Source organism: Kitasatospora sp. NPDC004240, from assembly GCF_053603215.1.
Genome location: NZ_JBSGFD010000056.1, coordinates 1 through 46,731 on the forward strand (window position 1 = coordinate 1; position 46,731 = coordinate 46,731).

General features: G+C 73.9%; 50 protein-coding genes. 37 read left to right on the plus strand and 13 right to left on the minus strand.

The window, feature by feature from the left end:
* Nucleotides 1-58: 58 nt before the first annotated feature.
* Complete coding sequence (locus tag ACWEQL_RS17280) at nt 59-1,894, minus strand: glycosyl hydrolase family 18 protein (protein WP_452151098.1); 1,836 nt, start codon at nt 1,892-1,894, stop codon at nt 59-61.
* Between the two features lie 826 nt (nt 1,895-2,720).
* Between ACWEQL_RS17280 and ACWEQL_RS17285 the strand changes: the two genes are divergently transcribed.
* The 8 genes from ACWEQL_RS17285 to rox all read left to right on the plus strand — a co-directional run bounded on the left by ACWEQL_RS17285 (nt 2,721) and on the right by rox (nt 16,858).
* Nucleotides 2,721-4,730: a hypothetical protein gene (locus ACWEQL_RS17285; RefSeq protein WP_452151099.1), complete on the plus strand. Its 2,010-nt coding sequence runs from the start codon at nt 2,721-2,723 to the stop codon at nt 4,728-4,730.
* Nucleotides 4,727-5,299, plus strand: coding sequence for a hypothetical protein (locus ACWEQL_RS17290; protein ID WP_452151100.1), 573 nt, complete (start codon nt 4,727-4,729; stop codon nt 5,297-5,299). Before ACWEQL_RS17285 ends, ACWEQL_RS17290 begins: the two co-directional genes overlap by 4 nt.
* A gap of 140 nt (nt 5,300-5,439) precedes the next feature.
* A complete protein-coding gene (locus ACWEQL_RS17295; protein WP_452151101.1) occupies nt 5,440-7,971 on the plus strand; it encodes a hypothetical protein in 2,532 nt (843 codons plus the stop codon).
* Nucleotides 7,968-11,396 carry a hypothetical protein gene (locus ACWEQL_RS17300; RefSeq protein WP_452151102.1) on the plus strand — a complete coding sequence of 1,143 codons (3,429 nt, stop codon included), beginning with the start codon at nt 7,968-7,970 and terminating at the stop codon, nt 11,394-11,396. Before ACWEQL_RS17295 ends, ACWEQL_RS17300 begins: the two co-directional genes overlap by 4 nt.
* 3 nt (nt 11,397-11,399) lie before the next feature.
* Nucleotides 11,400-12,860 (plus strand): hypothetical protein, encoded by a 1,461-nt coding sequence (locus tag ACWEQL_RS17305; protein WP_452151103.1) that lies wholly within the window; start codon nt 11,400-11,402, stop codon nt 12,858-12,860.
* Nucleotides 12,857-13,813, plus strand: a complete 957-nt coding sequence (locus tag ACWEQL_RS17310) for a hypothetical protein (protein WP_452151104.1) — start codon at nt 12,857-12,859, stop codon at nt 13,811-13,813. Before ACWEQL_RS17305 ends, ACWEQL_RS17310 begins: the two co-directional genes overlap by 4 nt.
* Nucleotides 13,810-15,129 carry a protein phosphatase 2C domain-containing protein gene (locus ACWEQL_RS17315; RefSeq protein ID WP_452151105.1) on the plus strand — a complete coding sequence of 440 codons (1,320 nt, stop codon included), beginning with the start codon at nt 13,810-13,812 and terminating at the stop codon, nt 15,127-15,129. Before ACWEQL_RS17310 ends, ACWEQL_RS17315 begins: the two co-directional genes overlap by 4 nt.
* A 262-nt stretch (nt 15,130-15,391) precedes the next feature.
* Nucleotides 15,392-16,858, plus strand: a complete 1,467-nt coding sequence (rox, locus tag ACWEQL_RS17320) for a rifampin monooxygenase (protein WP_452151106.1) — start codon at nt 15,392-15,394, stop codon at nt 16,856-16,858.
* On the opposite strand, the gene ACWEQL_RS17325 is transcribed toward rox, so the two are convergent.
* Nucleotides 16,835-17,245, minus strand: coding sequence for a MerR family transcriptional regulator (locus ACWEQL_RS17325; protein ID WP_452151144.1), 411 nt, complete (start codon nt 17,243-17,245; stop codon nt 16,835-16,837). The two genes, rox and ACWEQL_RS17325, sit on opposite strands and share 24 nt — an antisense overlap.
* Before the next feature lie 76 nt (nt 17,246-17,321).
* On the opposite strand from ACWEQL_RS17325, the gene ACWEQL_RS17330 reads away from it, so the two are divergent.
* The gene (locus ACWEQL_RS17330) at nt 17,322-18,104 is read left to right on the plus strand and encodes a methyltransferase domain-containing protein (RefSeq protein ID WP_452151107.1); all 783 of its coding nucleotides are present in this window, start codon (nt 17,322-17,324) and stop codon (nt 18,102-18,104) included.
* Between the two features lie 219 nt (nt 18,105-18,323).
* Nucleotides 18,324-18,716, plus strand: a complete 393-nt coding sequence (locus tag ACWEQL_RS17335) for a peptidoglycan-binding domain-containing protein (RefSeq protein ID WP_452151108.1) — start codon at nt 18,324-18,326, stop codon at nt 18,714-18,716.
* Nucleotides 18,717-18,766: 50 nt separating this feature from the next.
* On the opposite strand, the gene ACWEQL_RS17340 is transcribed toward ACWEQL_RS17335, so the two are convergent.
* On the minus strand, nt 18,767-19,111 hold the full coding sequence (locus ACWEQL_RS17340; RefSeq protein WP_452151109.1) for a hypothetical protein: 345 nt from the start codon (nt 19,109-19,111) through the stop codon (nt 18,767-18,769).
* Between the two features lie 51 nt (nt 19,112-19,162).
* Between ACWEQL_RS17340 and ACWEQL_RS17345 the strand changes: the two genes are divergently transcribed.
* Complete coding sequence (locus ACWEQL_RS17345; RefSeq protein WP_452151110.1) at nt 19,163-19,651, plus strand: hypothetical protein; 489 nt, start codon at nt 19,163-19,165, stop codon at nt 19,649-19,651.
* A complete protein-coding gene (locus tag ACWEQL_RS17350) occupies nt 19,648-19,914 on the plus strand; it encodes a hypothetical protein (protein ID WP_452151111.1) in 267 nt (88 codons plus the stop codon). The genes ACWEQL_RS17345 and ACWEQL_RS17350 overlap by 4 nt, the downstream gene beginning before the upstream one ends.
* A 96-nt stretch (nt 19,915-20,010) precedes the next feature.
* Here the strand turns inward: ACWEQL_RS17350 and ACWEQL_RS17355 are convergent, their stop codons facing one another.
* Entirely contained in the window at nt 20,011-20,457 is a 447-nt protein-coding gene (locus ACWEQL_RS17355) for a peptidoglycan-binding domain-containing protein (protein ID WP_452151112.1), read from the minus strand.
* 268 nt (nt 20,458-20,725) lie between these two features.
* Here ACWEQL_RS17355 and ACWEQL_RS17360 point away from each other — a divergent pair, with 268 nt between their 5' ends.
* From ACWEQL_RS17360 to ACWEQL_RS17375, 4 genes are all read left to right on the plus strand, one after another.
* Nucleotides 20,726-21,127 carry a hypothetical protein gene (locus tag ACWEQL_RS17360; RefSeq protein WP_452151113.1) on the plus strand — a complete coding sequence of 134 codons (402 nt, stop codon included), beginning with the start codon at nt 20,726-20,728 and terminating at the stop codon, nt 21,125-21,127.
* 34 nt (nt 21,128-21,161) lie between these two features.
* Complete coding sequence (locus ACWEQL_RS17365; protein WP_452151114.1) at nt 21,162-21,386, plus strand: hypothetical protein; 225 nt, start codon at nt 21,162-21,164, stop codon at nt 21,384-21,386.
* Nucleotides 21,387-21,401: 15 nt separating this feature from the next.
* The gene (locus ACWEQL_RS17370; protein WP_452151115.1) at nt 21,402-21,578 is read left to right on the plus strand and encodes a hypothetical protein; all 177 of its coding nucleotides are present in this window, start codon (nt 21,402-21,404) and stop codon (nt 21,576-21,578) included.
* 307 nt (nt 21,579-21,885) lie between these two features.
* The gene (locus ACWEQL_RS17375) at nt 21,886-22,398 is read left to right on the plus strand and encodes a GNAT family N-acetyltransferase (RefSeq protein ID WP_452151116.1); all 513 of its coding nucleotides are present in this window, start codon (nt 21,886-21,888) and stop codon (nt 22,396-22,398) included.
* Between the two features lie 87 nt (nt 22,399-22,485).
* Here the strand turns inward: ACWEQL_RS17375 and ACWEQL_RS17380 are convergent, their stop codons facing one another.
* Nucleotides 22,486-22,884: a DUF4345 domain-containing protein gene (locus ACWEQL_RS17380; RefSeq protein ID WP_452151117.1), complete on the minus strand. Its 399-nt coding sequence runs from the start codon at nt 22,882-22,884 to the stop codon at nt 22,486-22,488.
* Between the two features lie 81 nt (nt 22,885-22,965).
* Here ACWEQL_RS17380 and ACWEQL_RS17385 point away from each other — a divergent pair, with 81 nt between their 5' ends.
* The gene (locus ACWEQL_RS17385; protein WP_452151118.1) at nt 22,966-23,676 is read left to right on the plus strand and encodes a TetR/AcrR family transcriptional regulator; all 711 of its coding nucleotides are present in this window, start codon (nt 22,966-22,968) and stop codon (nt 23,674-23,676) included.
* Nucleotides 23,677-23,686: 10 nt separating this feature from the next.
* Complete coding sequence (locus ACWEQL_RS17390; protein ID WP_452151119.1) at nt 23,687-23,956, plus strand: DUF2087 domain-containing protein; 270 nt, start codon at nt 23,687-23,689, stop codon at nt 23,954-23,956.
* Here the strand turns inward: ACWEQL_RS17390 and ACWEQL_RS17395 are convergent.
* The 3 genes from ACWEQL_RS17395 to ACWEQL_RS17405 all read right to left on the minus strand — a co-directional run bounded on the left by ACWEQL_RS17395 (nt 23,938) and on the right by ACWEQL_RS17405 (nt 26,381).
* Nucleotides 23,938-25,188: a hypothetical protein gene (locus ACWEQL_RS17395; protein WP_452151120.1), complete on the minus strand. Its 1,251-nt coding sequence runs from the start codon at nt 25,186-25,188 to the stop codon at nt 23,938-23,940. The two genes, ACWEQL_RS17390 and ACWEQL_RS17395, sit on opposite strands and share 19 nt — an antisense overlap.
* Nucleotides 25,181-25,855 (minus strand): hypothetical protein, encoded by a 675-nt coding sequence (locus tag ACWEQL_RS17400; RefSeq protein WP_452151121.1) that lies wholly within the window; start codon nt 25,853-25,855, stop codon nt 25,181-25,183. The genes ACWEQL_RS17395 and ACWEQL_RS17400 overlap by 8 nt, the downstream gene beginning before the upstream one ends.
* Before the next feature lie 88 nt (nt 25,856-25,943).
* The gene (locus ACWEQL_RS17405) at nt 25,944-26,381 is read right to left on the minus strand and encodes a DUF6223 family protein (protein WP_452151122.1); all 438 of its coding nucleotides are present in this window, start codon (nt 26,379-26,381) and stop codon (nt 25,944-25,946) included.
* Nucleotides 26,382-26,603: 222 nt separating this feature from the next.
* Between ACWEQL_RS17405 and ACWEQL_RS17410 the strand changes: the two genes are divergently transcribed.
* The 16 genes from ACWEQL_RS17410 (at nt 26,604) to ACWEQL_RS17485 (ending at nt 37,215) form a co-directional block, all read left to right on the plus strand.
* On the plus strand, nt 26,604-27,791 hold the full coding sequence (locus ACWEQL_RS17410) for a sensor histidine kinase (RefSeq protein WP_452151123.1): 1,188 nt from the start codon (nt 26,604-26,606) through the stop codon (nt 27,789-27,791).
* The gene (locus tag ACWEQL_RS17415; protein ID WP_452151124.1) at nt 27,788-28,495 is read left to right on the plus strand and encodes a response regulator; all 708 of its coding nucleotides are present in this window, start codon (nt 27,788-27,790) and stop codon (nt 28,493-28,495) included. The genes ACWEQL_RS17410 and ACWEQL_RS17415 overlap by 4 nt, the downstream gene beginning before the upstream one ends.
* Nucleotides 28,492-29,043, plus strand: coding sequence for a hypothetical protein (locus ACWEQL_RS17420; RefSeq protein WP_452151125.1), 552 nt, complete (start codon nt 28,492-28,494; stop codon nt 29,041-29,043). Before ACWEQL_RS17415 ends, ACWEQL_RS17420 begins: the two co-directional genes overlap by 4 nt.
* Before the next feature lie 108 nt (nt 29,044-29,151).
* Nucleotides 29,152-29,493 carry a hypothetical protein gene (locus tag ACWEQL_RS17425; protein ID WP_452151126.1) on the plus strand — a complete coding sequence of 114 codons (342 nt, stop codon included), beginning with the start codon at nt 29,152-29,154 and terminating at the stop codon, nt 29,491-29,493.
* Nucleotides 29,494-29,659: 166 nt separating this feature from the next.
* Complete coding sequence (locus ACWEQL_RS17430) at nt 29,660-30,490, plus strand: hypothetical protein (RefSeq protein WP_452151127.1); 831 nt, start codon at nt 29,660-29,662, stop codon at nt 30,488-30,490.
* A 5-nt stretch (nt 30,491-30,495) separates the two neighbouring features.
* On the plus strand, nt 30,496-31,782 hold the full coding sequence (locus ACWEQL_RS17435; protein WP_452151128.1) for an SRPBCC family protein: 1,287 nt from the start codon (nt 30,496-30,498) through the stop codon (nt 31,780-31,782).
* A gap of 13 nt (nt 31,783-31,795) precedes the next feature.
* On the plus strand, nt 31,796-32,239 hold the full coding sequence (gvpJ, locus tag ACWEQL_RS17440; RefSeq protein ID WP_452151129.1) for a gas vesicle protein GvpJ: 444 nt from the start codon (nt 31,796-31,798) through the stop codon (nt 32,237-32,239).
* Complete coding sequence (locus tag ACWEQL_RS17445; protein WP_452151130.1) at nt 32,236-33,039, plus strand: GvpL/GvpF family gas vesicle protein; 804 nt, start codon at nt 32,236-32,238, stop codon at nt 33,037-33,039. The genes gvpJ and ACWEQL_RS17445 overlap by 4 nt, the downstream gene beginning before the upstream one ends.
* Before the next feature lie 2 nt (nt 33,040-33,041).
* Nucleotides 33,042-33,296 (plus strand): gas vesicle protein GvpG, encoded by a 255-nt coding sequence (locus tag ACWEQL_RS17450; RefSeq protein WP_452151131.1) that lies wholly within the window; start codon nt 33,042-33,044, stop codon nt 33,294-33,296.
* A gap of 398 nt (nt 33,297-33,694) precedes the next feature.
* Nucleotides 33,695-33,913 carry a gas vesicle protein GvpO gene (gene gvpO / locus ACWEQL_RS17455; RefSeq protein ID WP_452151145.1) on the plus strand — a complete coding sequence of 73 codons (219 nt, stop codon included), beginning with the start codon at nt 33,695-33,697 and terminating at the stop codon, nt 33,911-33,913.
* 2 nt (nt 33,914-33,915) lie between these two features.
* On the plus strand, nt 33,916-34,416 hold the full coding sequence (locus tag ACWEQL_RS17460; RefSeq protein ID WP_452151132.1) for a gas vesicle protein: 501 nt from the start codon (nt 33,916-33,918) through the stop codon (nt 34,414-34,416).
* The gene (locus ACWEQL_RS17465; protein WP_452151133.1) at nt 34,413-35,213 is read left to right on the plus strand and encodes a GvpL/GvpF family gas vesicle protein; all 801 of its coding nucleotides are present in this window, start codon (nt 34,413-34,415) and stop codon (nt 35,211-35,213) included. Before ACWEQL_RS17460 ends, ACWEQL_RS17465 begins: the two co-directional genes overlap by 4 nt.
* Nucleotides 35,214-35,288: 75 nt before the next feature.
* Nucleotides 35,289-35,483, plus strand: a complete 195-nt coding sequence (locus ACWEQL_RS17470; protein ID WP_452151134.1) for a gas vesicle protein — start codon at nt 35,289-35,291, stop codon at nt 35,481-35,483.
* Complete coding sequence (locus tag ACWEQL_RS17475; protein ID WP_452151135.1) at nt 35,480-35,794, plus strand: gas vesicle protein K; 315 nt, start codon at nt 35,480-35,482, stop codon at nt 35,792-35,794. The genes ACWEQL_RS17470 and ACWEQL_RS17475 overlap by 4 nt, the downstream gene beginning before the upstream one ends.
* Nucleotides 35,795-35,881: 87 nt before the next feature.
* Nucleotides 35,882-36,064, plus strand: a complete 183-nt coding sequence (locus ACWEQL_RS17480; protein WP_452151136.1) for a CsbD family protein — start codon at nt 35,882-35,884, stop codon at nt 36,062-36,064.
* Nucleotides 36,065-36,657: 593 nt separating this feature from the next.
* Nucleotides 36,658-37,215, plus strand: a complete 558-nt coding sequence (locus tag ACWEQL_RS17485) for a hypothetical protein (RefSeq protein WP_452151137.1) — start codon at nt 36,658-36,660, stop codon at nt 37,213-37,215.
* Nucleotides 37,216-37,466: 251 nt separating this feature from the next.
* Here ACWEQL_RS17485 and ACWEQL_RS17490 read toward each other — a convergent pair whose 3' ends face one another.
* The 4 genes from ACWEQL_RS17490 to ACWEQL_RS17505 all read right to left on the minus strand — a co-directional run bounded on the left by ACWEQL_RS17490 (nt 37,467) and on the right by ACWEQL_RS17505 (nt 42,148).
* A complete protein-coding gene (locus ACWEQL_RS17490; protein WP_452151146.1) occupies nt 37,467-38,969 on the minus strand; it encodes an amino acid permease in 1,503 nt (500 codons plus the stop codon).
* A 134-nt stretch (nt 38,970-39,103) separates the two neighbouring features.
* Nucleotides 39,104-40,345: a cytochrome P450 gene (locus ACWEQL_RS17495; protein WP_452151138.1), complete on the minus strand. Its 1,242-nt coding sequence runs from the start codon at nt 40,343-40,345 to the stop codon at nt 39,104-39,106.
* 139 nt (nt 40,346-40,484) lie between these two features.
* Complete coding sequence (locus ACWEQL_RS17500; protein ID WP_452151139.1) at nt 40,485-41,879, minus strand: NAD(P)/FAD-dependent oxidoreductase; 1,395 nt, start codon at nt 41,877-41,879, stop codon at nt 40,485-40,487.
* Complete coding sequence (locus tag ACWEQL_RS17505; RefSeq protein ID WP_452151140.1) at nt 41,876-42,148, minus strand: ferredoxin; 273 nt, start codon at nt 42,146-42,148, stop codon at nt 41,876-41,878. Before ACWEQL_RS17505 ends, ACWEQL_RS17500 begins: the two co-directional genes overlap by 4 nt.
* A gap of 193 nt (nt 42,149-42,341) precedes the next feature.
* Between ACWEQL_RS17505 and ACWEQL_RS17510 the strand changes: the two genes are divergently transcribed.
* A complete protein-coding gene (locus ACWEQL_RS17510) occupies nt 42,342-42,698 on the plus strand; it encodes a hypothetical protein (RefSeq protein WP_452151141.1) in 357 nt (118 codons plus the stop codon).
* Nucleotides 42,699-42,818: 120 nt separating this feature from the next.
* Here the strand turns inward: ACWEQL_RS17510 and ACWEQL_RS17515 are convergent, their stop codons facing one another.
* The gene (locus tag ACWEQL_RS17515) at nt 42,819-43,571 is read right to left on the minus strand and encodes an SDR family NAD(P)-dependent oxidoreductase (protein WP_452151147.1); all 753 of its coding nucleotides are present in this window, start codon (nt 43,569-43,571) and stop codon (nt 42,819-42,821) included.
* A gap of 393 nt (nt 43,572-43,964) precedes the next feature.
* Between ACWEQL_RS17515 and ACWEQL_RS17520 the strand changes: the two genes are divergently transcribed.
* Complete coding sequence (locus tag ACWEQL_RS17520) at nt 43,965-45,977, plus strand: discoidin domain-containing protein (protein ID WP_452151142.1); 2,013 nt, start codon at nt 43,965-43,967, stop codon at nt 45,975-45,977.
* A 106-nt stretch (nt 45,978-46,083) separates the two neighbouring features.
* Nucleotides 46,084-46,554 (plus strand): iron chaperone, encoded by a 471-nt coding sequence (locus tag ACWEQL_RS17525; protein ID WP_452151143.1) that lies wholly within the window; start codon nt 46,084-46,086, stop codon nt 46,552-46,554.
* Nucleotides 46,555-46,731 lie beyond the last annotated feature (177 nt).

The window sequence follows — 46,731 nt, forward strand, 5'->3', positions numbered from 1 at the left end:
GCCCGCCGGTGACCCACCGGCGGGCCGCTGCGTACGGGTCCTGCTGTTCCAGCGGGTGTTACTTGAGGCCGCTGTTGATGGCGCTCACGAGCTCGCCGTTGGCGGTGTCGCCGCTGAACTCCCAGAAGAAGGCGCCGCGGAGCTTCTGGTCCTTGGTCCAGGCCATCTTGGAGGCGATGGTGGCCGGGGTGTCGTAGCTCCACCAGTTGGTACCGCAGTGGGCGTAGGCGGTGCCGGCGACGGTGCCGGTGACCGGGCAGCTGTTCTTGAGGATCTTGTAGTCCTCGATGCCGGTCTCGTAGGTGCCGGGGGCCGCGCCGGTGGCGGTGCCGCCCGGGGCGGACTGGGTGACGCCGGTCCAGCCGCGGCCGTAGAAGCCGATGCCCAGCAGGAGCTTGTTCGCCGGCACGCCGGCGGCCCGGTACTTGGCGATGGCGTCGGCGGAGTTGAAGCCCGCCTTCGGGATGCCGTTGTAGGTGGTGAGCGGGGAGTGCGGGGCGGTCGGGCCCTTGGCGGCCCAGGCGCCGAAGAAGTCATAGGTCATGACGTTCAGCCAGTCCGTGTACTGGGCGCCGCCCGCGTAGTCGGCCTTGTCGATGTTGCCGCCCTGCGAGGCGTCGGCGGTGACGGCCGCGGTGACCAGGTCCTTGCCGAACTCGGCGCGCATGGCCTGCATCATCTTCTTGAAGGAGTCGGGGCCGCTGGTGTCGCAGCTCAGACCGCAGGCGTTGGGGTACTCCCAGTCCAGGTCGATGCCGTCGAAGACGTCGGCCCAGCGCGGGTCCTCGACGAGGTCGTGGCAGGACTTGGCGAAGGCGGCCGGGTTCTGGATCGCCTGGCCGAAGCCGCCGGACCAGGTCCACCCGCCGAAGGACCAGATCACCTTGATGTGCGGGTAGAGGCGCTTGAGCTCGCGCAGCTGGTTGAAGCTGCCGCGCAGCGGCTGGTCCCAGGTGTCGGCGACGCCGTCGACGGAGAGGTCGGCGGTGTAGGCGCGCTCGTAGTCGGCGTAGGCGTCACCGATGGTGCACTTGCCGTTCTGGACGTTGCCGAAGGCGTAGTTGATGTGGGTGATCTTGGCCGCGGAGCCGGAGGTCACCAGGTTCTTCACGTGGTAGTTGCGGCCGTAGACGCCCCAGTTGGCGAAGTAGCCGAGCTTGACCTGATCGCCGACGATCACGTCGCCGCCGGCGGTGCGCAGCGTCGCGGGGGCGCTGGCCGGGCCGGTCACGTCGGCGGTGTCACGGGCCACCACGGTGTAGGTGTAGTTGGTGCCGGCGGTCAGGTTGCCGTCGGCGTAGCTGAGGCCGTTGACGGTGGCGATCTTCACGCCGTCGCGCAGCACGTCGTAGTTCTTGACGCCCACGTCGTCGGTGGCCGGGGTCCACGACACGGTCAGCCCGGTCTCGGTGATACCGGATCCGGTGGGGGTGCCGGGCGCGGTGGGCGCCTTGTTGCCGGGCAGGTCGGTGCCGTCGCAGGAGCCGCCGTTGAGCTTGCAGCCGGTCGGCGCGCCGGAGCCGACGCCGTTGAAGCCGAAGGTGACGGTGGCGCCGGGGGCCAGGGTGCCGTTCCAGCCCTTGTCCTTGGCGGTCCAGTGGGTGCCGGAGCTGGTGACGGTGGCGTCCCAGGCGGAGCCGACGCTGGTGCCGGTGGGGAAGTCCCACTCGATGGTCCAGCCGGTCAGCGTGGTGGTGCCGGTGTTCTTCACCGTCCACTTGCCGTCGAAGCCGGAGCCCCAGTCGGAGCCCTTCGCGAAGGTGGCGGTGGCCGAGGTGGCGGCCTGGGCGGGGGTGGACAGGCCGACGACGGCGGCCAGTGGCAGCGTCAGGGCGGCCAGTGCCGCTGCTGCGGCCCTGAACCTGCTTCGGGGCATGGTGGTTCGAGTGCTCAAGACGGCTCCTCGACGTGGGGGCGGACGGAGGTGGGGGGTCCGTGTGGCACGCCGGGGCGATGCGTCCCGGGTGCTTCGGCGAGACTAGAAAGGTCCAGACCAACTCGTCAATAGGTCCAGACCACTTGCCCTTTACCCGGACTTTGCCGGCAACTCCCCCGACAGGGACGGTCACTGACTCCGCGCCCGGGCGCATCGGCGCAGGTGGGCGGGCCGACGGGTCGGCCCGGCCGCGCGGGCGACCGGCTCCCGAGTGAACGTCAACTGCCCGTTTTCGGACAGACAGTTGACCGATTGGCCGTCGCACCGTCCCACCCCTCGGACGACCGCCCCTCCCCCGCCGCCGGAGGCCGGGGGGCGTCGGCCGGGCGGACCCCCGGCCTTCCGCCGACCTTCCGCCGGCCGCTCCGCCCGGCGCGGCACGGGAGTTCGGCCGCCCGCGCACCGGATCGACGCCGCGAGGTTTCCGGCGGTAACCGAACACCCGGACGAGAAAAGAGGGTTGACGCAATGGGCATGCCATTTCAAGAACGGTGATGTCGATTACATAAATGGAAGGAAAAGCGGACCGTCCCATTACGAGCTACCCCTACGATGGTCATCACGGCGTCGCCGATCGATCATCAACTTCTCTGCTGATCTTGATACTTCGGCGCGCCCATGGTCCGTATGGGGTGGACGTAGGGGGCTGGGGCACATGGTCCTGCCGAATGGTGCGAGCGCGAACCGTCCGGGTGGGGAGAAATCGCGGGCGAGGCCGGCACCGAGGGCATCGGATCCGGCCGGTCTGGCGAGGGAACTGGAACTACTGGCCGACGAGCCGCGCGTGGAGTCCTTCAGCACGGTCCTGCGGGACCTCGCCGCGGCCGTCAGGACCCGGGACGGCCTCGCACCGTGGGCCGGCGGCAGCCTGGTCGCCGCGTACGGGACCGCGGCCGCGCTGGGGCCGAGCGGCGGACGGCGCGGCAAGGTGGCCATCGGGCTGCAGACCGCGTCCGCCGTGATGGTGCTCCTCCCGCTGCTGCTGACCTGGGGCGGGCTGGGCCTCGCGGTGGCCGCCTACGGGGACTACCTGGACGACCGGACCGCGGGCCGCGCCGGCGGCCCGGACAGCGCCTCCTTCCTGGAACTCTGGCAGCAGGGCTTCGGCGGGCACCTCGCCGGACCGGTCCGGTTCGACTGGCTGGTCGGCTACACGGTGCTGCTGCTGATCGGCCTGATCACCGCGGGGATCGCCCGGCAGGTGATGACCCGCAAGGACGAGGAGAGCGGCCGGGAGCTGGTACGTCGGCTGGCCTTCGCACTGGCGCAGACCGAGGCGATGGCGGCCGCCGCCGCGCACACCGAACCCCGCCGCTTCGCCACCGAGCTGCAGTCGGCGGCCGAGGGGCTGCGTGAGCTGATCTCCCTGTCCGCGGGCGCCGGGGACCAGTCCCGCAAGATCCTCCAGCAGGCCACCGAGGCCGCCCGCACCGCCGTCACGGCCGTACGGTCCATGGAGGACGCCACGGCCGCGCTGCGACAGGGCACCGAACGGGTCTCCGAGGCCACGGACCGGGCCGCGGCCGCCTCGGCCGACCTGACCCGCGGCAGCGAGCTGTTCGGCGACAAGGTCGCCGACGCGGTGGCCGAACTGGCCGCGGGGATGGAGCGCAGCGCCGCGGGCACCGCCGACCGGATCGCGGCGGCCACCGAGTCCGCCGCCGGACGCTTCGACCAGGTGCTCGCCGGTGCCGTCGACGCCCAGGCACGGCAGGCCGTGCTGCACGCCGAGACGCTGGAGCAGCGCAGCCGGGCGGCCGAGCAGCTGCTCAGCACCGCGACCGACACCCTGACCGCCGGCGCCCGGGACCTCGTCGGCGTCGTGTCCGGCCTGGACGGCGCGGTCGCCGGACTGCCCGACGCCCTCGGCCTGGCCGCCGAGGAGGGCGCCGAACGGATCGGCACCGCGTACGAGCTGGCCGTCGCCGCGCTCGCCGCCTCGCTGCGCGACGAGGTGGAGGAGGCCGCGGCGGTGATCGGCGACCGGGTCGCCGCCCTCGGCGAACTGATCCGGGAGGACGGCGAGCGGCGCGCCGCGGGCCGGCGGGACACCGCCACCGCGCAGGCCGAGCTGCTCGCGGCGGTGGAGACCGCCCGCGCGGTGGTCGACGGGCTGGCCGGCCGGGTGGGCGCGCTCGCCGACCAGGGCGAGTCCCTGGGCGGACGGCTGGTGCGGCTGGGTGACGTGCTGGGCCGGCAGGAGGCGGAGCTGCGTACCGGCCGGAACGAACTGGCCCTGCACCGGGACGAGCTGGTGAAGTCGGCGGACGGCCTCCAGAAGGCACTCACCCGGACCGGGGCCCGGCTGGAGCGGCTCGGGGAGACCTGGCGGGAGTACGCGGACCGTCCCCCGGCGGCCGGATCCGCGACGACGGGCGGGCCGAGGACGCAGCCGGGCGGGCCGACGGCCCCGGGTACGGCCGGGCCGGCGACGCCGTCCACGGTGGTTCCGGACCCGCGGGCGGCCGCCTTCGGGATGCCCGCCGCCGGCCGGCCCACCGAGGCCCCCCGGCCGCCCCGCCCGGCGGACGGTGACCCGTCGCCCCGGGCCACCGCGCCACCCCGGCACCCCGCGCCCCCGCGCACGGAGTCCTGGACCGCCGGGCCCCTGGGCACGGAACCCCGCGGCACGGAACCCGGGCACACGGCACCCCGGACCGCCCCGCCCCAGGACGCGGTGCCCCGGGCCCGCACGCCCGAGCCCCGCACCCCCGGGCCCCGGGACGCGGTCCCCCGGGACGCCGCCCCCCGCGACGCCACCGGACCGGCACCGGACGGCGAGGACGCCGGATGACCGGGCGCGGCGGCACCTGGCTGCTGTACGGCGCCGGCTGGCTCTTCGCCGACCTGATGGTGGTGATGGTGCTCGTGGTCCTGGGCGGCCAGAGCACCCCGCTCCCGGTCGTGGAGGTCTCCCCGACCGCCCCGGTCTCCCCTTCGACCCCGTCGTCGCCGTCCTCGAAACCCGCCGCACCGGCACCGAAACCCAGCACCCCGGCTCCCCCGCCCGGGCTGGACCCGGACAGCAGGTCGGTGGTGGTCGAGGTGGACGTCGACGGGCTGCTCGCCGGCGACCCCGCCGCCCGGGCCGCCTTCGCGGACCGGTTGAAGGGCGAGATCGGGCCCTACACCGGGCGCAGCGCCGCGATGGTGTTCGTCTGGGGCACCGCCACCGGCTGCCCGCGCTGCGCGGGTGCCGACCTGGGCCGCAGCCAGGCACTGGCGGACGCGGCCGCGCCGCTGGTGCACGCGGTGGCGCCCGGGTTCTTCCCGGCGGACGACCGCCGGCTGATCCGCCCGTACCTGGACGGCCAGGGCCGCGCCGGGACGGTCCGACTGGAGCTCTTCTTCATCCGCACCTGAACGCACCCGTGCCCGGCGTACCCGTGCCCGACGCACCCGCCCCCCGGATCCCTTCCCCTCGGCGCCCGACATCCGTCCACCACGGCTTCGTCCGCCCTCGCGGGCTGCCCGGAGCCCCTCGCATCCCAAGGAGTTGACCGTTGTCGCGTTCGATGGACTTCCCGGCGCTGAGCGACCTCGCCCAGGCCGTCGAGGCACTGCTGACCGGGTTCGATCCGCCGGAGGGCCCCGAGGAGGCCGCCCTGCGGGAGCAGGTGCTCGACCTCGCGGGCGAGTTGCGGGCCCGGGCCGAGGCGCCGGTGTCGATCGCCGTGGTCGGCGAGTACAGCGTCGGCAAGTCGCTGCTGGTGGGCACCCTGCTGGGCCGTCCCGACCTGCTCGCGGTGGAGGAGCGGCCCGCCACCGGCAACATCACGGTGCTGCGGCTGGTCCGGGGCGAGCCGGGCAGCCGTACCGAGGTCGCCCCGCGCACCCTGATCCGCTACATGAGCACCGCCCAACTCGGCTCCTGCGTCGGGGACATCCTGGGCGAGCTGGTGGAGGGCATCGAGGCCCGGCACCCCGAGCTGCGCGCCCGGGAGCTGATCGGCGGGCACAACCCGGTGCTGGACGAGCGCGGCTGGGGCGCGTTCAACAGCTGGTACCCGTGCCTGTGGGGCCGTCCGGGGCAGGGGGTGGCCGCGGTCGACAAGCTGACCATCGCCGCCACCCACCGGGACGCCGTGGTCGAGCTGTGCCGCATCCGTGACGCCCTGCGCGGCCAGCGCGACCTGGTGGACTGCGGCGCGCTGGACATCGACTCCGCCGCGGTGCGGGCCGCCCTGCTGCTGCCGCCCGTCCAGGCCACCCCGGACGAGGCGCCGCGGGTGGAGTCGGTGCACTTCACCCGGGCCAAGGTGGCCGAGGACGGCCAGGCGCTGCGGGCGAGCTTCCCGCTGATCGAGCGGGTCGAGCAGACCGTCCTCGTCTCGCCGGAGGAGTGGGAGATCGGCGGGCTGATGCACGAGCACGAGGTGCAGGTCCTGGACTTCCCGGGGATCGGCGCGGTCGGCTCGTACGGGCGCGACCGCAACCTGAGCCGCCGGGTGCTGGCCGAGATGCACACCATCCTGGTCGTGCTGCACGCCCAACGGCCGTACTCCCGGGAGGCGTTGTCGTTCTGGGACATGCTCACCGACGACGACCGCACGCCCGCCGCGCTGGCCGACGCGGCGCTGGTGGCGGCCAACCTGTTCGACCGGGTCGGCGCGCCCCCGTCCGGGGAGGGCGACCCGCCGCTGACCGACGCCCTCAACGGCATCCGGATCCAGGGCGGCAAGTACGTCGGCCGGCGCGCGGACCGCATCGTCGCGGTCTCCGCGGTGGCCGCCATCGAGGCGTACGGGCTGACCTACGAGGGCGCCTCGTCCGAGACCAGGGCCGCCCTGGACCGGGTACTGACCGCGTTGCGCGCCGAACCGCTGCCGCACTGGCGGGAGACGGTGGACCGGCTGACGGCCCACCACCCCGGCGACGACTGGGCGGCCCGGCTGCGCGACTACGACCAGGACGGCGGGCTCAAGGCGCTGCGCGACCTGCTGGAGGCGCACGTGCGCGAGCACGGCGTCGGCCAGAAGGCCGAACGGGCCCAGCAGTCGAAGGACAAGCTGGAGACCGCCCTGCGCGACCTGCGGCGCCGGTTCTGCCTCGACCTGGTGGCGCCCAGCGAGGAGTACGTCAGCGCCGCCACGCGCTTCGAGGAGATCCGCGCGGTGTTCCACCGGGCGACCCGCCAGCTGCGGCAGCTGCGCGACCCGCAGGAGGAGACCCCCGAGGGCCCGCTGCCGCCGTCCTTCGCCGAGGTCAGCCGTCAGGTGCGCAACGAGGTCTACGGCTGGGAGCAGTGGAACCACCTGATGGAACGGGCCGGCGACGACCCCGAGTTGCTGGTGACCCGCAGTGAGCCGCCCCGACGCCGCCGGATCGGGCCCGAGGCCCGGCGCGACCGGCGCCAGGACGACTCGATCTCACCGGACGTCACCATCGTCTACCAGGACACCTTCCGGGCCACCATCGACGACGCGGTGGCGCGCAACCTGGCCGCCGTCCAGGAGTGGATGGACGCCTGGTGCGCGTACTGGCAGAGCGACTGCGCGCCGCTGCTGCGCTGGCTGCGCGACGAGGACGACGAGTCCGCCCGGCTGCTGACCGAGGTCTACCAGCGCCGTCGGCGCGATGCCGGCCTGCTGGAGGACGTGGACTTCGCCCTGGACGTGGCCGAGGTCATCGAGCAGCTGAAGGAGGCGCTGGCCGAGGACGCGATGCCCCAGGCCACCGACTGGTCGGCGGCCTTCCCCGCCCAGTCCCGGCACGCCCTGGCCTGGCACCACGGCATGAAGGTGCCCTCCGAGGCGGACGACCGGCGCCGGCGCCACCCGCTGGCCGTGGCGCAGCTGCGGGCCGCGATGGCCGATGCCGCCGCCGCCCGGGTCGGCGACGAGCTCGACCGGCTGCTGGACTACGCGCTCGCCGAGCTGACCCGGGTGTTCGCCGACGCGTCCCGCTCCCTGCTCAGCCCGGCGGACTTCCGGGCACCGCTCGGGGCACCGGACGGCGGCGAGGAGCGTCCGCTGCCCCCGGCGGTCCGCGACATCGACGACATCCTCCGCGACTGGAACGAGGACAACGAGTGAGCACCGGACTGACCATCTCCTTCGCCACCCCGGAGCAGGGCGCGGTGCGCGGTGACGCCGTCGTCGCCGACGGCGCCCGCCAGTTCTCGCTGCTCGCGACCGAGGGCGGGTACCCGCTGCCCGACGTGGTCCTCGAACCGGAGGGGTACCAGGGCAATCTGACCGCCCATCTGCCGGCCTGGCTGGAGGTGGCCGACGAGGACGGGGCGCCGTGCCCCGCGGCGCTGGCCGCAGCGCTGCGCGCGGTCTGGGCCCCGGAGGGGCCCTCGCGGCTCACCGTGACCGGCCGCCGGGTGCTGGTCTCCGGGACGAGCCTGCCGACGGAGGTCGTCCACCCGGGGCCGTGGGACCCGGCCGACCCGCCCGCCGAGCCACTGGTCGTCATCGTCTCCTGGAAGATCGGCTACTCGGGGGCGCTCTCCCCCGGGGCCGCCCACGAGGCCGTGCAACTCACCTTCCTGCCACCCGGGGTGGGCCGCGCGGCGTCGCCCGACGTGGAACCGCTCCCGCTGGTGCTGCGCGACTCCCGCTCCCGGGGCCGCCGGGCCCGCGGCGAGCAGGGCCGGGTGGTCGCGGTGGACTTCGGCACCACCGCCTCCACGGCGACGGTGGTGGACACCTCGGTGATCTCCGACCGTCCGGTGGACGCGACCCAGCAGCGCACCCTGGGCCGGGAGCTTGCCGCGCTCACCGCCCCGCCGTCCGACGCCCCCGAGTCCTGGCGCCGGGCCCTGGAGGGGCTCCGTGCCGAACACCTGGAGCTGGACCGGCAGCAGCACCGTACGCTCACCGGCGCCGAGGCCCTCGGCCGGCTCGACGACCCGGACGTCGCCACCGCCGTCCTGCTACGGGTGGAGGCGATCCGGGCCGGCGCCGTGGCCGACGAACAGCTCCAGACCTGGCTGGCGGACCGGCTGCACCGGCTGGTCACCGCCACCGTCGCGACGCCGCCGCTGGACATCCACTCGCTGCGCCCGGTGCCGTACCCCGACGGCCACGGCGGGGAGACCTTCGCCCCCGCGACGGCGATCCGCCGCGCCGCCGAGCCCTTCGACCGGCCGGGTGTCTCCTGGTACGACGACGCCGGCTGGGAGATGTGCGCGGAGGACGCCGGCGGGACGACCGGTCTCAAGCGGGTCTTCTTCGAGCAGCGTGCCCAAGGGGCCCGCGACGGCCTGCCGGCGCCGCTGCACCTCATCCAGCACCTGCTGCGGCTGCTGATCGAGGGCGCCGAGCGCCATGTGGACGACGGCGAGGAGAGCGAGCCGCCGCGGATGGGCACCGCCCTGCTCACCTACCCCACCTCGGCGCTGCCGCCGGAGCGCGAGAAGCTCCGCCGGCTGGTCCAGGAGGGCCTGTCGATCGACACCGTCGACCTGCCCGTCGACGAGGGCCTGGCGGCCGGCCTGTACTTCCTGATGCGCGATCTGACCGCCAACCTGGAGCAGGGCCTGGAGTCGCTGCGGGCGTCCGCGCGGCCCGTGCCCGGCCGCACCGACCAGTGGCAGCGGATCGTGCTCGTGGTCGACATCGGCGGCGGCACCAGCGACATCGCCCTGCTGGAGATGACGCTCACCGACGACACCCGGCTGGCCGACCCGGCCATGGCCTTCGTCGCGGGCCGCCACTACAAGCTGAGCCCGCGGATCCTGGGCACCATCGGCCACGGGCAGCTCGGCGGCGACCTGCTCACCCTGCACGTGCTGTACTGGATCAAGGCCCGGCTGGTGGACGACCTCGGGCCCGGCCGCACGACGGACGGGCACGGCAAACCGCTGTCCGCCCAGGTCGCCGAGCAGGCGCGGCTGTACCCCAAGGAACTCGTCTCCCCGCAGGTCCGGGCCGAGCTCCAGCGCGTCCTGCCCACCGACTGGGACGGGATGGACGCCCCGGAGCAGGCCGACGAGGTCGCCTTCCGCCGGGACCGGTTCAACCGGCTGTGGCGGATCGCCGAGCAGGCCAAGCGGGTCCTGGGCCAGGAGGACCGGCCGTACCCGATCGACCCCGCCGACATCATCGAGCTCACCGAGGGCGGCGGCGTGCACCTGGCGCAGACGTCCACGCCGGTGGAGCTGCCGGTCGCCGAGTTCCGCATGCTGGTGCAGCCGGTGCTGGAGCAGGCCGCGACGATGGCGGCCTCGCTGGTGGCGGACGCCTTCGCCCGGATGGTCCCGGGGGACGGCCGGGCCGAACCGGTCCTCGACCAGGTCGTGCTCTCCGGCCGCACCAGCGCCATGAAGGGCGTGCGCCGGGCCCTGGAGAGCAAGCTCGCCGCCCGGCTGCTCACCACCCAGGGCGACGGCACCCGCCGCACCGCCGTCTGGAACCCCAGCCGGATCCACACCGAGACCGGCTACCTCGCCAAGCAGGCCACCTCCATCGGGGCCGCGTGGCTGCACAACATGCGCGGCTTCCAGGGCCACGCCGCCGGCATCCACGGGGACGGCACCGCCAGCAGCGAGGCCCAGGCCTCCGAGCTCGCCGTGGAGACCAAGGGCCTCTTCGCCTGCCTGCCCTGCGACTTCGACCTGCTCGGCCAGAACCGCCAGGTCTTCAGCCTGTTCCGCTCGGGCACCCCGTACGAGGAACTCACCCCCGACGGACGGCTCGGGCTGCGCTCGAACTGGCGGCGGGTGGTGCGCCGGATCATCGTCCAGCGCCCCCGCGCCGGCAGCGACGCCATCCAGTGGGGCCACCTCGACATCGAGCGCATCCCCGAGTACAAGCGCTACGCCACCCCCGCGGTCTGGGACTTCGAGGGCACCCCGGAGATCCGGTTCCAGGCCGAGGTCGACAACCGGCTGCGGCTGTTCGTCCTGCTCTGCCACGGCGACCCGCACTACCACGTCGGCTCCGGGGAGGCCGGCAGCGGCGAGTCCGGGCTCGACCTGCACGGGACGGCCGGCGGGGCCGTGGCCTTCGACCACTCCCTCGGCCGGATCTCCGTCCCCGGGGCTGTCTGCGTCTCCCCCACCCGGCCCGACGGCCGCACCGGCCCGCTGACCGAGGTCTTCCCCGCCCACCCCGAGGGCGGCGAACCGCGCGACTACCTCGACCTGCTCTTCCACACCTCGGCCCGGCCGGACCCACAGATCCGCCCGGTGCCCGGCCGGATCGCCCGGCTGCGCAGTCCGGCCGGCACCGCCACCCACCTCGACGTCCACCTCCGGCCCGCGCAGGGCGAACCCGTCCGGCTCGGACGCCTCGCCGTCCCGCCGGCCAACGGCGACGCCGCGGCCGACGACCTGTGCTTCACCCTCGACGCCCACGGCTGGCTGCGGGTCCACCGCGGCCGGGTGCCGTACCCGGAGGCCGCCTCGTTCGCCCACATCGAGCAACGGCCCGGGTGGGTGTACCGCGCCGAGATGGACCCGGGGCGGACGGAATACAACAGCTACTGGGACCCGACCAGCAGGAGGCACTGACCGATGGAACCGACGAACGCACCGGACGCGGAACCCGGGGACGGGCGCGTGCGCGCGGACGGGCTCGGCACCCTGTTGCACGACGCGGCGGACCTCGCGCACGAACTGCTCCTGCTGCCGTCCGGCTCCCGGACGGCGTTCCTGGAGGAGTTGCACGAGTTCATGGCCGGCCTGCACCGGCGGTCCGTGGCGGCCGTGGCTCCGGCCGCGGCCCCGGCGGAGGCGGACGAGCACGAGGCGAAGCGGCGGCTCGCCGGACTGGCCTGGCAGCTGTGGCGGGTGCTGCTGTCCGCCTCGGGGGCTCCGACCGGGCAGGTGCCCACGGACGAGGGTGATCCGACGCGGGTGCCGTCAACGGTCGTGCCTTCCTCGTCCGTCACCCCTTCCTCGTCCGCCACTCCTTCCTCGGAGGCCGCGGCGAGTGTGGAGGCCGCCGACGGGCCCGGGACGGGGGTGCTCACCGAGGGCGAGCAGGACGAGCCGGGCCCGGCGGACCAGATGGAGCAGATGGAGCAGGGCGACCAGGCGGACCAGATGGAGCGGCCCGAGGAGACCGGGCCGGCCACGGCCACCGGGAATCCGTCCCTCGACGCCTTCGCGGCCAGGCTGATCGAGATCGCCGCCGGCTACGCCGACCTCCGCGACGAGGCCGGCGGCGACCCGGCCGACGTGGCCGGACTCTGGCTCCGGCTGCACCTCGCACTGCTGAAGATCCCCGCCGAGAAGGTGGCGGACCGGCGCACCGAACTGGCCGAGGCGGCACTGCTGCTCGACGACCTCAACGAGCTCGTGGAGTACGACCCGGACGTGCTCGTCCCGGCGCTGCCCGGGGTGTTCGACGAGGCCTTCGTCCTCCCGCTGGACCTGCCCGGGTCCGGGGAACCGGCCGAGGCCGACCGCGAGGAGACCCTGAGCGTGCTCCGCGACGCCAGGGTCCCGGAGCAGAAACTGCAGCGGGTCCTGCCCTGGGCCGTACGGATCGCGCAGGCGAGGAGGCTGCTCGCCGTCGACCACACGCTCGGCGGGTACACCGACTACAGCGATCGCTGGTCGCGCCAGCAGGCCACCCGGTTGCCGCAGTCCTGGACCGCGAAGCTGGGCAGCCTGAGCGCTGTCAACGGCGCCGACACCGTCGTGAAGTCCGCCCAGAAGCTGGAGGGCACCCTGGGCCGGCTCTGCCACGAGCACCCCGCCCAGCCGGGCAGCTGGTGGTGGGAGTGGCGGTCACGGGTGTCCGCGCTGCTCGACGACCCGGCCGCCGAGGCAGGTCTGACGGCGGCATCGCCCGAGGACGTCAGCGGCTGGAGCGTGACGTACCGGTCGGACCGGAGCGACCGCAACGTGGTGCTCCACGGTCACACCAGCCCGGTGGTGCTGTGGGTGCTCACCACACCCCTGCTGTCGGCCTCCGAGCCCTCGGCCCGGGGCCGTCTGCTGCTCGGCCCGCCGACGACCGTCCGGTGAGCCGCCCCGACACCGCACCCCGGCCGCCCGGCCCCCCGGCCGGGCCGCCGGTCGATCCGGTGGTGGCCCGGGCCGCCCGGCTGCTCTCCGGGCTGCCCCTCGGCCGGGCCTGCGGCCTCGACCCCGGCCTCGCCGACGACGCCGCGCTGCTCGCCGCCGGCGCCGTGCCCCGGCTGCGGATCGCGGTCGCCGGACCGGCCGCCGGACCGGTCCGGGCCTGGCTGGAGACCGTCCTCGCGGACACCGAACCCGCCCCCGAGTGCGCGGCCGGGCCGGCCGGTTGCCATCTGCTGCTGTTCGCCGTGGCCGACCGCTCCGGCCCGCCGGACGAGGAGGAACGCAGGGCCGCCGCGCCGGTGACGGCCGCCCTCGCCGCCACCCGCGCGCCGAGGGCCGTCATGGTGGTCACCACGCCGCACGACTGGCACGGGGTCGGCCTGTCGGCCGTCGCCGGCTGGCACCGGCAGCGGCTGCGCGAGTGGTGGGGCCCGGCGGCGGCCGCGCTGCCCGTGTACGCGGTCGTCCCCGACTGGTGGGCCGAGGACCCCGCGTACTCGGGCCTGGAGAGCCTGCTGCACCAGGTCGTCCGGCCCGCCGTGGAAGGCGCCCGCGGGGTGGTCACCGCGCTCACCCTGACGCGGCTGACCTCGGCGTTCCAGGAGGTCCGGCTGGAGGGGCGGGCGCAGGCGGCGGCTCTCGGCTGGGCCCTGGACGCCTGCGGGCTGCCCCGCCCGCCCGGACGGCCCGAACCGCCCGACCTCACGAGGCGCGCCGAGCTCTGGCACCGCCTGGACGTCTACGCCGCGGCGCCACCGGCCCGCCGCGCCGCCCGCCGGCTGCGGACCGCCGCCCGGGCCCGGCCCGGCGCCCCGCACCCCACCCCCGGCGAGCGCCCCGACCACCCCGACCACCGCGGCCCGCACGACCGCGACACCCGAGAGGAGAGACCGTGACCGTGTTCCTGCTCGTGCTCCTGATGCTCAGCGTCGGGGCCAACATTTGGCAGGCCGTCCGCCAGAACCGCACCGAGGAACGGCACCGCGCCGCCGAGGAACGGCACCGCACCGCCGAGGCGCAGTACCGCTCCGCCGTCGAATCGGCGTATCACCGGATCGCAGAGCTGGAGAACGACCTGAACAACCTCGACGGCGAACGGTCCCACCTGATCGCCCAGCTCAGCGCCGGCCGTTCCGGCAGCGCCGAGACCGAGGCCGCCCGGCAGAACCTCTCCGACCGGGTCGGCCACCTCCAGTCCCGGCTCGACGAGGAGTCGTCCGGGCGGGCGCGGGCCGAGGAGCAGGTCCGCGCGCTCGGCGCCGAGCTCGACGAGCTGGCCGCCGCCCGGAAGGAGCCCGTCGAGGCGCCGTCCCCGGCCGTGCCGCGCGAACTGCCGCTCGGGCGCGACGCCGTCGCCGACAGCGTGGTCGACGGTGCCGACCTGGGGCCGCTGGTGGTGCGCGCCGCCTCGGTCCGCGGGGAGAGCAACCGCCGCGGCAAGGAGCACCGCCGGGACTCCTTCCTGCTCAGCAGGGTCGACGGCTTCGGTTCGCCCGTCCTGCTCGGCTCCGTCGCCGCCGGCGCCCCGGGCGAGCCGTTGAGTCAGACCGCCGCCACCGCGGCCTGCCGCGCGCTGTCCCAGCAACTCGCCGACTACGCGCCGCGGTTGCGCGGCAAGCTGTTCGGCGCCGGGCACGACCCGGAGGTCTCTGGCATGCTCGGCGTGGCCCTCGGCGGGGTCGCCCGCTCGGTGCAGCTCGTCGCCGACGGCTCCGCGGCGATGGTCGGCGGCCGGGACGCCCGGCGCGGCCGGGCCGCCGCCACCTCGCTGTTCGCGGTGCTGTCCGAACTCGACGACCGGGAGCGCGACGGCGTCCGCCAGCACATCGCCTTCGGGATCGGCGACGGCGCGGTGCTGCGGCTGCGCGACGAGGGCTCCGGGCCCCGCTGGACGGTCGTCCTCGAACCCGAGCGTTCGCAGCGCGCGCACCGCCTCCCCGCCTCGCCCACGGCGCTCACCTGGTCGCGGATCCCGACCGTGCCGGGCGACGTGCTGGTGGTGGCCGGTCGCCCGATGGCCGATCTGCTGCTCCACCCGGAGACCGGTACCTGGTTCGCGCAGCGGTGGGCCGACCGCCAGCCGTACCTGACGTCCTTCCTGTCGGACGTCAACGTCGAGGTCCGGGCCACCACCGGCGGCGACCGCAGCGTGGTCTCGGTCTGGGACTACGGGCAGGCCCGCCTGGCCGAGGAGGCCGCGCCCCGGGCCTGAGCCGGCCGCCGGGAGACCGGCCGCCGCACGGCGCGCGGAACACGGCGCGCAGAAAAGGAAACGGCAAGGAACTCGTCCGCTCCTCGCCACTCTCAACCTATAGCGCACCGGGGGCCTTGCGGCAAGGCCCCCGGTGTGGCGCAGAATCTCCGGCAGAGGCCGGAACCTGCCGGATTCGGGCATTCACGCCACCTGTGCGCTCATGTCCGTGAATGTCCCGGTGGAGGCCGGCCGACAACCGACCTCCTCGAACGGGATTCCGATGATGGACGTGATCGTGGTCGGCGCCGGGCCGACCGGGCTGATGCTGGCCTGCGAACTACGGCTGGCCGGAGTGCGGGTGGTCGTGCTGGAACGGCTGGCCCGGCCGACCGGGGAATCCCGCGGGCAGGGCCTGCACGCCCGCAGCGTCGAGATCATGGACCAGCGCGGCCTGCTGGAGCGCTTCGCGGCGGTCAGCGAGAGGTTCCAGGTGGGCGGGCTCTTCGGCGGCATCATGAAGCCCTGGCCGGAGCACCTGGACACCGCCCACCCGTACGGCCTCGCCACCCCGCAGCCCGTCACCGAACGGCTGCTCCACGAGCGCGCCGTCGAACTCGGCGCCGAGATCCGCCGCGGCCACGAGGTCGTCGGGCTGGACCAGGACGAGGACGGCGTGGACGTCGAACTGGCCGACGGCACTCGGCTGCGCTCGCGCTACCTCGTCGGCTGCGACGGCGGCCGCAGCCCGGTGCGCAAGCGGCTGGGCGTCGGCTTCCCCGGCCAGCCCTCCACGGTCGAGACACTGCTGGGCGAACTGCGGGTGACCGAGGACCCGGCGACCGTCGAGGCCGTCGTCCAGGAGGTCCGCAGGACCCAGCTGCGCTTCGGCGCCCTCGCCCTCGGCGACGGCGTGTACCGCCTCGTCGTACCCGCCGAGGGCGTGGCCGAGGACCGTACCGCCCCGACCACCCTCGACGAGTTCCGCCGGCGGCTGCTGGCCGTCGCCGGCACCGACTTCGGCGTGCACGAGCCGCGCTGGCTCTCCCGCTTCGGCGACGCCACCCGGCAGGCCGACCGCTACCGGGTCGGCCGGGTGCTGCTCGCCGGCGACGCCGCGCACATCCACCCGCCGACCGGCGGGCAGGGCCTCAATCTCGGTGTGCAGGACGCCTTCAACCTCGGCTGGAAGCTGGCCGCCACCGTCAACGGCCGGGCCCCCGACGACCTGCTCGACACCTACCACGCCGAACGGCACCCGGTGGGCGCCCGTGTCCTGGACAACACCCGCGCGCAGATCGCCCTGATGGGCACGGACCCGGGGCCGACCGCCCTGCGGGAGCTGTTCTCCCGGCTGATGGACTTCGAGGAGGTCAACCGTCACATCACCGGGATGATCACCGCCGTGGACGTCCGCTACGACCTCGGCGAGGGCCACGAGCTCCTCGGCCGCCGCCTGCGCGACCTGCCGCTCGAGCAGGGCCGTCTCTACGAACTGCTGCGCGGCGGCCGCGGCCTGCTGCTCGACCGCACCGGGCAGCTCTCGGCGGACGGCTGGGCGGACCGGGTCGACCACGTCGTCGACGCCGACGCCGAGCTGGACGCACCCGCCGTCCTGCTGCGCCCGGACGGCCACGTGGCCTGGGTCGGCGAGGGGCAACGGGACCTTCTCGACCACTTGGCCCGCTGGTTCGGCGCCCCGACCTCACCCGGCGGAAAGGTCGCGTCACCCGGCGGGACGGACTCCTAGCGGCGCCGGGCCCCCGGTGCGCTCCGCCACCAGCGCCCGGAAGCGGGCGCACCGGGTGACGTCCTCGTGCGCACAGCCGAGGGCGCACTCGATGAGGTCGAGGGACGCCCGCGCGGCGGCGATGCGGGCGCGCAGCACCTCGGCCTCCGCGCCCAGCAGCTCCCGTCGCCGACCGGCGTCGGCGGTGGCGGTCAGCTCGCGGATGGCGTCGAGGGAGAGCCCCGCCTCCTTGGCCCGCAGGATGACGGCGACACGGGTGAGGTCATCGGGCCCGTAACGGCGGCGCCCGGCGGTGTCGCGGACGGGGGCGAGCAGGCCCGTCGACTCCCAGTGCCGCAGGACGTGCGTGGCCAGCCCGAAACGTCCGGCGAGCGTGCCGATGGTCATCGTGGCGGTCCCGTCCGCGCCGGGCGCCGTGTGCTCGTTTGACTTCACGTCGACATTAACCCGCAGCATGGCGCCCATGACCAGGGAACCCGAAGCGACGGCCGAGCCGTCGGACGACCCCCTCGCCCGTCTCCTCGCCCGCCTCGACGCCGCCGACCGGCTGCCGGGCGCCGGGCGGCTGCGCGGGCGCACCTACGAGCTGCTCGGCGCCGGCCCCGGCACCACCGTGGTCGACGTGGGCTGCGGCGGCGGACGCGCCGTGGCGGAACTCGCCGACCGGGGCGCCACCGCCATCGGCGTGGACGCGAGCGACCGGATGATCGCCGCCGCCCGCGAGCGGTGGCCCACCGCGGACCTCCGGGTCGCGGACGCCCGCGCCCTGCCCCTGCCGGACGCCTCCGTGGACGGCTACCGCGCCGACAAGGTGTTCCACGAACTGGCCGACCCCGCGAGCGTCCTGGCGGAGGCCCGCCGGGTCCTGCCGCCCGGCGGGCGGATCGTCCTGGTCGGCCAGGACTGGGACGCCCTCGTCATCGACTCCGACCACCCCGCCCTCACCCGCGCCGTCGTGCACGCCCGCGCCGAACTGACCGTCCGCCCGAGGGCCGCCCGGCGGTACCGCTCCCTGCTGCTGGACGCCGGCTTCGAGACCGTCACCGTCGAGGTGCACACCCAGGTGCTCACCGGGCCGGAAGCCCTGCCCCTGCTCACCGGACTCGCGGACGCGGCCCGCTCCACCGGCGCCGTCACGCGCGACCAGGCGGAGCTCTGGAGCGCCGAACAGCGGGACCGGGTGCGGGCCGACCGCCTCCTCCTGGCCGTACCGATGTTCCTGGCGGCGGCCACCGCGCCACGCTGAGCGATTGAGACGTCTCAACCTTCCCGGCGGCCGACACCCGTGACGCCCTTTCCCCTCCGGGGTGGACCCGGTCGTGAGACGGGTGAGACGCCGTCGATGCGCCGGATCGTCGCCGGAGGTCCGGGGTCGCGGCCAGTACGGTCCTACCCAGCGGTCGCCGCCGCACGCCGACCGCGGTCACCACCGAATCCCCTCGAATCCCCGGGAAAGGGATCCCCTATGAAGATCAGTTCCGCCGCCGCGCGCCTCGCCACCGTCTTCACCGTGGCCGGCGCGGTCGCGCTGGGCCTCACCGCCCCCGCCCAGGCCGTCACCAACGCCCCCTACCTCCGCTACGGCTCCAAGGGCGACGCCGTCAAGTGCGTCCAGCGCGCGGTGAAGTGGTCCGGTATGGGCACGGTCAGCGACCTGGTGACCGTCGACGGCGTCTGGGGCCCGCGCACCCAGGACGCGGTCGTCGAGTTCCAGCAGCACCACGGCCTCTCCGCCGACGGCGTCGTCGGCCGCGAGACCGGCCAGCGCATGTGGCACGTCATCGACGAGGAGAGCGAGGGCTTCGAGTACTGCTTCCAGCTGCTCCCCACCGCCACCAACTGGGGCCGCCCCAACTGACCCCCGGCGTGATCGCCCCCGGGGCCGACCGCCCCGGGGGCCGCGGCACTTCAGCGCGCCGCCCCTATCCGCGCCAGCCACCGCCGGCAGAACTCGAGGGTGACCGGCTCGACGATCTCCGGTGTCGAGGCCTCGAACAGGAACTGCGTCAGAAGGTCCTCGTGTCCGTCCTCGATCTCCACCCCGTCGTGCAGATGGACGGCCTGGGCCCAGCCGGTGAGCTCCTCGGCCGTCACCCCGCCGCCGACGGCCCGGACCAGCACCGCCTCCACCGCGGCCCGGTCCAGAACGGCGGAGGCCGGCGGATCCGCCCGGTTCGCCGCCCGCACCAGATCGTCCAGCTCACCGCTCCAACTGACGAGCGCTTCGAGCGCGGCATTCGCTTCGGTAGTCACCCGGCCCATCCTGCCCGACCTCGCACCCTGCCGGGCTGTACGCTCTCTGCCGTGGAGCGATCGACCGTGCGTGGGCTGGCCCTGCCCGCCGGGCTGATGTCCCTGATCCGCCGGGGCCGTTGGCGTCATCCGGGCGATGAGGTGATGGCGCGGGCCGTCCCGTGGTTCAGGAGCCCGCTCGACCTCCTCGGCACCGTGGCGACGATGGAGTTCGAATCCGGGTCGATGGACGTGTTCGCCGATGACCCGTCGCTCAACTTCTTCCGTGAGACCCGGGGCAGTGCCCACACCACCCCGGTCGAACTCCCGTGGCTGGACATCGAGCTGGCCGTTCTCGTCGCCGTCAACCGCGTGCCCGGGGACGATGTCTGCCTCGCCCTCGACTACCGCACCGACCCGGCGGACCCGCGTGTCGTGGGGAGCGACTTCTGGACCGACGCCCCGGTCTGCACGTGGCGCGTCGTGGCCCCCACGTTCTCGGCCTTCGTCGCCGGCCTCGGTCTCGGTGACACCTCGAGCACCGCTACGGTGAACCCGTGAAGGGGGAGAACCGGCCTGGCCCGGACGAGATCGAGTCGTGGTTCGCCGCCGTGCTCGACGGACGCGAGAGCCGGGAAACGGCCGACCGATGGGCCGCGCGCTGGTACCTCGACGACGACCTGCGGTGGGACGACTTGTCGCTCTGGGCGCTGGACCTCCTCCACGGGATCGACCTCCGGCCGGCCCCCGGAGCCCCGTACCTGCACGACGACGAGCAAGTACGCGAGTGGCTCGCCGAGTTCCGGCGGCGCCGTACCGGCTAGGCCCTGTCCGGCGCCGGTCACGTGGCCGCCAGGGCCCGTCCGGGAGCAGCTCCGGACGGGACCCGACGACGCCGGCGCCGTCGCGCCGACGTTCCGTCAGCAGCCGGCCGGAGCGGCCGCGACATTGCTCTTCGCCGCCGCCACGCCGCAGCCGGCGCTCTGGTTGGCCGCGTAGAAACGCAGCGCCGGCCAGGTGCTCGGGCCGACGAAACCGTCCACCTTCAGCACGTGGTGGGACTGGAAGTCGGCGACCGCGGACTGGGTCTTCGGGCCGTAGACGCCGTCGGCGGTGAGCGAGTACCCCATGCTCTTGAGCGCGCACTGCGCCTCGATCGCCGCGTAGCTGAACGAACCGCTCGCCGGGACGGCGGTGTTGCCGTCGTAGTAGTCGTACGAGGCGAAGTAACCGGTGTAGGCACCGACCTGCTGGTAGCTCTGGTAGCGCTGGCAGCCGTACGTGGCCGCCGACGCGTCCGTCGCGGCCAGCACACCCACGCCGCCGAACAGCGACACGGACACCGCCACCGCGGCCATCCTCTTCATGACGCGCATTTCCTTCTCCCCATCCCTCGACTGTCGACAGAGGCCCCGTTCACGGAGCCGGCACCCACTGTGGATCAATCCCGGGGCCGGAGTTCACACAAGTCGCCCCTGAGACGTCCCCACTTGGGGGCACGCCGCTGACCAGGGATTTGAGACGCCCCTCGGAGGAATCGGAGACGCACCACCCGCCCCTACGGCCGCATCCCGCCCCACCGGACCCGGCGGGGCGTCGGTAGGATCACGGTCCGAGCCAGGAGAGGTGAGGGTGATGACGGAGATGCCGCGGATACGCCTCGGCAGCGACGAGGCATGGGTCGCGCTGGAAAAGATCCAGGCCGACGAGGAGACCTGGCGGGTCGCCGCCGAGTGGTGCTCGTGGCTGTCGGCCGATTTCGCGGCCCACCTCACCGACGAGGAGGTCGCCGACTTCGCCGCGCAGATGCTCACCGGGTTGCCTTCGCGTTCCCGTTTCTCGGCGAGGGTCACGCCCGGCCGCAACAATCCGCTGACCCTGGACACCGAGCCCGTCGGGAACGGCTACGCGTTCTACGCCCGCCTGACCCCCAACGGCGACGACGAGGTGTGCCACCTCCAGATGGAGCTCGGCCCCATCGACGTCACCGAACTCCACGCCCTGTTCGACGCGCTCCACGCCACCCTGCGGCAGTGACCGACCGGCCGCAGGAGGGCGAGGACTCATCCGCGTGACCACCCCGCCGCCCGAACGCACCTTCACGTACGCCGAAGACCTCGGGCCCGAGGACGTCCGCGCCCTGGAAACATTCCTCAACGTCCAGCTGGGCCGGGTGTACGACGAGGTCGGCAGAACCGGTGAGACGTCCTTCGCCATGCGGTCCCTGCTCCGTCTGGTCTCCGACTCGGCCGGGCACCTGTACGCCCTCCTCACGGTCGAGCGGCCCGAGCACTGACAGCGGGCCGCGATCGTGCGCGAGTGGCGGCGGCTGCGCGGTACGGCCCTCGACTTCAACCACTGTGAGGGCTTCGACCATGCCCGCTGGTGGAACCCGATAGAGCACTTCGACGCCTCGGACGAGACCACCGAACGGGACCGGATCCGCCGGATCGTCGGCACCGAGCCGCCCCCCGAGCCCGGAGACTAGCCGCCGAACTCGTGGCCGTCACGGGCGCCGTGACCGGCGACGGATGGGCCGGGACGCGCGCGCCGACGGGAGGTGGCGGGGCCACGCTGGAGCCGCTACGCCGACGGCGATCACGTTCGGTGGTACACTTCCCATCAGTAGTCAGCCTTCCGGCCTGGATATGACATCCACCGTGAAGGCTTTTTTCATGCCCTGAGGCCACCCGACCCGGGGCAGCGCCGGCCGTACGGGCACCGGTCCCGAGATCCGGTGGCACCGTATCCGCACATGCGGCGCTCGCCGCCGTCCGCCCCTGCTGAGGAGTCCCATGCCAGACGTGTCCATTCGCCCCGCAGCCATCGCCGACCGTTCCACGGTGGAACGGCTGTGGCTGATGTTCCACCATGACCTGTCGGAGTTCCACGGTCTGCTGCCCAACGCCGACGGGACCTTCCGCGACGACCGGCTCCGTATGGCCTTCTCCGGCCACCCCGACTGGGCGCCGTACCTCCTGATGAGCGGTGACAGCCCCGCGGGCTTCGCGTTCGTCCGCGGCCTGACCGAACCGGAACGCGTGCTGAACAGCTTCTTCGTCGTGCGCGGTGCGAGGAGGACGGGGATAGGGCTGCGTGCCGTCCAGGAGATCGTGGCCCGGCACCCGGGTCCGTGGAAGGTCGCGTTCCAGGACGTCAACACCGCCGCGGTGCGCTTCTGGCGCCGCGTTGCCACGGAGATCGCCGACGACGCGTGGACCGAGGAACGATGCCCGGTGCCGGGTCGGCCCGACCTGCCTCCGGACGTCTGGATCTCGCTCGACGCCCGCGCGGAGACCCACGGCTGAGCACCAGGACGGGCGTCCCAGCCGTTGTAGGCCTCGAATGAGAGATGTCGGTACGGCATCCCGACAGATCCCACCGGGCATGCCGTACTACGCCCGGACGACCCTGGCCGCCGCCTTCTCGTCGGCGTCGGCGAGCCAGAAGTAGACGGGTGGCAGGGCGAGTTCGAGCACCGTGAGCGCCACCTGGAAGCCGTGCGGCCGGCCTTCGGCGGCCAGCGACAGCAGCCGGCCCGCGGCGCCGAGGGCGAAGGCCGCGGTCAGCCAGCGGACGGCCGTCGCCGGGATCGGCGAGCGGCGGGCGACCCACACCCAGGCGAGGCCGTAGCCGGTGAACGTCGCGCCGAGGAAGCGACCCAGGCTGTCGACGGTGGCACCGGCGTCCTCCGCCCCGGGGATCGCGGCATTGCCCAGCAGGACGTGCATCAGTCCGATCACCACACAGGCGATCCCCATCGCCCACGACAGCACGCGCAGCGCCTTCGCCACGGCCCTCACCCCTCATCGCTGGTTGACACGTGTCAACCAGCGAACCGGTACAAGTAGACGCGTGTCAAGTAGGCTGCCGTCGTGATCCCCGACCGACGTCGCCGCAGGCTCAGCCCCGCCGACCGCCGCGCCCAGCTCCTGACCATCGGCGCGCAGTTGTTCGGCGCGCGCCCGTACGAGGACGTCCTGATGGAGGAGGTCGCCGAGCGGGCCGGCGTTTCCCGGACGCTGCTGTACCGGCACTTCCCCGGCAAGCGCGACCTCTTCGCGGCGGTGTACCAGGAGGCCGCCGACCGCGTCCTCGCCCAGACCCGCTTCGACCCCGCCGACTCACTGGTCGAGCAGCTGGTCCAGGGCCTGGACGCCCACCTGGACTACTTCATCGCCAACCGGCACGCGGTCCTCGCCGCCAACCGGCTCCTGGCCGGCGACCCCGTGATCCAGACCATCATCACCGACGAACTCGACGCGCTGCGCGCCCGGTTGCTCGGCGTCCTCCCGCTGGCCGACGAGCGCGCCCGCGAGGCCGTCTCGGGGGTGCTCAAGAGCTGGCTGGTCTTCGTCCAGGTGCTCTGCCTCGACTGGCTCACCAAGGAGACCTGCACCCGCGAGGAACTGCGCGACGTCTGCGTCGGCGCGCTGCTCGGCGCCGTCCGGCCCCTGCTCCCCGTCGACCCGGCGGGAATCGGGGTGGCGGGCACCACTACGGCGGGCACCGACACCGACACGAGCGACACCGACCCGGCCGACGTCGGCCGAAAAGGTGTTGCCGCCGGGCCGCTCGGCAAGTGAGGCTCGGGGCATGACCACTCCCCCCACCCCCGACGTGTCCGGTCTGTTCAGCGCGGAGGGCCGGCTGACCACGATCCCCCGCCGGGCCGCCCGGCGGGCCCAGCTGCTCACCCACCTGACCACCACGCTCTTCGAGCCCGACCGCTCCTACAGCGAGCGGGAGGTCAACGACGCCCTGCGCACGGTGCACGACGACTTCCCCGCTCTGCGCCGCTACCTGGTGGAGTCCGGACACCTCGCCCGCCCCAAGGACGGCAGCAGCTACCGCCGCGCCGCCTGAGGAGGAGCGGCGCCACCGGCACGCCCCGCGGCCGCCGCCCTGACCTCGGCCTCCTCCATGGGGTCGTCCCGCAGGTCGGCGATCCGGCTCCGCACGTACGGCAGGTCCGGGGCGAAGGCGATTCCCAGCAGGCGCGCCCGGGACTCGCAGTCCCACAGCGACTCGGTGTACGCCTGCTCCAGCCCCGCCGGGTCGATGGCGGCGAGCGCCTCCAGGTAGGCGGGCCGCTCGTAGGAGTGCGGGGTGTGCAGCCAGTACCGGCGCAGCAGGGGCGCCGCCTCGGCCGCGTCGCGACCGAACCGGGCCAGGCCCGCCGCCAGCGTGCTGGGGCCGCACCAGCTGCGGTCGCCCCATTCCTCGGCGAGCAAGCCGACCAGGGCCGGAATGTCACGGGCCTCTCCGTGTCCGGCGAGGACCTGCGCCCCGATCCAGGCGAACCAGGGCCGCCCGTCCGTCGTCCACTCCCGGGCCGCCGGTACGGCGAGCGCGCCGAGCCGCTCGACGGCCCGCCCCAGGAAGGGCAGCGGCCGCTCGTCGTCGGCGGTGCCGAGGGACGGCACCAGGAGCAGCAGGGCCGGCTCCGGCGCCCGGAGGGACAGCAGGCGGAGGGCATGGGCCTTCGCCGGCTCCGACGCCTCCGGATCGGCGAGCCGGGCCAGCAGCCGATGGTTTGTCGGATCGATCTCGACATCGCTCACCCTCGGCCGGCACCCCGTCGCCGCAGCGGTTCCGCGCCCGGTCCGCCAGCGGATCCACGGCTCCGAGCGCCACAGGAGCGGTTCGTCGTCGGTCAGCCGGTTCCGAGCGGTGTCCGCCAGGTCGTCCCACCATTCGACCGGCCAGCAGCCCGCGATCGACTGCAGGACGTCGGTCCAGTGCTCGCCCTCCCGGACGTAGGCCCGCAGGGCCCGCCTGGCCGGCACCGAACCGGACAGGGCGAGCAGCTCCAGCACGCGGGTCGCACGCTCGCAGTCGTCCTCGTCGCCGCCCAGCAGCGCGATGACCGGCTCCGGCGACAGCTCCAGGTCCCGGACCAGCCGGGCCAGGTAGAGATGGCGGTCGTCCACCGAGTCCCAGCGCCAGTCCCGCCGGACGGCCTCGTACACCAACTCCCCCGCCGGCTGCGGCTCGCGCACCGCCCAGAGCGCCCCGAGGCCCCGCCCGCGCTGCAGCGACCCCTTGAGCGTGCCGCTCGGCGCGTACGCCCACTCGTCCGATGATCCGTCATCCATCGGAGCGAGCCTGCCCGTGCTCGCACGACTGCTCGGCGGTCGTGACCCCGTAGGGGTCGTGCGGTGTGGTGAACGCGCCCTCCGGGCAGCCCTCGACGATGTACGACCAGAAGCCGACGGTCGCCCGGGGCCGGGAACCCGTGGCCGACCGGACGGTGAACTCGGTCCGGACGTGGTCGGCCAGATCGTCCCCGTAGGAGATGATGTCGGTCTGGTGGACCGAGAGCACCGGATGGCCCTGGAAATCCTCGGCGCCGTCCGCGGCGGGCAGGTAGCGGTGGCCGTGGACCGGGACCAGCTGCGGGACGTTCACCAGTGCGGCCTCGGCGATCCTCAGCCGGTCCGCCCGCTCGGCGGGCTCCGGTCCCCAGCCGGGGTACCAGAATCCGTTGTGCCCGACGTCGAACAGCACGCCCTCCACCGGCCACGCCAGCCGCGCCCGCAGGTCATCGGGGTCACCGTGCCGCCAGTCCGGCCAGCTCCGTGATCCGTGCGGGAGTCCGGCCGACAGGAACACCCGGTGGTCGGCGGAGAACCGGAACCCGAAGCGGGCCTCGACGGCGTCGAGTTCCGCCGCACCGAGCCCCGGCCCGATCTCCGCGTCGAGGAGGGCCTGGAGTTCCCCGGCGGCTTCGAGGGTCAGCGGTCGGGGTGATGGGTCGATCATCCCGGCACCCTAGCCCCCGAACCGCCTCGCGGGCAGGGCGTTTTCCGCGTGCTCCGCCGTCAGGCCTGGGGCGGCGCGGCGGGTGCCCTCAGTACCTGCCGGCGGCGCGGCGGGAGCGGGACAGGCCCCGGGCGCCGAGGGCCGCCGCGGCGATCCCCACCAGCATGGCGACGAACGCCCCGCCGAGCCCGTTGCCGGTGCCCAGGCCTCCGTCGGCCGTGGCGGCCACCACGGCGCCGACAGCCGTCCCGGCGAGTCCCGCCGTCAGCGCCGCGAGGGACGCCCGCCGGCCGCCCCGGGCGCCGACGCGACCGGCGAATCGGGGCAGGGCCAGCACACCGGCGACCACCCCGGCGAGCGCCACCAGTGCGGACGTGCTCGCCGCGACCCGCCCGACGCTCAGGGTGAGGACGTCGGCGGCGAGCGGGCCGGCGACGGCGGAGGACTGCGCGGCCGCCGGCACCGCCGACAGCACACCGGTGGCGACCACGGCCGCGGTGACGACGAACACGGATCGGACGGACATGGGGGTCTCCCTCACTTCGGATTCCTCGAACGGGACTCCCCGATCATGTCCGCCCGACCCGCCGCCGGTCGTCCCCCTGACGCGGACGGTTCGCGCTGCCGCCGCTGCCGTAGCGGCTACCGCGGACGGCGTACGGGCGGCGGCGGTACCGCGTCCGCGGTACCCGGATGATCATCCGTGCGGAGGAGCCACCCGTACGGGCAACCGCACTAGGGTGCGCCCATGAAGACAGGACGACCCGGTCTCCGGGCCGGGGTCATCGACTGGGCGATCGCCGTCGGCGTGACGGCCGCACTGCTGGTCACCGGGCTGTCCGCCGCGCACCAGGCCACCCGCCTCGACCCGCTCGGCTACGTGCTGCTGGCCGCCGGAGGCCTCGCACTGGCCGCGCGCCGGCGCGCCCCGGTCCCCGTACTGGCCGTCACCGGAGTGTGCGCGGCGGGCCATCAGGCGCTCGGCTTCGACGTGCCCGCCGTCGCCTTCCTGTTCGCGGTGTACGCGGCCGTCCGGGCGGGGCACCGCGCCGTCACGGCGGCGGCCAGCGTCGCCCTGGTCGCCGCGCTCCCCGTGGCGGCCCTGGCCTCGGGCCTGCACGACACCGGCGAGGCGTTCGCCCGGGCCCGGGGCGCGCTGGAACTGGCCTGGCTGGTCGCCGCCGGCGCCGCCGGGGAGGCCCTGCGGCAGGCCGAACGGCGGGCGAACGAGGCCGAACGCACCCGGGAGGAGACCGCACGGCGCCGCGCCGACGAGGAACGGCTGCGCATCGCCCGGGAGTTGCACGACTCACTCACCCACCAGATCTCGGTGATCAAGATCCAGGCCGAGGCCGCCGTGCACGTCGCCCGCAGGCGCGGTGAGCAGGTGCCGCCGGCCCTCCTGGCCATCCAGGAGGCCGGTCGCGAGGCCGCCCGGGAGCTGCGCGCGACGCTGGAGGCGCTGCGCGACGACGACACCGCGCCGCCGCGCGGGCTCGACGACCTGCCGAAACTCGTGGAGCAGGCCCGGACGCTGGGCCTGGACGCGACGCTGACGGTCGAGGGGGTGCGGCCGTCCGTGCCGGCCGCGGTCGGCCGGACGGTCTACCGGATCGTCCAGGAGTCGCTCACCAACACCGCCCGCCACGCGCGGGCCGGGGCGGCCACCGTCCGGATCGAGTACCGGACGGACCTGCTCGCGGTCCGCGTCGACGACGACGGCCACGCCACACCCGCCACCCCGCCCGCCACCCCGCCCGGCACCTCCGCGGGCGGCCCGTCCGCGGCCGCCGCCGGGGCCGGCCCGACCCCGGGCGTCGGACTGCTCGGCATGCGCGAACGCGTCACCGCCCTCGGCGGCCGGCTCAGTGCCGAGCCGCGCCGCGAGGGCGGGTTCACCGTCCAGGCCGAGCTGCCCGTGGAGCCCGCACCGTGATCCGTGTCCTGCTGGTCGACGACCAGCCGCTCATCCGCAGCGGGTTCCGCGCGCTCCTCGACCTGGAGGAGGACATCGAGGTGGTGGCCGAGGGCGCCGACGGGGAGCAGGCGGTGGACCTGGCCCGCCGGCACCTGCCCGACGTCGCCCTGGTCGACATCCGGATGCCCGGCGTCGACGGCATCGAGGCGACCCGGCGGATCGCCGCCGACCCGGCCCTGGCCGGGGTGCACGTCGTCATCCTGACCAACTACGGCATGGACGAGTACGTCCTCGACGCGCTGCGCGCCGGCGCCGCCGGGTTCCTGGTCAAGGACGTGCTGCCGGACGACTTCCTGCACGCCGTGCGCGTCGCGGCCCGCGGCGACGCGCTGCTGGCGCCGTCCATCACCCGCAGGCTGATCCACCGGTACGTCACCCGGCCGCCCGTCCCCACCGCCCCCGCGGCCGGCGCACTGCGCGAACTCACCGGCCGCGAACGCGAGGCGGTCGCCCTGGCCGCCCACGGCCTGTCCAACGACGAGATCGCGGACCGCATGGTGATCAGCCCGATGACGGCGAAGACCCACCTCAACCGCGCCATGGCCAAACTCCACGCCCGCGACCGCGCCCAACTCGTCGTCCTCGCCTACCAGTCCGGCCTGGTCACCCCCGAAACCCCCGAACCGCACCCGGCCCCGACCCCGCCACGGTGGCCCGCATGAACGGCCCGGCCCGCAGCTATCGCTACGTCGGACCCGAAGACATCCGCGCGGCCGTCGCGTCCACGGACCGCACGGCCGACGGCACCGTCATCCGCACCGCCGAGGACTTCGCACACTGGGCGGCGGCCCGGACGCCAGGTGAACTGGCGGAGCCGTTCACCTTCGTGATCGACCCGGACGGGCTGCTGCGGCTGGCCGCCCGGCGCAGCGAGCACCTCGCCTGCGCGGGCGGCGGCCACGTGCTGAGCGCGGGCGAGATGGGGTTCCGCGTCAAGGGCGGCCGCTGGGTGGTGGACGGGGTCAGCAACCAGTCGACCGGTTACTGCCCGGACCTCGCGTCGTGGCCGGCCGTGGCGCTGGCGCTGGACCGCGCCGGGCTCGGCCACCCGGGCGGCTTCACGCACGAGATGGTCTTCCGCCGGTGCACGGTCTGCGAGGGGCACAACATCGTGCGGGAGGGCCACTTCGTCTGCGTCTTCTGCGACGCGGACCTGCCCGCGGAGTGGAACGTCGACCCAGAGGCCGGCTCCGAGGCCGACCGGCTCTGACGCTGGACGGCCCGTCAGACCGGACGGTCCGTCAGACTAGGCGGCACGGATGCCGGGCCGCCCGTTGGCGGGGTCGCCGCGAACCTGGTGTTGTGGGATGCCCGGGCGGTGGCGCACGGGAGTACGCCGGGTGATCTGTTCTACGACGTCGACTCGTTCCTGGTGGGCCGGCAGACGCTGGACGGGGTGGAGCGGGAGCCGGCCACCTACGCCGACCCGGAGCTGCGGATGCCCGCCCAGGAGGCGGTCCAGTACGCCCATTCCCTGGGCGAGATCGTCACGGCGGCCGCGGGCGCGGGGTTGGCCGTGGAGCGGTTGGACGAGCACCTGGAGGCCGAGTTCGACCCGCGCGGTCTGCTGACCCGGGGCCGGGACGGCCGGTTCCGCCTCCCGCTCGGCGACGCCCATTTCCCGGTCCTCCACTCCCTGCGGGCCGTCCGGCCGCGCTGAGGCCGGCTCGTCCGCGCGAGCCACCGGTCACGCTTGGTGACCGGTTTTGGCAGTTCGTCCTGGTTTGGGTCACTGCCGGCCGTTTGTGGTGCATTCGGTCGGGTAGGCGGCGTGTCCATCGGGGCGGCCCACGCTCCGAGGGGAATCACGTCCAGGGATGTCAATCATGAACAACGCGAAGCTCGCCCTCGCGGTGGGCGCTGGTTATCTGCTCGGGCGCTGGCACAAGGCCCGGTGGGCTATGGCCCTGGCCGGCATGGCGGCCGGGAAGAAGTTGAGCACCAATCCGGGCGTTCTGCTCGGCCAGTTGCTGGAGTCGTCACCACAGCTGCGCGAGCTCGCGGGCGATGTCCGAGGGGAACTCGCCCAGGCCGGCAAGAAGGCGGCGGTCGCCGCCGCGAGCAACCAGGTGGGAGCGCTGACCCAGCAGTTGCAGCAGCGCACCAAGTCCCTCCGGGAGGCGACGGCACGGCACGGCGAGGAGCCGGACGAACCGGAGGACGAGAACGAGGAGGAGCCGGAGGAGCCCGAGGACGAGACCGAGGAGTCCGAGGAGGAACCCGAGGAACCGCAGGAGAAGCCGCGCGCACGGCGCTCCTCACGCAGCGGCACGTCCACCCGTACCCGGAAGACCGAGGAGCCGGAGACCCCCGAGCCGAAGGCACCGGTCCGGAAGCGGTCCACGACCTCGGCCAAGGCGCCGGCGTCCAAGGCTTCCGCGTCCAAGGCCGCGGCGTCCAAGCCGTCGGCGAGCAGATCGACGCGCAGCGCGGGAACGGCGCGAAAGAGCACCGGCCGCAGCGCTTCGGCCTCACGACCCGCCTCCGCCCGGTCGGGGACCACGAAGCCGCCGGCCAAGAAGGCCGCCGCCAAGAAGACAACGGCCGGGAAGACGACCGCGAGGAAGACCGCGGCGAAGAAGACCGCAGCACCGCGCAAGAGCGCGGCCAAGAAGACGGCCAGCAGCACGCGTGGGTCGACCCGTAAGCAGGGGTGAGTGTGATGGCCAGGCAATCGGAGGAACGGGGAGTCGGCGGACTCAGCGGTGTGCTCGACCAGCTGCCGACCGACGAGCTGAAGGAACAGACCAAGGACCTCATGACGGCCATGGGCGAGCGGGCCATGGTGATGGCGACCGACAAGGTCGGCGACCTCACGGACCGGCTGCTCGACTACGCGGGCGGCGGAGGCTGGCACGGTTTCGGCGGCAAGGACGACGGTGGGGGCTCGAACGGGCACGGGCTGCCGATGAAGCTGCTCGGCGTCGGCGCCGCCGGTCTGAAGCAGATGGTGACGAACAAGCTCGGCGGGGGCGGCGGCCGGGGCGGGGCCGGGGGCGGCAAGAAGCTCAAGCTGACCAACATCGTCGAGCAGATCGACGTCGGTGTCCCGGTACGCGTCGCCTACAACCAGTGGACGCAGTTCCAGGACTTCCCGCGGTTCACCAAGCGGCTGGACCGGGTGGAGCAGCAGGACGAGATGAAGCTCACCTGGAAGGCGGGGATCTTCCTCTCCCACCGCACGTGGGAGTCGACCATCGTCGAACAGGTCGCCGACGAGATGATCGTGTGGCGCTCCAAGGGCGAGAAGGGACACGTGGACGGCACGGTGACGTTCCACGAGATCGCGCCCAACCTCACGAGGATCCTCCTGGTGCTGGAGTACCACCCCCAGGGTCTGTTCGAGCGGACCGGCAACATCTGGCGCGCCCAGGGCCGCCGGGTGCGGCTGGAACTCAAGCACTTCCGCCGTCAGGTGATGACCCGGACCATCCTGGACCCGGACGGGGTCGAGGGCTGGCGCGGCGAGATCCGCGACGGGGAGGTCGTGAAGTCCCACGAGGACGCCATGGAGGAGGAGGAGGAGAACGCCGAGGAGGGGCCCGAGGACGAGTACGAGGACGAGGGCACGGACGAGGAGGACCGGGAGGACGAGGACCGGGCCGGCGAGGACTCCGACGAGGAGGGCGAGGACGCCTACCAGGAGGAGCCGGAGGCCGAGGACCACGACGACCGGTACGACGAGGACGAGGACCGCTACGACGAGGGCGAGGGCGAGGGCGAGGACCGGGGCGAGAGCGAGGACGAGGACCGCTACGACGAGTACGACGACGAGGAGGAGGACCGCGGCGACGAGGAAGAGGCCCCCGAGGACGAGTACGAGGAGGACTGGGAGGACGAGTACGAGGACGAGCCGGAGGACGAGGACGAGTCCACGGACGAGTACGACGAGGAGGCCGAACGGGCACCCTCCCGTGGCCGACGACGCGCGCCCGCGATGAGCCGATGAGCAGGTGAGAACGGTGTCGGTCGCCCCTCGCCCCTCCCCCCGGCCGGACCGGCCCTCGTCCGGCGGTCTGGGGGACGTGATCGACCTGATCCTGGACAAGGGCCTGATCGTCGACGCCTACGTACGCGTCTCGCTCATCGGCATCGAACTGCTCACCATCGACGCCCGCATCGTGATCGCGAGCGTGGACACCTACCTGCGGTTCGCGGAGGCCGTCAATCGGTTGGACCTCACGGGCGACTCGACCGAGGGATTGTCCGCACCGACGGGTGCCACGGACCGGGGCGTGGACCGGGGCGTCTCCCAGAACGAAGCCCGGGGCGCTCTCGGAGCATCCGGCGAGACCACGGGTGACGCCCTCGACCGCGTCCGGCAACCGGAGGAGGAAGAGGAGCCGCAGGATCGGCCGAGAAGAAGGCAGCGGTCCGGATCCTCACGGAAGGAGGACGGGGAATGAGCGCCGGAATGCCGGGACCCGGAGCCCCGGCCCAGGACATCGGGGATGCCTGCTACGTCTACGGAATCGTCCCCGGGAACGCACCGGCACCCTCGGACACCGGTGTGGGAAGCCCGCCGCGCCCGGTGACGCTCATCCGGTACGGCCGGGTGGCCGCGCTGGTCAGCGGGGTCGACCGCGGACGGCCACTGGGTACCCCGGACGACCTCCGCGCCCACGCGCGGGTGGTGAACACCCTCGCGGCGGAGGGCCGAGCGGTGCTGCCGTTCCGGTTCGGCGGGGTCGTACGCGACGCCGACGCGGTGGCCGGGGAGTTGCTCGGCCCCTTCGAGGAGCGGTTCGCGACGGCACTCGACGGACTGGGCGGCTACAGCCAGTACACGGTGCGCGGCGACTACCGGAAGGAACGCGTCCTGCGGGAGATCCTCGCCGGCCGCCCGGACATCGCCCGGCTCCGCGTCGAGGCGGCGAACCTCTCCCCCGACGACGGCCATGACGAGCGGATCCGGCTGGGCGAGCTGGTGTCCCAGGAGCTCATGGCCCGCCGCGAGGCGGACGGCGACGTCCTCCTCGACCAGCTCACGCCGTTGGCCGTTGCCGTCTCCCCCGGGAACCCCTCGCCCGAAGAGGCCGTCGACGCCTCGTTCCTGGTCCGGCACGACGACCGTCCGCGGTTCGAGGCGGCGGCCGACAAGCTGGCCTCCGCCTGGACCGGGTGGATCGAGCTACGTCTGATCGGCCCGATCGCGCCGTACGACTTCGTTTCCGGCATCGTCGAACAGGCCGAGGGAGTGCTCTGACCATGGGGTTGATCGCCGGGTTGCTGACCCTGCCGCTGGCCTTCGCGCGGGGAGCCGTGTGGGTGGCCGGGCGGCTGTCCGGGCGGGCCCGGACAGCCGCCCGGGACGGGCCGGCGGCCCTCCACAGACAGTTGGACGAGGTCGAGGCCGGTCTCCGGGCCGGGACGATCACCGAGGAGGAGGCCGCCCGCCGGGAGGCGGAACTCGTGAAGCGCCTGTGGGAGATCAGGCGCCCGGGCGGGGGCCGGAAGGTGTGACCATCGATGCCCGAACGCCAGCCATCGTCCCGCCGCGAGGCCGCCCGGGCGGAGCAGCCCCGCCGCCGGACCGCGTCCCACGATCATGCCGACGAGGAACAGTCCCGCCGGAAGCGCACCGACGCACGGGAACGGAAAGCCCGCAGGCCCTCCGCCGATCAGGATCCGGGAGCAGGTGAGCCGTCGGCCCGGGGCCGGGAGGACCGGGGCCGGACTCCCCCCGACCACGCCCGTCCGGCCCGTGCCCGCTCGGACGAGGACACCCGCGAACCCGGGAGCCGCCGCTCCGCGCCCGTCCGCCGGCGGACCGGGGACGACGAGGTCGCCGAGCGACGCCCCGCCGCACCACCGCCGACACGGTCAACGCCACGCGCGCGGCCGCCCTCGCCGCCCGGCACCTGCGGGAACTCACCGGGCGGGAGCCCGAGGGCGTCACCTCGCTGGAACGCACCGCCGACGGGTGGCGCATCGGGATCGAGGCCTTGGAGTCCCGCCGGATCCCCGACTCGGCCGACCTCCTCGCCGTCTACGTGGTCGTCCTCGACCAGGACGGCGAGCTCGTCTCGTACCACCGCGAACGCCGCTACCACCGCGGCCGTCCCGAGGAGGAGCAGTAGACGTGAGCGACGTGACAGGCTGGAACGGTGGCGCGAGGTCCCCCGCCCCGTGGCGCTCCTCCGGCCCACCCCAATCGGCCAATCTCGCGGACCTGCTCGAACGGGTACTGGACAAGGGCATCGTCATCGCCGGTGACATCCGGGTCAATCTCCTCGACATCGAACTGCTGACCATCAAGATCCGGCTGCTGATCGCCTCCGTCGACCGGGCCCGTGAGATGGGCATCGACTGGTGGGAACACGACCCCAGCCTCTCCTCCGGCCGGCGCGACCTGGCGGTCGAGAACCGTCGCCTGCGCGAGCGGATCGGCGAGCTGGAGGCCGCCCGGAGCGACCGGGGTGCCGAGGGCGACCGCACCGAGGACACTCACGCCGAGGACTCCCGCACCGAGGACTCCCGCACCGACGACGCCCGTGCCGAGGCGTCCGGGCCCGCGGCCCGGCCCGCCCGGACCCGGAAGCCGTCCAGCAGCCGCACCACACGCCCGCGGAAAGAGCCATGACCGAGTCCCACAACACCTGGTTGTACGCCGTCGTCCCCGCCGACCGGCCACCCCCGGCCGAGCTGTCCGGCGTCGCGGGCGAACCCCTGCGCGCGGTCGCCGGAGCGGACCTCACCGCCCTGGCCGGGTCCGTGCCGTGCGCGGACTTCGACGAGGAGCCCCTGCGCGCCCATCTGGAGGACGCCGCCTGGCTGGAGCGGACGGCCCGCGCCCATCACCGGGTGATCGACGCGCTCGCCCGGGCCGGCCCCACCCTGCCCCTGCGCTTCGCCACGCTCTACCGTGACGACGGGCGGGCCGCCGCGATGCTCCGTGAACGGCGCGGAGAACTCCTCGCGGCCCTGCGCCGGATCACCGACCGCACCGAGTGGGGGGTCAAGGCGTACCTGGCCGACCCGTCGGCCACCGGTCCACAGGACGAACCCGGTGGCGCCGACGAGCCCGCCGGTGAAAGCCAACGCCCCGGCACCGCCTACCTCCTGCGCCGCAGGGCGCAGCGCCAGGAGAGAGGGCAGGCACTCCACCGGGCGCTGGACGAGGCCGAACTCGTCCACACCACCCTGAGCGACACGGCGGCCGAGTCCACCCAGCACCCCCTCCAGAGCGCCGAGGCGACCGGGCACGGCGAGCCGATGGTCCTCAACGGCGCCTACCTGGTCGACGACATCCGGCTGACCGAACTCGACCGGGCACTCGTCACCCTGGCCGTGCACCATCCGGCGCTGCGCCTGGAGGTGACCGGTCCGTGGCCGCCGTACTCCTTCAGCGGCATCGGTGCCGACCCGGGGAGGGGGTGAGCGGCCGTGTCGCCGACGCCGGCACCGGCTCCGGCTCCGCGCCCGGAGCGTTCCGCCCCGGTGTGGCAGGAGCGGGTGGCCCTGGTCGACCTGCTCGACCGGCTGCTGGCCGGCGGGGTGGTGGTGGCCGGGGAGATCACCCTGTCGATCGCCGAGGTCGACCTGGTCAGGATCAGTCTGCGGGCGCTGGTGGCCTCGGTGCGCACCGCCATGGCGCCCTGGGAGCCGGAGCTGCCCGGAGAGCCCGGGCGGCCCCGGGAGCTGCCGTGAACGCGCCCCCACCGGCCGACCCGCCGCCCTCGGGCCGGCGGCGCGTCGCCCTCGACCCCGAGACGGTCGGACGGGACCTGGCCGGTCTGGTCCTGACCGTGGTGGAGCTGATCCGGCAGCTGATGGAGCGCCAGGCGCTGCGGCGCATCGACGAGGGGGACCTCTCCGAGGACCAGATCGAGGCCATCGGCCTGACGCTGATGGCCCTGGAGGAGCGGATGGACGAGCTGCGCGACCACTTCGGTCTGACCCCCGAGGACCTGAACATCGACCTCGGGCCGCTGGGGCCGCTGCTGGGCCCTGGGCCGTGACCGCAATTCGCCGCCCGTCGCACGTGTGGATCCGTGATCGCCGGGCAGACGCCCCCGCGAGGCCCTGAGCCGTCCAAGGAGGATGTCATGGGTGCTGGAAAGAAGATCGAACACGCGGCCGAAACGGCCAAGGGAAAGGTCAAGGAGACCACCGGCAAGGCCATGGGCAACGAGAGGCTCGTCGCCAAGGGCAAGGTCGAACAGATGAAGGGCCATGCCGCCCAGGCCGGGCAGAAGGCGAAGGACGCCACGAAGCCGTTGAAGCCCTGACCGGTTTCCCACGAGACCGCCACGCCCCCGGTGCTGCACCGGGGGCGTGGCTCTTATCACGTTCGCCGCAACCGCGCCCGAGTTACTTCCTTCGGAACAGATAGAACCCGTCGGATCGGGCAGACTCCCGGTGGGTCCCCGATGACGGAGGAGGTGACGGAGATGACCGGGATCAGGGTGACCAAGCGCCCCACACCTCAGCGTCCGAAGCCCCCGCTCGACCTGCGAACGCCGTCGGGCCGTCCGCTCCCCTACTGAGGCGGCGGCAGCCGCACTCACCGACATCCCTCGGGTCCCCGCCTCGGCGGGGACCCGAGGGATGCTCGCGCCACTGCCCCACCCGGCCGGCGATGCGTTCGCGGGGTCAGCCGGTAGCCGCGCAGGTGGTCCTGAAACACCGCCGGCTCGCCACATGCTTCTCAGCGGTGGCCCGGCGGGCAGGTGGTCATCGGGTGGAGCCGTGGTTCCCCCGGCCGGGGGAGGCGGTCCCTTCCCGCGGCGGACGACCGGGCCCCGGACCGGTTGCGAGGGTTGGGACACCGAAGGGCGAGGGAGCGGCCCCCGCCCGTCACCGACCCACCCGAGGACCGACCATGCGAAAGCTCGTCGCCGGCATCGCGCTCGTCACCGCGGTGACCGCCGTCACCACCACCGCGGCCGCCGCGGCCCCGGCCACCACCACGGCCCGCCACCAGAGCCTGCACGCCTGGGCCCTGATGAACGACCGCGGCCCGGGCCCGACCCCGGCCGGGGAACGGCTCACCGCCCGGGTCGACGCCCGGAGCAAGGACGGCGTCGCCCGCGGGCACGCCACCGTCCAGCACGTGTTCCCGGGGAACAGGATCGTGCGGGCCGAGATCGACGTCGCCTGCCTCACCACCACGGCCGACGGCGCCGTCACGGTGACCGGGCCGATCGAGTCGCTCACCTTCACCGTCCCCGAGGGTGAGACGCCGCCCGCGCCGGCCCCGAGCACCTGGCACCCGGAGACCGGCCTCACCTTCTACCCCGCCGACGGGGACGGCGTGATCCGGGTCGGCTGGGCGGGCGCCGACGCCCTCGACTACACCGCTCCGCCCAGGGCCACCAGGTGCGGGGCCACGGAGGCGAGCCTCTGGGTCTTCGCGGGCGGCTACTCCTTCCGCCGGTGACGACGTGCCGGCCCTCCCCGCCGCGGCTTCGCGGCGGGGAGGGCCGGACAGGAACGGTGGGAGGGCCGGAGAGGAGTGGTGGGGGGTGGGTCACGGTCCGTCGGGTCCCGAGCGTGGTGCCGGTGCCGGGGACGCCCCCACCCCCCATGGCCGCGAGTCCCGAGGACATCCGTCCGGCCCGATGAGGTCTCCCACCGTAGCGGGCGGCTCCGACAGCGGTCGCCGTGGCCGACGGCCAGGGGGCGGCGGTACTACTCGCCGATCCGTGGCGATGGGGCGTTCGGGGCGCGGCGCCCGAGGCGGCTGTGGCCGCGGCCGTACAGGAAGTAGACGATCAGGCCGAGTCCCAGCCAGGCGGCGAACCGCCACCAGGTCTGCACCGGGAGGTTGAGCATCAGCCAGAGGCAGGCCAGCACCGACAGGATGGGGATCACCGGCACCCAGGGGCAGCGGAACGCGCGGGGCAGGTCCGGGCGGGTGCGGCGCAGGATGATCACACCGATGGAGACCACGATGAAGGCGAAGAGGGTCCCGATGTTGACCAGCTCCGCCAGCTCCTCCAGCGGGATCAGGCCGGCCAGGACGGTGACCACCAGACCGAGCATCAGGACCGCCCGGTACGGGGTGTTGAAGCGCGGGTGGACCGTGGAGAAGACGCGGGGCAGCAGGCCGTCGCGGCTCATCGCGAAGAAGACCCGGCTCTGGCCCATCAGCATGATCATCGTCACCGAGGTGAGACCGGCCACCGCGCCGACGTCGATGATGTCGGCGACGACGTCCGCGCCGACCGACTTGAAGGCGTCGGAGAGCGGGGCGTCGCTGGAGAGCTCGGTGTACTTCTGCATACCGGTGACCACGACCGAGACGGCCATGTAGAGCACGGTGCAGATGAGCAGTGAGCCGAGGATGCCCCGGGGCATGTCGCGCTGCGGGTGCTTGGTCTCCTCGGCGGTGGTGGCGACGATGTCGAAGCCGATGAAGGCGAAGAAGACCACGGCGGCCGCGGTGAAGATGCCCATCACGCCGAAGTCCGACGGGGTGTAGCCGAAGAGCACCTGGACCAGCGGCGCCGCCCCGCCCGACACGTCCTCGACCGGCACCGCCTCCGGGATGAACGGGTCGTAGTTGTCGGCCTTGATGTAGAACAGGCCGGCGAAGATGACCACCAGCACGGCCGCCACCTTGATGAAGACGATCACCCTGGTCACCTCGGCGGAGAGGTGCATGCCCAGCAGGATCACACCGGTCAGCACGATCACCAGCAGCGCCGCCGGAAGGTTGAAGCTCCACCCCTCCGTGTCGGCGCCCGAGATCCCGTACGGCAGCGTCCAGCCCGCGCTGTCGAGCAGCGACTGGACGTAGCCCGACCAGCCGACGGCGACCACCGCCGCGCCGAGGGCCAGTTCGAGGACGAGGTCCCAGCCGATGATCCAGGCCGGGAGCTCCCCGAGGGTCGAGTAGGAGAAGGTGTAGGCCGAACCGGCCACCGGGACGGTGGAGGCGAACTCGGCGTAGCAGAGCGCGGCCAGGGCGCAGACCACGCCGGAGACGGCGAAGGAGAGCGCCACCGCCGGGCCGGCGGTGTTCTTGGCGGCGGTGCCGGTCAGCACGAAGATGCCGGTACCGATGATCACACCGACGCCGAAGACCGTGAGGTCGAGGGCGGAGAGGGTGCGGCGCAGCGCGTGCTCGGGCTCGTGGGTGTCGGCGATCGACTGTTCCACGGGCTTGGTGCGCACCAGCTGGCGCAGCATCGAGTCCGGCTTGGGGGACGTGGACATGGGGCCTCCGGGGGGGTCGTCCGCTCACTGGTACCCGGTGGTGGTGGCGATGCCGACGGGTACCGTCCCGGCTTCACCCGCCTGGGCCGACGACGGCCCAGGGCCCGCTACGCGCGCACGCCGTCGATGGCGAGCCTGAGGTGTCGGGGCCCGCGCAGGACCGCGTTGGTGCGGTAGGGCGGCGGGTCCTCCAGGAGCCGCGGCCGCTCCAGCCGGCGGGCGAGTTCGGTCAGGGCCAGCTGGGCCTCCAGACGGGCCAGCGGGGCACCGAAGCAGCTGTGGATGCCGCTGCCGAGCCCGAGGTGCTGGATGTCGGCGCGGTCGGGGTCGAAGCGGTGCGCGTCGGGGAAGCGCTTGGGGTCGCGGTTGCCGGAGGCGATGATCAGCCAGAGCGGGGCGCCCTTGGGGATGGTGACGCCGGCGACCTCGATGTCGGTGATCGGGGTGCGGCTGGGGAGCATCTGCACCGGGGGTTCGTAGCGCAGCAGTTCCTCCACCAGGGGTACGGCGAGCCGCGGCTCGGCCCGCAGGCGCTCCAGGACGTCCGGGTGGCGCAGCAGGGTGAGCATGCCGTTGGTGATGAGGTTGACGGTCGTCTCGTGGCCGGCGATGAGGAGGAGGGCGGCGGTGCTGAGGACCTCCATGGCGGTCATCGGGCGCTCGGAGCCGTGGTGGGTGGAGAGCTGGGAGAGCATGTCGTCGCCGGGGTTCTTGCGGCGCTCCTCGATGAGACCGTTGAGGTAGAGGCCGAGCTCGATGCGGGCGTTCTGGATGGCCTGGTCCTTCGCGGGGTCCTTCGCGCCGGGCTGCGGGTCGAGGCTGGAGACGATGGCGTCGGCCCAGCCGTGGAAGCGGGTCTCGTCCTCGCGGGGGATGCCCAGGAGCCGGCAGATCACGGTGACCGGGAACGGGTAGGAGAACTGCTCGACCAGGTCGACGGTGTCGCCGTCGATGCCGTCGATGAGGTCGGTGACGATGGTCCTCAGCTCGCCGCGCATGCCGTCGACGCGGCGGGGGCTGTGCGGGGGGCCGAAGGAGCGGTTGGTCAGGGAGCGCTGCCGGTCGTGCTCGGGCGGGTCGAGTCGCAGGAAGGCCGGCGGCAGCACCCCCTGGCCCGCGTTGTCCTCGTCGCCGGGCAGCGCCTGATCGGTGATCACCGTCCGGTAGCGGGGCTCGGAGCTGACCCGGGGGTCGTGGAGCAGACTGCGGATCTCGTAGTAGCCGCCGATGACGTACGGGCCGGTCTCGTCGTGGTGGACGGGGCTCTCGCGCAGGCGTTCGTACAGCGGGTAGGGGTCGTGGCGGTTGGCGTAGTCGGTGATCTGCTGCAGGAGCGTGCGGTCGGTCATGGCGGTTTCCCTCGGGGAGGACGCGGGGAGGACGCGGGGAGGACGCGGCGGCTGGTGCGCGGGCGGGGTGCGGGACGGCGTCGGGGCGCGTCACGGGGCGCGGCCGCCCGGGCGGGGGTGGCGGGGATCGGCCGGTGGGTCACGCCCGCATCGGGGTGAAGTGGACCGTCCGGTCGGCCGGGGAGTAGCCGCTGACGGTGACCGTCGGGCCGTGCAGGGGCACGGAGGGGTCGGGGAAGCCCGCCGGGACGGGTTCCTTGCCGTCCGGTCCCAGGTCGAGGGTGGGGAACGGCGGCGGGAACGGCGTGGTGCGCCGGATGAGTTCCTCGTAGAACGGCAGCCAGCGGCCGTGGTCGAAGGTGACCGCGCCGATCACCCGGCCCTGGTGGCCGTAGACGGCGGCGAAGCGGCGCTCGGAGAGGGAGCCCTGGGTCACCAGGATCTCCTCGCCCATCGACGGCACGCCCACCGACTTGATGTTCACCCCGAACTGGGAGGACCAGAAGGCGGGGACCCACAGGTGCGGGAGGCGCTCCGGGGCGGTGCTGACCATGTTGTGCGCGGCGATCTCCGCCTGCGCCACCGCGTTGCCCCAGTGCTCCAGCGAGAGGAACTGGTAACCGAAGAGCGGGTGCGGGGAGCGGGCCACGTCCCCGGCCACGAACACGTCGTCGGTGACGATCCCCCGGACGTCGAAGGCCCGGCATCCGGCGTCGCAGGCGATCCCGCGCGGGCCGGCGCCGAGGCCGGAGCCGGCGAGCCAGTCCGTGTTGCGGATCGCGCCGAGCGAGACGACCACGACGTCCGCCTCGACGACGGTGCCGTCGGACAGGCAGACCGAGCGGACCCGGCCGGCCGAGTCGCCCTCCAGGGCGGTCACCATCACGCCGGTCCGCAGGTCGACCCCGCCCTCGCGGTGCATCCGGGCCGCCACGTCGCCGATCACCGCGCCGAGCGCGCCGACCAGCGGTGCGCCGCCGCGTTCCACGACCGTGACGGCCAGGCCCCGCTCGCGGCAGGCCGAGGCGATCTCCGAGCCGGTGAACCCGGCCCCGATCACCACCACCCGGCGGGGGCCCTGCTCCAGGCGGCGCAGCAGCCTGACCGCGTCGTCACGGCCGCGCAGCAGCAGGACGCCGTCGAGGGCCGCCTCCGCCTCGTGCGGCCACGGGCGGGCCCGTACGCCGGTGGCGATCAGCAGCCGGTCGTAGCCGAGGCTCTCGCCGTCGGCGAGCCGGACCCGCCGGGCGGCCATGTCGAGGCCGGTGGCGGCGTGGCCGAGGCGCCACTCGGCGTCCAGTTCGCGGCGGCGGGGCAGCGCCGTGCGCTCGGCGGAGGCGTGGTCCAGCAGGACCCCCTTGGACAGCGGGGGCCGGTCGTACGGGTCGTGGGGTTCGTCGCCGACCAGGGTGAGCGAGCCGGTGAAGCCCTTGTCGCGCAGGGTCTCCGCCGCCCGCAGCCCGGCGAGCGAGGCACCGACGATCACGATCCGGCCCTCGCGCCGGAGCCACTCGACGTAGGCGTCGCCGTTCACCGGGCACCGCCTCCCCCGCTGCCCGCCCGGCCGGCGACGACGGCCTTCCCGCCGACCCGGTCACCCGCCCGATCACCGTCGGGGTCGTCCACCAGGATCGCCTGGACGGGGCAGGCCGCGACCGCCTGGGCCACGCGTTCGCGCTGGGCGGCGTCGGCGTACGGGTCGTAGAGCAGGGCCTCCTCACCGTGCATGGTGAAGACGTCCGGGGCGAGGAACGCGCACTGCGCGTACCCCTGACAGCGGTTGAGGTCGACGACCACCCTCATCGGGCTCCGCCTTTCGAGGAGGGGCATGTTCTACGCCAGCCTCCGACACCTGCGCCGCCCGCGCCCGCCGGAACTGGCCCGTCGGGGTGACCGGGGCGGTGGTCCGGGCCGTCCGCGGGCGGCCCGGACCTCCGGTCCCGCGGCCCCGGCCGGCGGGCGGTCGCTGTCAGCGGGCTCCAGTAGCGTCCCGGGCATGGATACCGCAACGACCACCACGCCGTACGACATGACGCTGGATCACCCCGACCCCTGCGGCCACCCCGCGCTCGACGGCGCGCCCGTCAGCCGGATCACCGGCCCGCTGCGCGAGGCGCTCATCGGCCTGGCCGCCCGGCTGGACCCGCTCGCCGCCGCGGCCGATCCGGACGGCTCCGTCTGCGACGCCCTGCGGCTGATCGTGGGCGCGGCCTACGACACCGCCGAGCCGGGCGAGCGGCCGGGCCTGCTGTACGTCACCCCCGCCGTCGCGGAGCTCGGGCGGCGGCCCGTCTGGCTGGAGCGGGACCGGCCGGGCGGGCCGATCACCGCCCGCTTCCCCGCGGACCGCTGAGCCGCGGTCAGGGGGGGTGCCGGCGGCCTCGGGGCGGGGGCGGGCGCCGTGACGGGGGGGCGGGGGCGCCGGGGCGCGGGCCCCGTACGACCTCACCGCCCCCGGCCGGGCCGGGCCCGGTCAGAGCTTGGGCTGGGCGCTCAGCCAGAGCCGGGCGGCGTTGATCTCCTGGGCGGGCCGGTCCCAGAGCCCGGCGATGTGCTCGGCGAGGTCCTTCACGTCGGTGAAGCCCTCGAACTTCGCGTTCGGGCGCTCGGCCCGCATGGCGTCGTGCACCAGGGCCTTGACGACCAGGATGGTGGCGGCGGCGCGCGGGCCCTCGTCCCCGCCCGCCTTGCGGAAGGCGTCGGCGAGGGCGAGCGTCCAGGCCTCGGCGGCGGCCTTGGCGGCCGCGTAGGCGGCGTTGCCGGCGGTGGGCCGGCTGGCCCCCTCGGCGCTGATCAGGACGAACCGGCCGTTGGTGCTGCGCTCCAGGGCGCCCTGGAAGGCGAGCGAGGTGTGCTGGACGGTGCGGACGAGCAGGTTCTCCAGCACGTCCCAGTCCCCGAGGTCGGTCTCGGCGAAGGTGGCGGAGCCGCGCCAGCCGCCGACGAGGTGGACCAGGCCGTCGACGCGGCCGAACTCCTTCTCCGTGCGGTCGGCCCAGGCGCGGGTCGCGGCCGGGTCGAGCAGATCGACCGTGTCCCCGGTGACGCTGGAACCGCCGTGCGCGGCGCGGGCGGCGTCCACCGCCTGCGCGAGCCGGGCCGCGTCCGCGTCGGAGGCGACGACCGTGGCACCCGCCTCGGCGAGCCGCAGCAGCGCCGCCCGGCCCGCGGGACCGGCGGCGCCCGCCACCGCGACGACCGCGCCCTCCAGCGGCCCCTTGCCCATGCTCGTGTTCACAGATCTCCTTCTGGTTCCGGTGGCCGTCGGCGGATCCGGTGCGACCGCCCCGCCGATCGCGATCCGCGCACGTTCGGTGGCCATGCGTGACGGCGATCCTATGCCCCACCATGCGGACGGCGGACGCACCGCCACCGGCGCGTACGTCCCCCCGTCGCCCGTCCGCGACGCCCGCCGGGGGCCGCCCGCAAAGTGACCGCTCGGTAAGTTGTTGTGTCCAGGACCTTGACGCACCCCGCGCCGCTCGGGATTCTCAGGTGCACCGGCACGTACGGGCCCGCGCCAGGTCCCTCCCCTCCCCCCGGTGGCGGTCCCGGCGCGCGACCCGGCCTGCCCACGTGCACCTTCCCCGACGTCTCCCCCACGAGCAGAGGTGTGTCCATGCCCGGGCATCTCGTGCGCCGCCGCGCTCTCACGTCCCTCCTGTCCCTGCTGTTACTCCTCGCCGCCTCACTGGCCGGCGCCGTGCCCGGGCCCGACGCCCGGGCCGCCGGCGGCGGCTGGTGGGAGCCGGGCGCCCGGCCCGCGCCGGACTCGCAGATCAACGTCACGGGCGCGCCGTTCACCGGCACCGACGCGGCCGGCCGGGTCCGCGGCTTCGTCGACGCGCACAACCACCTGATGTCGAACGAGGGTTTCGGTGGCCGGCTGATCTGCGGGTCGGTCTTCTCCGAGCAGGGCGGCGCGGCCGAGGCGCTCAAGGACTGTCCCGAGCACTACCCCGACGGCGCCGGCGCCCTGTTCGAGAACGTCACCGGCGGGGCGAACGGCCATCACGACCCGGTGGGCTGGCCCACGTTCCGCGACTGGCCGGCCAACGACTCGCTGAGCCACCAGCAGAACTACTACGCCTGGGTGGAGCGCGCCTGGCGGGGCGGCCAGCGCGTCCTGGTCAACGACCTGGTGACCAACGGGCTGCTCTGCTCGCTCTACCCGTACAAGGACCGCGGCTGCGACGAGATGACGGCCATCCGGCTGGAGGCGCAGAAGACCTACCAGCTCCAGGCCTACGTCGACCGGATGTACGGCGGCCCGGGCAAGGGCTGGTTCCGGATCGTCACCGACGCCCAGCAGGCCAAGGACGTCATCACCCAGGGCAAGCTCGCGGTCGTCCTGGGGGTGGAGACCTCCGAGCCGTTCGGCTGCAAGATGATCCTCGACATCGCCCAGTGCGACGAGGGCGCCATCGACCGCGGCCTGGACGAGCTGTACGCGCTCGGGGTGCGCAGCATGTTCCTGTGCCACAAGTTCGACAACGCGCTGTGCGGGGTGCGCTTCGACGAGGGCACCATCGGCACGGCGGTCGCCACCGGCCAGTTCCTGTCGACGGGCACCGTCTGGGCCACCGAGGAGTGCGCCGGGCCGCAGCACGACAACCCGATCAACGGCGCGAGCGGACCGCGCTGCAACACCCGGGGGCTGACCCGGCTGGGCGAGTACGCGCTGCGCGGCATGATGAACCGGCACATGATGCTGGAGCTCGACCACATGAGCGTCAAGGCGGCCGGGCGGGCGCTGGACATCCTGGAGTCCGCGCGCTACCCGGGGGCGATCTCCAGCCACAGCTGGATGGACGCGCAGTGGACCGAACGGCTGTACCGCCTCGGTGGTTTCGCCGCCCAGTACGCCCACTCCGCCGAGGGCTTCGTCGGCGAGGCCCGGCGGACCAAGGACCTGCGCACCCGGTACGGCGTGGGCTACGCGTACGGCACCGACATGAACGGCGTCGGCGGCTGGCCGGGCCCGGTGGGCGAGGGCGCGCCGAACGCGGTCCGCTACCCGTTCCGCTCGGCCGACGGGCAGAGCACGCTGGAGCGCCAGGTCACCGGCGACAAGGTGTGGGACCTCAACAAGGACGGGCTCGCGCACAACGGCCTCGTGCCGGACTGGATCGAGCAGATGCGGCTCAGCGGCGGCCAGGACGTGGTGGACGACCTGATGCTCGGCGCCCAGTCCTACCTCGACACCTGGCGGGCCACCGAGCGCCACCGTCCGGCGGTGAACCTCGCGCCGGGCGCGACGGCCAGCGCCAGCTCCGCCGAGTGGAACCCGTTCACGGGCTACCAGGCGGGCCGGGCGATCGACGGCTCCCGCGACACCCGCTGGGCCAGCGACTGGAACGACGCCCAGTGGCTGCGGCTGGACCTCGGATCGACGCGCACCCTGTCCTCGGTCACCCTGGACTGGGAGGCCGCCTACGCCCGCGAGTACCGCATCGAGGTGTCCGCCGACGGCGCCGCCTGGCGGACCGTCTGGTCCACGGCCACCGGCGACGGGGGCCTCGACACCGCCCGCTTCGACCCGGTGACCGCCCGCTACCTGCGGGTCCAGGGTGTCAAGCGGGCGACCCGCTGGGGCTACTCCCTCTACGAGGTCGGCGTCTACGGCACCTGATCCGCGCGGCCCGGGCGGAGCGGTCAGTTTTCGAGAAGCGACCGCCCGGGCTGTTTCTCTAGCATGGGACACGTCCCCAGCAGGAGAAGTACGAGAGGAACCCGTCATGAGCGCCGCGACCGCCAAGAACGCCAAGTCCGCCGAGACCGCCGGCGCGAAGTACGACGGCTTCTCCGAGGACGAGAAGAGCGCGATGAAGGAGCACGCCAAGGAGATGAAGGCGGCCGCCAGGCGCGGGGCCAAGGCGGACACCGAGGGCGAGGTGCTGGCGAAGATCGCCGAGATGGCGGAGGCGGACCGCGTCCTCGCCGAGCGGGTGCACGCGATCGTGAAGGCCGCCGCGCCGGAGCTGACCGCGAAGACCTGGTACGGGATGCCCGCGTACGCCCGGGCCGGCAAGGTGGTCTGCTTCTTCCAGAGCGCGGAGAAGTTCAAGAGCCGGTACGCGACGCTGGGCTTCAGCGACCAGGCCTTCCTGGACGAGGGCGCGATGTGGGCCACCTCGTACGCGCTGGTCGAGCTGACCGCCGAGGTCGAGGCCCGGATCACCGAGCTGGTGAAGAAGGCGGCCGGCTGAGCAACGGCCCCGGCAGGACGATCGAGGCGCTCGCCCCCGGCCGGGGGGGGGCGGCTGGCGCCGGTGGTGGGGGGGGGGTGGGGGGGCGCTGGTGGTCGGTTTGGGGGGGGGGTTCGGGTGAGATGGGGGTGGGTTCCGGGGGCACGGGGGTCGCGTGGGGTCGGGGCGGGTTCCCGG

Excerpts from the sequence above, each read along its gene's own strand:
- ACWEQL_RS17495 (WP_452151138.1), bottom strand. The coding sequence starts at position 40,345 with ATGACCGACCGCACGCTCCTGCAGCAGATCACCGACTACGCCAACCGC.
- ACWEQL_RS17375 (WP_452151116.1), top strand. The coding sequence starts at position 21,886 with ATGCCAGACGTGTCCATTCGCCCCGCAGCCATCGCCGACCGTTCCACG.
- ACWEQL_RS17400 (WP_452151121.1), bottom strand. The coding sequence starts at position 25,855 with ATGATCGACCCATCACCCCGACCGCTGACCCTCGAAGCCGCCGGGGAA.
- ACWEQL_RS17465 (WP_452151133.1), top strand. The coding sequence starts at position 34,413 with ATGACCGAGTCCCACAACACCTGGTTGTACGCCGTCGTCCCCGCCGAC.
- ACWEQL_RS17445 (WP_452151130.1), top strand. The coding sequence starts at position 32,236 with ATGAGCGCCGGAATGCCGGGACCCGGAGCCCCGGCCCAGGACATCGGG.
- ACWEQL_RS17305 (WP_452151103.1), top strand. The coding sequence starts at position 11,400 with ATGGAACCGACGAACGCACCGGACGCGGAACCCGGGGACGGGCGCGTG.
- ACWEQL_RS17505 (WP_452151140.1), bottom strand. The coding sequence starts at position 42,148 with ATGAGGGTGGTCGTCGACCTCAACCGCTGTCAGGGGTACGCGCAGTGC.
- ACWEQL_RS17520 (WP_452151142.1), top strand. The coding sequence starts at position 43,965 with ATGCCCGGGCATCTCGTGCGCCGCCGCGCTCTCACGTCCCTCCTGTCC.
- ACWEQL_RS17410 (WP_452151123.1), top strand. The coding sequence starts at position 26,604 with ATGAAGACAGGACGACCCGGTCTCCGGGCCGGGGTCATCGACTGGGCG.
- ACWEQL_RS17405 (WP_452151122.1), bottom strand. The coding sequence starts at position 26,381 with ATGTCCGTCCGATCCGTGTTCGTCGTCACCGCGGCCGTGGTCGCCACC.
- ACWEQL_RS17490 (WP_452151146.1), bottom strand. The coding sequence starts at position 38,969 with ATGCTGCGCCAGCTGGTGCGCACCAAGCCCGTGGAACAGTCGATCGCC.
- ACWEQL_RS17525 (WP_452151143.1), top strand. The coding sequence starts at position 46,084 with ATGAGCGCCGCGACCGCCAAGAACGCCAAGTCCGCCGAGACCGCCGGC.
- ACWEQL_RS17515 (WP_452151147.1), bottom strand. The coding sequence starts at position 43,571 with ATGGGCAAGGGGCCGCTGGAGGGCGCGGTCGTCGCGGTGGCGGGCGCC.
- ACWEQL_RS17330 (WP_452151107.1), top strand. The coding sequence starts at position 17,322 with ATGACCAGGGAACCCGAAGCGACGGCCGAGCCGTCGGACGACCCCCTC.
- ACWEQL_RS17390 (WP_452151119.1), top strand. The coding sequence starts at position 23,687 with ATGACCACTCCCCCCACCCCCGACGTGTCCGGTCTGTTCAGCGCGGAG.
- ACWEQL_RS17435 (WP_452151128.1), top strand. The coding sequence starts at position 30,496 with ATGGCCAGGCAATCGGAGGAACGGGGAGTCGGCGGACTCAGCGGTGTG.
- ACWEQL_RS17430 (WP_452151127.1), top strand. The coding sequence starts at position 29,660 with ATGAACAACGCGAAGCTCGCCCTCGCGGTGGGCGCTGGTTATCTGCTC.
- rox (WP_452151106.1), top strand. The coding sequence starts at position 15,392 with ATGATGGACGTGATCGTGGTCGGCGCCGGGCCGACCGGGCTGATGCTG.
- ACWEQL_RS17420 (WP_452151125.1), top strand. The coding sequence starts at position 28,492 with ATGAACGGCCCGGCCCGCAGCTATCGCTACGTCGGACCCGAAGACATC.
- ACWEQL_RS17395 (WP_452151120.1), bottom strand. The coding sequence starts at position 25,188 with ATGGATGACGGATCATCGGACGAGTGGGCGTACGCGCCGAGCGGCACG.
- ACWEQL_RS17325 (WP_452151144.1), bottom strand. The coding sequence starts at position 17,245 with ATGACCATCGGCACGCTCGCCGGACGTTTCGGGCTGGCCACGCACGTC.
- ACWEQL_RS17335 (WP_452151108.1), top strand. The coding sequence starts at position 18,324 with ATGAAGATCAGTTCCGCCGCCGCGCGCCTCGCCACCGTCTTCACCGTG.
- ACWEQL_RS17480 (WP_452151136.1), top strand. The coding sequence starts at position 35,882 with ATGGGTGCTGGAAAGAAGATCGAACACGCGGCCGAAACGGCCAAGGGA.
- ACWEQL_RS17355 (WP_452151112.1), bottom strand. The coding sequence starts at position 20,457 with ATGAAGAGGATGGCCGCGGTGGCGGTGTCCGTGTCGCTGTTCGGCGGC.
- ACWEQL_RS17290 (WP_452151100.1), top strand. The coding sequence starts at position 4,727 with ATGACCGGGCGCGGCGGCACCTGGCTGCTGTACGGCGCCGGCTGGCTC.
- ACWEQL_RS17450 (WP_452151131.1), top strand. The coding sequence starts at position 33,042 with ATGGGGTTGATCGCCGGGTTGCTGACCCTGCCGCTGGCCTTCGCGCGG.
- ACWEQL_RS17360 (WP_452151113.1), top strand. The coding sequence starts at position 20,726 with ATGACGGAGATGCCGCGGATACGCCTCGGCAGCGACGAGGCATGGGTC.
- ACWEQL_RS17485 (WP_452151137.1), top strand. The coding sequence starts at position 36,658 with ATGCGAAAGCTCGTCGCCGGCATCGCGCTCGTCACCGCGGTGACCGCC.
- ACWEQL_RS17510 (WP_452151141.1), top strand. The coding sequence starts at position 42,342 with ATGGATACCGCAACGACCACCACGCCGTACGACATGACGCTGGATCAC.